Genomic DNA, 57,671 nt, shown 5'->3' with positions numbered 1-57,671 from the left:
CACACGTGAGAGTGGTTATAACCCGCATTAATTTCGGTGATAGGCGTCTCTGAGTGCAAACGAGCTTCAAACCCAATCGTTTTTACTTCACTTGGTTCAATATTGCCGATATCTTTAATGCGCCATTGTTCAATGACATGATTAGTAAAGTAGTCACTGTCTTCACCGGCTACTTTTACACGTGTGACTAGCATTAAATCTAAGCCCGAAATTTCTTGGCTAACATCACCTGCGGTAATTACAATTTGTGCATTGAACAGTTGCCCGGGTTGAAGATGTTCAGTTTCTAAAATGGTATCAACTTTGGCGGCACCTATACCTACTGATGCTAAAATCTTCTTAAACATATTTTCTCCTTAAGCTGAGCGAATATTATGTTTGCTAAGCTTAAACTTCTTCGTTATGGCATCTTAACCACATTTAAAAGCACTTGTCAGCGAAAAACTGCTATTTACATGCCATTTACGGAAAACTTTGTTATCTATGCACGTTTTTTATACTTTACCGTCATTTTCCCCTAGTTTAATCGTAATGTAATAAATACTCACTATCAATTAACTATCCGTGTTTAATAAGTAGATTAATTGTCAATAAGCATTGTTTTTCGCTACACTAGAATGCCAAATGAAGTGATACTAATGATTATGGAACTAATTTATTTTGCTACCGCCTTCGTCTGCGGTTTTAGTGTATACCAGTTAAAGTTACCGCCACTTATCGGTTTTCTTATGGCCGGTTTTATCCTTAATTTAGCTGGCTTTAAAACAACAGATCTACTCGATACGATAGCATCGTTAGGCGTTACACTGCTGCTTTTCAGTATTGGATTAAAGCTCAAAGTGGCAAACCTAATAAAACCCCAAGTGTGGGCTCCAGCCACCATACACATCGTTTTAAGTAGCGCATTATTTAGCGGTTTCATGTTATTGCTCGGTGTTTTTGCACTGCCTTTATTTATTGATTTGAGCTGGCAAAGTGCGCTGCTGGTTGGTTTTGCTCTGAGCTTTTCAAGTACTGTATTTGCAGTAAAAGTACTTGAAGAGCGCGGTGAAATGGCAAGTTTGCATGGTAAAATAGCCATTGGTATTTTAGTAATGCAAGATATATTCGCGGTCATTTTTTTAGCGGTAAGCACTGGAAAAGTACCTAACATTTGGGCTTTAGGGTTAATTATTGGATTACCCTTAGCCCGTCCAGTAATGTATTGGGTGTTAAACCGCTCTAAACACGGTGAGTTATTGCCTTTATTTGGCTTCTTTTTCGCTTTAGTGGCAGGCTACAATGCCTTTGAGTTTGCGGGATTAAAAGGCGATTTAGGGGCATTAATTATTGGTATGATGTTCGCATCCCATAAAAAAGCAGGCGAACTATCTAAGTCGCTACTTAGCCTAAAAGATATTTTACTGGTTGGTTTTTTCTTAAGTATAGGCTTAAGCGCAGAGCTTACTGCTCATTCATTAGTTGTTGCTTTAGTGCTGGTACTAATTATCCCTATTAAAACGCTGCTTTATTACGTATTAACCAACCTATTTAAACTTCGTGCTCGTACCTCTTTGTTAGCTGCATTTAGCTTAGCTAACTTCAGTGAATTTGGTTTAATTGTTTGTGCAGTTGCTGCATCAAACGGTTTAGTTACTTCCGAGTGGCTTGCAGTTATTGCTATTGCCGTGTCAATTACTTTTGTAATTGCCTCTCCTTTAAATAAACGTTCTAACGAACTGTACGTTAAAGCTGAGCGTTTTTTATTAAAGTTTGAAAGCAAAACCCGCCTAGCTGAAGAGCTTCCGGTAAACTTAAACGACACTAAAATAGTTATTTTTGGTATGGGCAGAATTGGTACAGGTGCTTATGAAACAATAAACGCCTCTCACCCAGGCCTAGTGGCGGGAGTCGATATAAAACCCGAAGTCGTGAGTAAACATATAAGTAGAGGGCGCAATGTGTTAACTTCAGATGCTACGGATCCTGATTTTTGGCAACGGGTTAATCATTCACAAGTTGAAATGGTTATGCTTACTATGCCTAAACATATGCAAAACATATATGCCTTAGAGCAATTACAGGCATCAGGTTATAAAGGGCAACTTACGGCTATTGCTAACTACCCCGATCAGCAAAAAGAACTAGAAGATATGGGGATTGATTCTACTTATAACTTTTATTTAGAGGCTGGTAGTGGCTTTGCGGAGCATGTAAAACAAAATTTATTTACCAATTAGATACAAATAAATTACATTTACATTCCTTTACATCTGAGTATTTTATTGATTTCAAAATAAGGTAAAATAACTGTGTTGGTTTGGTAAAGCTAATACATAAGTTTGTATTTATTATAATACAGACAGATTCCACCCCCTTGCTTTAAAGTAACCAATAAGATTCTCAAATTAGAGGGCCTACTCCCTCCATCAATAGGCTGTTACTTGCCCGTTACAGCCTATTTTATTTCTTTAAAATCCCTTAAAATTAACGGCCCTATTTTAAAAGGTGTCAATAATGGACCCTCAACAACTTAAAACTGCCATCAATACTATTATGCCGTTTGGTAAATATGCAGGACGCCCTCTACTTATGCTACCAGAGCCTTATTTAGTGTGGTTTAAGGGCCAAGGCTTTCCTGATAGCAAGCTTGGCGCTCAGCTTGCTATGATGTACGAAGTAAAGCTTAATGGCTTGGAGCAAATGTTGATGCCGCTATTAGAAAAAAATAGGAAATAAAAAATAGAACTTTTCTGTAAGTGGCCTGTCTATGTATTTGCTACTTGTTGATTTTTTGGTTTTAAACCGCAAAAAAGCGCCTTTATGGCGCTTTTTTATTGCGATTTTTTTAGGCTAATAATAAATTTAACCCCACCGAGTGTTGAGTCATCAATGGCACATTCACCTTTGTGCCATGATATTATTTTACTCACTATTGCTAGCCCCAATCCAAAACCACCGGTTTTTTTATCACGGCTTTTATCTAAGCGCGTAAACGGTTTAAATACTTTTTCGCGCTCAGAGTGGGCAATACCCGGGCCATCATCTTCAACCACTAACTGTAACTTTTCACCGGTGGTATTTAAACTAATATGTACATGCTGCGAGGCATGTTTAAGTGCATTACTAATTAGGTTTTGCAATACGCGCGACATAAAATGGCTATCACATGAGTAAATATATTTACTCGGTAGCGATGTTGTTAATTGAATTCGCGTATCAAAGTTTACTTTGTCAATATTGGCTTTAATTAATGCAATTAAATCACAAGATGCTAACTTTAAACTAGGTTGCTGCGAATCTAAACGAGCGTATTCCAACATTTCAGATACAAGTGACTCTAGCTCATGAATATCCAGTTGCATATTAGATAAATACTGCTGCGCTTTGGTGTCATGTGTTTTACCCTCTAGCATGGCAATAGCAAACTTCAACCGCGCTAATGGCGTTCTAAACTCATGAGATACAGACGACGTGAGCTCTTGCTGAGCGCTGAGTAAAAACTCAATACGTTGCTGCATCACCTCTAAAGTACCAGCTATAGGTAAAAAAAACGATTTAGAACTATTACTTAATTGAAAATCTTGCGCGCCACCTACGGCCTCACATGCATGACTGAGCTTGGCAAAATCTCGCCACAATAAAAAGCTCCACAAGCCAATGGGTAAACTAATAATAAACAGCACCAATAAATACGGTAACACAGTTCCTGAGTTACTCTGCTTAACACCTACAGGACCGACTTGTAGCAACTGAGAATCACTTAAGGTGACATACCACACTATACGTTGCTGTTTATCATATAAATAAAGATAATGTTTTTGCGACAGCTGTGCTTGCAGCTTAGGTGGGAGAGCTAAATCTTGCTGTTTGATAATTTGACTAGCGAAGTTATGTTTAAGCTGCTCAAGGCCATCAGGCGTTTTTGAAAGCAGCCATAAAGATTGCCCAAATTCATCATCTAACAGTAGCTGTTGCTCGGATTCATCATAAGGCCAAAACCGCTCTATAACGCCACTAACAATAAACAAAGAGGCGATAATATATACATAAAGGCTTATAAATAGCTTTCCCATTAAGTTAGCCTAATGCTTTGCAATTGTTACATGCCCCAAGCATCTGAAACAAACAAATACCCTTGGCCCCACACCGTTTTAATTCGATAAGGTTTGTCGCTGTTATCACCGAGCTTTTTACGAATACGCGATACACGTACATCTACTGTACGGTCTAATCCGTCGTACTCGCGTCCTATCATATGTTGATGTACATGCTCTCGACTGAGCACTTCACCTGCATTTGAGGCCAATAACCACAGCAATTCAAACTCATGAGAGGTGAGTACAATCTCAACACCGCTTAACTTTACTATTCGACTGGTTTTATCTATTGATAAATCACCAAATTGTAACTCTTCAATCGCTTTAGCGCTTGGCTGTGCACGGCGAAGCAATGCACTAATTCGAGCAAGTAGCACGCGTGGCTCTGCCGGTTTAATAACGTAGTCGTCAGCACCTAACTCTAAGCCTATTACTTGGTCAAAGTCTTCACCCTTTGCTGTGAGCATTAAAATAGGTAAAGTGTATTTATCACGAACTTGTCGACATACGCTAAAGCCATCTTTTCCCGGCAACATCACATCTAAAATAATTAAGTCGACGTGATTTTCACTAAGATAAGAAAACACTTCGTCACCGCGTTCTAGCACGTCAACGTCTAAGCCATTATGCTCAAGATAGTCTTTGGTTAATTGTTGTAACCCTAAATCATCTTCAACAAGTAATATCTTTGGCATTTATTGCTCCTAAATTAAAAAAAGCTCCAAGGTGAGCGTAGCCGATGTTTTTTCTTAGCGTATGCGGTTTGCACTTCTATTTGCACACTCGCTAACAATACACCTGTATGGGGATTAATCAGGGAGTATATGGTCTCCACCTGAACACGCGCTTTATAGCTAAAACGACCCTTTTTGGCGCCTTTCCAGCATTGTAATTGTGTATTTTGCTGATACAGACACACATCGGTAGCGGCTAACACCTGCCAATTAAACTTTAATTCAAGATCGCAAAAATCTTGTTGTTCGGAAACCACACAGACTTTAGGTGATACATTAAGTGAAGAGGCTTTTGCAACGCACGTGCTGCTAAAAAATGAAGCTGTAATCACAACCAACATAAAACACTTCATATTAAAAAGTATGTTCGAACCCTATAAAGGCAGTCATTGAATGGTCATTTTCAAACAGCGGACTGTTATCCATTGCTGAATAGTCATAATAGGCTAAATGAAAATGAAGCGCGTTGGCTTTATCTATTGGCCAACGGGCGTCAATTTTAGCATAAGGTTGCCAGCTACTACCAACCTCTATTTCACCATAAATAGATTCCGTACTATTTAAACCATAAAAGTAATTATTTAGTTGGGCTGATTTGTAATTAACGCCTAAAGTCGATTTAAGTGCCAATTGCTTTAACTGATAATGGTACTGCCATTGAACAGACCCTCGGTAACTATTATAAACACTGTTTACATCATGCAATAATTGCGCAGAAAACACCTGCTGGTGTTTTACAAAAAAATAGCTGATACCAACATCAAGTGCGACTCGTCTTTTTTGTATATTATTTATATTTACCTGATGAGGTGACTCATCGTGTTGCGATGCTAATATTTGGTTATCAGCGGTTGTTTTAAAGGGGAAAATATTTTGTGGATGCCAGTCAATAAAAAACCGTGATTCAGGGTTAATTTCTGACACAAAACTAACGTTATGCTCTTCACCTTGTAATAAAGAATAACCTAAGCGGCCGTTGTCAAAAAACCAATTTTGGCCGTAATAGGCTACTTGCGGAATAACCACTAATGGCATGTTATCTGCGCCATATAAAGGGTTTGTGATCATCCCAGCACCAAGACTCACACTAAGGTTAAGCTCATCTGTGGATATATGTTGCCTCTGAGCAATTGTATTGGCGCTAAACAGCACTAATAACAGGCATGTGTTTATTCTCAGATATAACCGCATGAAGTTAATCGCTAGTTTATAAAAGGGCTTTGAACCTATAGTAGCAAGTAGTATGAACACAAGCTCTAGAGGGTTACAATCATTAACAAATTTGATACAAACGAAACACGTTTACATATCAGCAGCTATCTCGACCCGGTTACGACCATGGGTTTTAGCTAAATAAAGTGCTTTATCCGCCTTTTCAACCAACAAAGTGCTTTTATTGAAAGGTTGCAGTAAAGCAATACCAAAACTTGCTGAAATATTTCGTTTGTTATTACTATCTTGTTTTTTACGAACCGTTAATTTGGCAATACTTAAACGCAACTGATCACAAAATGCCAACGCATCGTTAATGTTATTAAAGTAACCCGTGATACAAAACTCCTCACCGCCAAAACGATAAGCATTGTAGTTATTTTGCACACTATTTTGCACTTTTTCAGCAACCAACTTCAGCACTTCATCGCCTTTTTGGTGGCCAAAATCGTCATTAAAGCGTTTAAAATGGTCAATATCGAACATAATTAACGCAGCCAGCTTATCTTGCACTTGTTGTGAAGACGCATTCAGACAAAATTCAACGATATCCAAATCAAACTTACCGCGATTAAACAAGCCTGTCAGTGAGTCTTTATCAACAGCTTCTTGAGTCACGCTAAGTGCCTCTTTTAAGTCTTTAATCTCGCTGTAAGCCTGTGCTAATTTAGTCTGAAAGCCACGTGCGTAATCTTGCATCGCAATAGATTCGTCGGTTAAACGTTCAACACAAGCAAGAATTTCATTGAACGAATCAATACCAGTGAGTGTTTTCAACTCATTTTGTGAGTCAACTAATGAAGTGGTAAAACTTTTCGTATATTCAATAGAGTCACTTAAATCAAACTGCATTTGCTTTACTGTGCCGTGGAATTTTTCAGACATTTGTTGAAAAAATGCTAATTCTTCATCATTAATATACTTATCAAAAATTTGCTGGGCTGATTGTGCGCAACAGGTGTGATGTTCACCAATAACGTTATCAAGCTCTGCATTTAATTGCGGGTTGTTACCTTGCACATAGCAATACCAAATAGCATAGTTTATTGGGGTTACAGGCATTTTATACTTAACCATTAGCGGAATGGCTTTTTTTAAACACTCGGCAGAATGAGCAAGTGAGGCCGCATTATCCATAATTAAAACTCTCAGAGATCACAAAAGGATGTTAATAAAGGTATAGAGATTAGCGGTTTATATTAACATCTTTTTATCATCCAACAAGACTATATTGTTTTTTCTCCCATATTTTGTGCAATATTCCAAAGTGCACTAATGGCGGGATCATTCAACTCTTTATGCAATACAGTCAACCCAATTTTAAACCCTTGTGGTGGTTCATCTTTGTATTGCAAGGTCTGAACTTTATTTTTTAACGGGCTATTATCGAGTACAATTTTAGGGATCATAGCCACACCTAGCCCTAAACTCACCATAGATACCATGGCTTCATGTCCAGCAACTTGCGCGTAAATTTTGCCTTGAACATTATTTTTACGCCACCACTGCTCCAACCTTTGCCGAGAAAACCCTTGTTCTGGAACGATAAACTCAAGTTCAGACCAGTCAATAATATCTGTATTTTTCGCTAATTTATCGGTAATCGGACAGGCAATATTGGGCGCAATCAATACCAATGGCGAATAGCCAATATCCACAAACGCAATTTGTGCAGGTAACTTATTAGGCCTCGCTGCAATAGCCATAGATTCATGGCCATCTAATACTCGGTTAATTGCAAGCGCAGGATCGCCGGTGTTTAAGGTAATTTCAATATGCTGATGTTGAGCTCTCAGTTGCTCCAAAATATGATGCAAAAAACTGTATGAAGCAGTAACAGAACAGTAAAGGCTTACATTGCCATAAATATGTTGTTGCGGTTCGTTTAAGTTAGCTTTAAAGCGCTGCCAATTATTAAGTGTGGCACTGGCGTATTCTTTAAATGCAATTCCCTCGCGGGTAAGTTTTACACTGCGATTATCGCGCTGAAATAACATTACCCCTACTTCATCTTCTAACTGCTTAATATTGCGACTCAAAGTCGGCGCACTTATGTGGCATAACTCACTGGCACGAGAGAAATGCAGCGTTTTTGCCAGCGACAAAAAGTAATTTAAATGTTTATGATCCATAACATTACCTATATTTCATATTATGAAACACTTTAATTCAAATATATCATTTTACGCAAGAAAAGATTTTTCATATTGTTACTTCAAGCAAAGCAAACGCAATGCATCTAACAAACTGAATTAATGGGAAACTCATCATGGCAAATTATTTTAATAGCTTACCTTTACGCGAACAATTAGCGCAATTGGCGCAATGTGAATTTATGGACGCAGACGAATTTAACGACGGTGTTGCTGCACTTAAAGGTAAAAAATTAGTCATTGTCGGCTGTGGCGCACAAGGTTTAAATCAAGGCTTAAATTTACGTGATTCTGGTTTAGATGTGGCCTATACACTGCGTGAATCAGCCATTGCTGAACGTCGTCAGTCATTCTTAAACGCATCGAGTAATGGCTTTACGGTGGGTACATACGAAGAATTAATTCCAACAGCCGATGTCGTACTTAACTTAACACCTGATAAACAACACACTGCGGTGGTTAATGCCATCATGCCACTGATGAAACATGGCTCAACCCTTGCCTATTCACATGGCTTTAATATTGTAGAAGAAGGCATGCAAATCCGCAGTGACATTACCGTTATTATGGTTGCACCAAAATGTCCAGGGTCAGAAGTGCGTGAAGAGTATAAACGGGGCTTTGGTGTTCCAACACTCATTGCGGTTCACCCAGAAAACGATCCTCAAGGGCATGGCTTGGCACAAGCAAAAGCCTATGCAGCAGGTACAGGGGGTCATCGCGCGGGGGTACTTAAATCATCGTTTATCGCTGAAGTGAAATCTGACCTGATGGGTGAGCAAACCATTTTATGTGGCATGCTACAAACTGGCTCTATTTTATGTTTTGACAAAATGATTGAAAAAGGAATTGATGCCGGTTACGCCTCAAAACTTATTCAATATGGCTGGGAAGTGATCACCGAAGCACTTAAATATGGCGGCGTTACAAACATGCTTGACCGCCTATCAAACCCAGCGAAAGTAAAAGCGTTTGAGCTAAGTGAAGAGCTTAAAGTAATTATGCGCCCTCTTTACAACAAACACCAAGATGACATCATCGACGGTACATTTTCACGTGTAATGATGCAAGATTGGGCAAATGATGACGCTAACTTACTAAAATGGCGCGCTGAAACCGCAGACACTCATTTTGAAAAAACCCCTGCAGGTGATGTCGTAATTGCTGAGCAAGCGTTTTTTGATAACGGTATCCTAATGGTAGCTATGGTCAAAGCAGGCGTAGAACTGGCGTTTGAAACTATGACAGCCGCCGGTATTGTTGAAGAATCAGCCTATTATGAGTCACTGCATGAAACGCCACTAATTGCTAATACCATTGCACGCAAAAAGTTATTTGAAATGAACCGCACTATTTCAGATACCGCCGAATACGGTTGCTACTTATACAACCATGCATGTCTGCCGTTACTACGAGAATTTATGCAAGGTATTGATACTGATGTTATTGGCAAAGGCTTAAATGAGCAAAGTAATCAAGTAGATAACAAAACATTAATTCAAATAAATACGGCTCTACGTGAACACCCAGTTGAAAAAATAGGTGCTAAATTACGCGGCTACATGTCAGCTATGAAAAAAATAGTGTAACCCTAGAAATATGTTAGAAACCAAGCCCACGTGCATTTTGCTGTGGGCTTTTTTAATTTAAATGTCAATTAATCATCAATAGCCGAAAATAAATAATGTGCTAAAATGCTTCCCCTACTTGCCTCAGTTGTAAATATAAGCATTATTATGACGATACAAAATCTCTCTATTACTCAAAAAATAACAGCACTTGGAAGCATTATTGCTATTTGTGTTGCTGTATTAATTGGTTTGACGTCTTTGCATAACTCAAAGAATATTATTGAGCAACGCATGATCGAATCTGAACTGCCAAGTAAATTGCAATCAATAAGTAATCATATTGGTGGGGAAATCAATGAACTTCTTGGCGCAGCAAAGCAGCTTTCGGCAAATGCGTTTATTTTAGATTGGGCAAACGCTGGCAATAACAACGACACACTCTTACTTAAAGAACTCAATCGTTTGGTTGACCAATATGATCTTGCCACCGCCTCTTGGGCTAATAAAAACACCGCACAATATTGGAATCAGGATGGCTTCTTACGTGTTTTAAAAAATGATGCTGCAGATGGTTGGTTTTTTGCTTTTACCCAGTCAAAACAACCTTACTCAATTAGTATTTATCAAGAGTCTGAAAACGATGTAAAAATGTTTGTTAACCACCAACAACCTAATGGTTTAGGCTTGGCAGGTCTAGCAAAGAGCATCACAGACATGCAAAAACTGCTGCAACAATTTAAAATTGAACAATCAGGGTTTGTGTTTATTGCCGATAAAAATGGTTTAATTCAACTGCATAAAGACGCCGCTAAAGTCGCTAAGGTTAATATAGATAGCCTTTACAGCGCCAACATTCATAATAAATTACTTAATCAGAACGGCTTTACTTTAGAGGAAGTGAACATCAACGGGCAAGCCACCCTCATCGCTGCTACGCCAATTAAAAACACGGATTTATTTGTATTAGCTCAAGTACCAAAAAGCGAAGTATTTTCAAGTGTAAATACCTTAAAGTGGCAAATATTCACCTTTACCATCATTACAGCACTTATCGCGAGCGTGATCAGTTATTTATTAGCTCGCTCTTTAGCGTCACCATTATCAACAATGGCTGAGCTATTTTCTCGTTTAGGCCGAGGTGATGCAAACTTAGCTTATCGTCTACCAGCATCTACCCAACCTGAGCTTGATAATCTAACCACAGGTTTTAACCAATTTATTACAAAAATAGAAACCGCTATTGTGCAAGTGGCTAGTGAAAGTCATGGTATTCGCCAAAGTACTGATGATGTATTTGCGCAAGCAAAACAAAACTCGTTAGCGCTGGATAAACAAAAAGAACAAACTATCTCGGTAGCAGCAGCCATCAATCAAATGGGCGCGACTGTACAAGAAATAGCGCAAAGCGCCGCTAATGCGGCTAAGTTAACCAACCACAGTCGTGATAACACCAAGCAAAGCCATCAACAGGTACTACAAAGCCAAACCACAATCTCAGCCCTGGCCAACGACATTGACGGTATATCCGAACAAGTTGCTCTACTTTCTAAAAAGACCATTGATATTGCCAGTATTGTGGATTCAATTAGAGGCATTTCTGAACAAACCAACTTGCTAGCACTTAATGCTGCCATTGAGTCTGCCCGTGCAGGTGAGCATGGACGAGGCTTTGCAGTCGTTGCTGATGAAGTAAGAGCGCTGGCAAATCGTACCTCACAGTCAACCACTGAAATTCAATCAATGATTGAAGAGCTAACTCATATTTCGGATGACGTTGTCAGCGATATCAGTCAATCAAAAGATAAGGCACAACACAGCGTAAGCGCTATGCAAAACTCGGTTGAGTTACTTAATACTATTACGCAAACAGCCAATGAAATTAACGACATGGCGACCTTAATTGCCACCGCGACCGAACAGCAAAGTAGCGTAGTAAATGATGTAGGGCGTAGTATTGAACAAATTAGCGAGATCAGTGATAAATCAATGAGTGAGCAAATAAATACAGAGAAAGCCATTCGTGATTTAGCCACCAGCGCACAAACTCTTGATGCACTCGTTGCTACATTTAATCAACCACGTTAAAAAACCTCACCTTTGTACAACAATATTTTGTTGTGCAAAGGTGATCTGGGTTTGCAGTGCTGTGGTTACTTCGCCACATCAACAGTGTCATCCCCTTTTTTAATATTAACTCAAAGCCTATCGTCCTTTTAAAATTAGAACTACTCCCTCTTTTTAAAAGCAGCAACGTAGGCTTGTTTTTTTGCCCGTGAAAGTTTTTTAATCGCATATTCTAGTTTACTTGCTTCGCTTTTAGTCCCGACCTGCTGTTGATGAATTAGCACAAACGGGCCTTTCCCTTTGAGGTTTTTTGCTCCTTTACCTGCTTGGTGAGTGGCTAAACGCCGCGCTACATCAACAGTAATACCGGTATACCAATGACCAAACCGTGTTTGCACAATATACAGTGACCAAACGGCCGGTTTATTTTTACTATTGCACAACACATCGTTTAAACTTTTTTGATTATTAATGGTCAAAACCTCGCCTTAACGCGCTTTACAAAAACAATTACTCAAAAGGGTTTTACCTTGAGTGACTAATCGGTATCATGCAGATTATAAAAAATAAGGATCACAACTAACAATGCAGTCGCTAAAAACTTTTTCTCTTTGGCTTATCGTCGCTTTAACGCTAAGTTCAGCCGCCGGTTGTTCTAGCTGGGTATACAGAATCAACATCCCTCAGGGTAACTTTTTAGAACAATCAGACGTTGATAAGCTTCGCGTCAATATGACTCGCGAGCAAGTAATGTATGTACTGGGCAGACCGATTGCCGAAGACGCATTTGATAAAAATACTTGGCGTTACGTTTACAGCTTTAATAAAGGGCGTGCTAATGAACAGTTTAAATCATTAGTATTAAACTTTGAAAATGAAAAGCTTACTACAGTATCTGGCGATTATGAACAACCAGAAAACTTTACAACACCGTTAGAGCTATAAGCTGTTTTGGTCTTATAAAAAGGTGAGCTATGCTCACCTTTTTATTAACGTTCTAATACTCTACCACCCGTTACTTTATTAGCACGGCCTTCTTCTTTAGCTTTTTCAGCGCGTTTTCTGCGAACATCTTTAGGATCGGCAATCAAAGGGCGATAAATTTCAACCCTGTCTCCGTCTTTAAGCTCATGTTTGAGCTTTACCGTTCTGTTCCACACACCTAAAGTTAAGTCTGTTTCATCAATTTCAGGGCATTTTTTAATTATACCTGACTGGATCACAGCTTGCTCTGCTGTCGTTCCTGGTAACACTTCTATATTTAATGTGGTTGCGCTAGTTGGTAACGCAAACACAATTTCAATATTGATCATGCACGCTCTCCGTACACGGCTTTTGCGCGTTGAGTAAAGGCACTCACCATGTTTTTAGCCACATCATTAAAAATTTTACCAAACGCCAACTCTATTAATTTACTAGAGAACTCAAAATGTAATTGCAAGTTTACTTTACACGCTTGCGTATCTAATTGTTGAAAGTGCCAACGACCCTGCAAACTCTTAAAAGGACCATCAACTAAACGCAAGGTGACTGTTTGCTGATCAATGAGAGTATTTTCCGTAGTAAACCATTTTTTTATACCGGCTTTAGATATTTCTAAACTGGCAGTCATGGTATTATCATGTTGCTTAATAATTTTTGAGTTTGAACAATTAGGTAAAAACTGTGAATAGGCTTCTACATCATTGACTAGATCAAACATCTCTTTAGTGCTGTACATAACCAGCGCGCTTTTTTCTATTTGTGGCATACTCACTCCCAACTGTGTGCAGGAATTTTAGCAAGCTTTGTGCGTTTCCCCAAACTTTCATCGCGCTTAAATTAATCCTTCGCTTTTACATGTATAATTTAAAAAATCGATGTAAAACATCTTGTATAACGTATATTATAGGGCACTATGGCTAAGAATAAATCATCAAAATCGACAAGTAATACCATCGCGCTAAATAAAAAAGCGCGACACGAGTATTTTTTACACGATAAGTTTGAAGCAGGTGTTGAACTCCAAGGCTGGGAAGTTAAAAGTATCCGAGCCGGTAAAGTAAACATTTCTGAAACTTATATTCATCTTAAAAACGGTGAAGCATTTTTATTAGGCAGTACGATTCAGCCTTTAAATAGTGCATCAACTCATGTTATATGCGATCCGCTTCGTTATCGTAAATTACTGCTAAGCAGGCGTGAACTCGACCGTTTAGTTGGTGCAACTGAACGTGATGGTTATTCATTAATTGCCACTGCTATGTATTGGAAGAAATGCTGGGTAAAGCTTGAATTCCATTTAGCAAAAGGTAAGAAAATGCATGACAAACGTGAAGACGGTAAAAATAAAGATTGGTCCCGTGAAAAAGAACGCTTAATGAAACACAAAGTATAAAAAAAAGCCTAACATAATGTTAGGCTTTTTTTTGAGCTGAACTTTGAAGCAAAATACAAATTATTACAAAATCATCTTTGCGACCAATTGATAACACCTAAGTTACATAGTATTAATAATTGAACTTGAAAAATCAAGTAAATTACAATATATCAACAAGGGCTTAAGGATTCATACCAACCCTTTATAGAAAATGGCCGCTCAGCGAGAATTTAAAAGCGCTTAGGCAAGGCATTTTAATGAATTAAGAGTGGCTCTCTTTAGAATTCAAAAAACGCAGTTTAAGCACTTTTAAAACTCGCCCTCAGGGAGAGCATCTGCAGCATTTTCTCTGCGTTACCACTCTTCGTAATAGAACCCACTATTACATCATCATGTTGCCTTGATAAAAAGTCAGCAGAGCGCTCTCTGAGCAAACATTTTTTATGATGGGTTGGTATCGCTCAATTGCATTTACACCGAGCTTAATCATCGGTGCCACTATCGCATTGTCAGCAGGTTTTAGTACGACAACTTATGCAGCACAGCAAACTGCTGAAAAAGTAGAGCGTATTCAAGTAACAGGCTCTCGTATTAAACGTTCAGATATTGAAGGCCCGTCTCCAGTACAATCGATTAATAAAGAAGACATCGAAAACATGGGTTATGACAACCTCCAACAGCTTCTTGAAAGAATGCCTGTTGCGGGTAATGGGACCTTTTCAACCCGTGGTAATAATCAAGATTCAACCGCTAATGGCTCAGCCGCAGTTAGCCTACGCGGTTTGGGCGCTGATGCTACGTTGGTACTTATTAATGGCCGCCGTGTTGCTATTAGTGCGTTTGCTGAGGGGATCACCAACTCATTCGTTGATATCAACAGCATTCCTGTATCAGCAATTGAACGCATAGATATTTTAAAAGATGGCGCATCAGCTATCTACGGCTCTGATGCTGTTGCGGGTGTTGTAAACGTTATTTTGAAAAAAGACATTGACGGGATTGAAGTTAACTTAGGTTATGGCGGCACAGATGGCCCTAACTATGAAGAAACCACAGCCAGCGTTGTGTGGGGCACCACCAGTGCAAAAAGTAGTGCGTCGGTGATTATTGATTACTTTAAAAACACCTCTTTATCATCTAATGAAATGGGCAGTTTAGGTACAGCGAATCAAGCACCTTATGGCGGCATGGATTTTCGTTCATCACGAGGGTTTCCTGGTTATTTTTATGTAGATGGCGTTAAAACAATCGATCCAGCTTGCCCTGCAGATAGTGCTACTGCAGGAGGAAGTTGCTTATTTGATTATGGCCCATTTGGCTATATTGCTCCGGCATCAGAACGAGTAGGCGCTATTTCACAATTTGAATACCGCTTTGATAACGGCATAACGGGCTTTTTAGAAATGGCCGTACAACATAACAGCTCTGTGGCTGCGGGTGCACCAACGCCACTTGATGAAGACGCAGGCTTAACCGTACCAGGGAGCCATCCCAATAACCCATTCGGCCAAGATATTGAAATTGGTCGCTTTAGAACCGTTGATGCCGGTGCAAGGCAATGGGATATTGAATCAGATACACTACGCTTTGTAGCGGGTTTAAAAGGTGAAATTAACGACTGGAGCTGGGAAACAGCGGTACAAAAAGGCCGCAGTAAGTCATTACAAACAGGCAATCGCTCACAAGGTTGGGTGCGTACCGACTTTTTACAACAAGAAATTGATGCAGGTAACTATAACCCATTTGGCGGTACATATAACGACCCTGCGGTGATCGACAGAATCACAACCAGCCTTGTTCGCCAAGGTGAGTCTCATATGACCTCGTTCGATGCTAACATTTCAGGTGAAGCATTTAACTTTGGCGATGATGTGGTGATGATGGCAGCCGGTATTGAATACCGTGAAGAGGATGTAACTGATATTCCAGATGATCAATTTCAACGTGGTTTAATCTTTGGCACTGAATCGGTTTCAGCGGCGGCCGAGCGTGACCAATATGCAGCCTATGTAGAGTTTTCAATTCCACTGGCGGAAAACCTAGAATTACAACTTGCTGGTCGTTACGATGACTACAGTGATTTTGGCACAACAACTAATCCTAAGGTAGCGCTTCGTTGGGCACCGACTGACGAAATTACTTTACGTGGTTCATGGGCGCAAGGCTTTAGAGCCCCCTCACTTGCACAGATTGGTTTAGGCCCATCAGAAAAAAGTCAGTTTTTTATTGATAACTACCGTTGTGAAGCAACAGGTAAAGATTGTGACGCGCTTGATTACAATATTCAATTTGCCGGTAACCCTGATTTAGAAGCTGAAGAGTCTGAATCTTGGAATGTCGGCTTTATTTGGGCCCCTACCACTGATTTTGGTTTAAGCGTAGATATATGGAGCATCACTCAAGACAATAAAATTGATCAGCAAGAATTTGGTCCAATTTATAACTCAGAGTGTAATAACCAAAACAGTACTGTATGTGTTCGCCTCCCGCCATCAGGTACAGATAGCTTAGGGACGATTCAAAAGATTTTCAGTACCTTTGAAAACGTATCATCGCAAGAAGTTTCGGGCGTTGATATTTCAGCAAACTATAATCACTCATTGGCTGATTTAGGCTTACTAAAATTCAATTTAGAATGGGCTTACCAAGATAAATTTGAAAAAGACGGCCGCGATTACACCGGTGAATACGGTTACCCTGAGCATCGCTGGATTTTTTCAACGAATTGGGAAATTGGTCAATTTAATACCAATATGAACATTAGTTATGTGGGTGAGTTTGAAGATACCCCAGATATCAACTTTGATGGTAACTTAGATTTTGATAGCAACACGTCGCGTATGGTTGATTCACAAGTATTGGTAGATTTACAAACCTCATACCGCATTACTGAATCAGCAAAAGTATCGCTAGGGGTGAATAACTTATTTGATGAAGAGCCACCATTTGCAATTGGTGACGGTGATGCAGACCTTTATGGTTACGCAGCAGGTGTACACAACCCTCGTGGTCGTTACATTTACACTAAAGTCAGTTTTTCGTTTTAAATAATAACCATTAAAAAACCGCCAATATGGCGGTTTTTTATCTTAAACTAAGGAGCTAATTATAGCTCGCCTTCGTTTTCAGATAAGAATTTAGCTACACCTTCAGGGCTTGCGTCCATTCCTTTTTTACCTTCAGTCCAACCAGCAGGACATACTTCGCCGTTTTCGCTGTGGAATGCTAGTGCATCAACCATACGGATCATTTCATCGATGTTACGACCAAGTGGTAAATCGTTCACTACTTGGTGACGTACATTACCTTCTTCATCAATTAAGAAAGAACCACGAAATGCAACACCCGCTTCAGGGTGCTCAACGTCATATGCTTTACAGATTTCGTGTTTAACATCCGCAATTAGTGGGTATTGAACTTTACCAATACCACCATCAGCCACCGCAGTGTTACGCCATGCATTGTGTGAAAATTGTGAATCGATAGAAACACCAATCACTTCTACACCACGTTTTTGAAATTCTGCATAGCGCTTGTCAAAAGCAATAAGCTCAGAAGGACATACAAATGTGAAATCGAGTGGGTAGAAAAAGATGACTGCTTTTTTACCTTTGATTTTTTCGTGCAGGTTATAGCTATCTACAATCTCACCGTTACCTAGAACAGCTGCTGCGGTAAAGTCTGGTGCCTGGCGGCCTACTAATACACCCATTTTATTCTCCAAATATTTTGAGTTTACTTATCAATTGCTTGCGCAATACTTAGTTACAATATGGGTGCTAATATAAAAAATTCAAGAGCAACCATACTATTTCGTTATTTATACTATGGTTATCAAACATAAATTAACAATCGTATTTATAGATAGCACCATTCTAAAATAGCGATTAGCTTTAATCATAAAAAAACCCGCTTAAAGCAGGTTCCTTTTACTAATCCATAATATCGCTGGGCATATCGCCGCGAATATGTTGCCATATTTCGCCGGTTTGATGGCCATACTTACGCATCATAGAAATTGCGCCGTCATGCTCTTTATTTTGAGCCAGTAAGGTTAAGTCTTTATAGAACTGGCGTGCAAGCTCACGAGTGCGAGGATCTGAAAAGTAATGACAACCAATCTTAGAATAAAAACCTTTAAAACCATTAAGGATCAACACATAAATGCGATTATTGCCGGCAACAGCTAATTCATGATGCACTTTGTAGTCATAATCAGCAAACGCTTGAGCGCTGTCTTCAAGCTCATTACTTTGCGATAAAATTTCAATCACACGCTCTGGTGCAAGTTTTATTGCCGCACGAGTATAAATTGCACTGATATTAGTGCGCGCTGAAAGTAGCTGATCCGTTAACTCTGGCATTTTGTCTTCATCTAAACGCGCCAAAGTTTCGAGGATATTTAATCCTGAGGTTTCCCAAAAATTATTAACCCGAGTGGGTTTACCATGTTGTATTGTTAACCAACCATCTCTGGCTAATCGCTGTAATACTTCACGCAATGTGGTTCTAGTGACACCAATTAACTCTGAGAGTTCACGCTCAGCAGGCAGAATCGAACCTGGAGGAAAATCCCCATTCCAAATTGACTCTACTATATATTCCTCAGCAAATCCTGCTGGGCTTTTCGCTTTAAAAATTCTCATTCAATTCCTACTCGAATTAATTCACATTACACTGATACATACGATTAACTGACTGATTGTACCAGAGAAGACGCAACTAACAAGTAAAGCTTCCGTGCAACTTACTTAGGCTTGAATTATTTGACTGGCTGGCTTTCATTAGACAAGATTTATCTACTTGGATGAGCTACTCACTATTTGGCCACTGCACTTTTTTCCTTTTACTTGCCCCGTGGTTTATCCTACGTCATAATCTAAGTCCTTATTTAAATACGGATTTGTTATGAACTGGCTTGCACATCTTAGTACACAACGCACACCTTGGTTATTATTCAGTGGGATTGTTTTTCTACTTGAAGTTACCGCACTTTTTTTCCAATATAACATGGGGTTAGCACCGTGCATTATGTGCATTTATCAACGTACTGCGGTACTAGGCTTACTCTTTGCCGGTATTATTGGCGCCAGTAAACCAAACAACTTAATAGTACGTATTACTGCTTGTATTGTATGGGGGATTTCAAGTGTGTGGGGGCTACTAATAGCCCGTGAGCATATAGAAATGCAAACAACCACAGACCCATTTGCATTTAGCTGTGAATTTGAGCCGAACTTTCCAGAGTTTATGCCACTGCATCATTGGATACCGCAATTTTTTGAAGCAACAGGTGATTGTGGAAACATAGATTGGCAGTTCGCAGGCCTAAGTATGCCAGCATGGATGGAAATTATTTTTGTATTATTTAGCGCCACACTCTTTGTGCTAGTGGCCAGTCGTTTAATTTCTAAAAAGTCATTTTAATATGTTTACTTTTTTTTCAAGCCAAGTTGATGAGCTTAAACACTTAAAAGTTCGTCAACGACAAACTGTTATCGCTATTTCATTAAATATGCTATCACCTAGTGACAGGGTCTTAGTGCGGATTATAAAGTTGATGCTATTGAGTCCATTTTTTTTAATATTTACCCTATTCGAAGGATGGTTACTGGTGCCTTTTTTAATTGTGGCGGGATTAAGTTATCCGCTGCTAACAGCGCCGGTGGATGTAAACTTTGCAAAAAAACACCTCAGTGCAGCCCTAAACAAGTTTGATCAGGGCGCTTAACGCCCTGATTATTTAAAACATCACCTTACCGTCTAGCTTGGTTAACATCTTTTTACCGACCCCTTTTACCTTGGCAAGATCTTCAAGTGAGGTAAAATCACCATTGGCCTCTCTGTAGTCAATAATTGCCTGGGCTTTTTTCTTACCAACACCCGGCAGCTTGACTAATTGCTTCATATCAGCTTTGTTAATGTTCACCATGGCTGATTGCATCTGCTTTGATACCATATCGCTTTGCGCTAACGTTGTACCGATAGGCAGTAAACATAAAGCGGCGGCTAATGAGATTATTTTAAGTAGTTTCATATGATTTCCTTTTGTGTTCTTACATGAACACTGGTTGATTATTTACACTTAAGCACTTTTAATAACTTTGCGGTTATAAAGCACTAACGGTAACAATCACTCCCTGCGAACTCCTGTACTGCAACGCGTTATAAAGTGACTTAATAAATAAAGTAGAGTTGGCCTTTATTGTCAACTAAGCTGCAGATAAACTAAGGCTAAAGCTTGCAAAAAAATGTGCAAGCTTGTACTGTATATAAAGACAGTAAACTAATGATTTAAATTAATCATATTGCCACATAAGTAAGCAGGAGAAATCATGGCTGTTGTTGTTAAATATGTTGTAGAACGAAACGGAGTCGAGCGCATGACGTTTACTACTAAAAAAGAAGCCGATGCCTATGACAAAATGCTCGATATTGCCGAGTCACTTGAACTTATGCTTGAAAAAGTAGATGTGCCATTAAGCGAGCAGCAAGTTGAATCGCTTGCACTTGAAATTGCCAAAAGTAAAGATGAGTTTATGGCGATACTTAAAGGCGCTAAAGAAGTGCCCGCTAAAGCTAAAAAGGCAAAGTCGGATAAGGTTGCAGATATAAAAGACAAAGCAGCAAGCTAACACTTTTAAAAACGCAATAGTGATTATTATATAAAAACTGATTTCGGTTTTCGAACTCAGTTTTTTTATGCCTTTAAATATAATGGTCGCTAAAATCGCGTTAACTGAGATCAAGCCGCTACAATTTCAGCTGCTAATACTTTAAATAGTCTATGTTAAAAATCAGCCAATAAAAATGCCAACCGGTTAAACGATTGGCATTTTAAAAACTAACAATTTTATTTTAGCTAATTACTTATAATGACGCTTCAACTTCATCAAACAGATCAGTAATTTCTTTCTTCGGTTCAGCTGTCACAAGGCTTCCTACTACAATAGCAATACTTGCTAATATGAAACCGGGGATTATTTCATAAATCACACTGCTTAAGCTCTCACCATTAATGGTAATAGGCGCATAAATCCAAATAAGCACGGTAAGCGCACCGACAATCATACCGCTAATAGCACCTTTTAAGTTCATGCGTTTCCAATATAAGCTAAACAATACCAATGGACCAAATGCTGCACCAAACCCAGCCCATGCATTACTTACTAAATCTAATATTGAACTGTTACGATCATAGGCTAAGTAAATAGCAAGTAAAGCAACCAGCAATACGCTAATACGCCCTACGAGTACAAGCTCAGTTTGCGACGCATTACGGTTTAAGTAAATCTTATAAAAATCCTCAGTTAAAGAACTAGAACACACTAATAACTGCGATGAGATAGTACTCATAATCGCCGCTAAAATAGCAGCCAGTAAAAACCCTGCAATGAGAGGGTGAAAAACTAATTCCGAGAGTACTAAGAAAATTGTTTCTTTATCGGCAATTGGCATTTGATTTTCAATTATGTAGGCTGCACCAAATAAACCAGTAAACACTGCGCCAATGGCAGATAAGGTCATCCAAGACATACCAATACGACGCATAGTTGGCATTTCTTTAACTGAACGAAGAGACATAAAACGTACAATAATATGTGGCTGGCCAAAGTAACCTAACCCCCATGCCATAGCAGAAATAATGGCAATTGTTGAACCACCAGCAAACCAGTCAAGCATACTTAAAGAATGCATTTCGCTGGCTTTGGGTGAGCTTAATAACTGCTGATAGCTTGCGTTTGCTAAAGTATCCATAAATGGTTGATCTAGCATTGTATAAGTAACAATAGGCACAACTAATAGCGAGATAAACATAATACAGCCTTGCACAAAATCCGTAAGGCTTACGGCTAAAAAGCCACCAAACAAGGTATAAACCACCACGACACCAGTGGTCACATACAAACCTAGCTCATAACTCATTTCAAATGAACTTTCAAACAATTTACCGCCAGCAACAACGCCTGAGGAAGTATAAAGTGTAAAGAACAAAATAATAACGATCGCAGATATAACACGCAGGATGTTTTTGTTGTCATCAAAACGGTTAGCAAAAAAATCAGGAATTGTTATTGAGTCATTTGCTTTTTCAGTATAAACGCGTAGCCTTGGCGCAACTAAAAAGTAATTAGCCCAGGCACCTAATACCAAACCAATGGCTATCCATACCTTACTTAACCCAAATAAATACATCGCGCCTGGTAAGCCCATTAATAACCAACCACTCATATCTGATGCACCCGCTGATAAAGCGGCAACGCTGGGGGGTAAATTACGACCACCTAACATATAACCTGACATATCGCTGGTAGATTGCTTATATGCATATAGCCCTATTCCCAGCATTACAATAAAATATATTGCCAGTGAAATAATCATTCCTGTTTCCAAATTCGCCTCCACTTAAATAAGTAATAACAGGCTTTTAATCCAAATAATGACTCTTGAAATCTAGTAAATAAGACAGTATTGGAATAAAAACTTTTATCCAACTATAACACGGTAATTACTAATAACTCCAACCCCCTTATTCTAGTTGATAAAAAATCATTTATTCGCTCATTTTTACAACAAAAAAACCAACAAATACAACTTTAAGTTTAACTAAGCCGTAATATTTTATTAATATTATTCACTTTACCCATGCTATTTTGAGTGTTTTCCAATATATTGTATTCTTACAATGTTAACTGTTTTACCCTAACGGATCCGCCTATGTATTTTTATGCTGCTCGCCAACCTATTCTAGATCGCAATAAACAACTAATCGGTTACGAGCTTTTATTTCGTGATGGAGTAGATAACGTTTTTCCTGATGTTGATGGCGACGAGGCCACATCTCGGCTTATTGAAGGCAGTCAATTTAATTTTGGTCTTGAAGATTTAACAGATAATAAACCTGCTTTTATAAATTTCACCTTAGACACCTTGTTAAAAGGCTACCCTACACTATTAAACAAGGATGGGGTTGTTATTGAAATACTGGAAACTGTTCAACCGGGTAAACGCCTATTAGCAATTGTTAAAGACCTAAAGGAAAAAGGCTACACGCTTGCCTTGGACGACTATACTCATCAACCAGTATGGCATCACTTTTATCCATATATTGATATTATCAAGATAGACTTTTTAACCTGTGATATAGAAAATGTTAAAACCATCATTGAGGATTTAAAACCTTACCCGCACATAAAACTACTTGCTGAAAAGGTAGAAACCTATGCGCTTTATAACCAAGCTTTAGAGCTGGATTTTGCATACTTTCAAGGATTTTTCTTTTCAAAGCCTGAAATGGTACAAAGCAAAGCGCTACCGCCATCGGGTATGGCTCTGGCTGAATTACTTTATGAAACATCCAGTGTAGAAATGGATCTTAAAAAAATCACGGATGTGTTTGAGCGAGATGTCAACTTATCGTATAAATTACTACGCTACTCAAACTCAGCTGCGTTCACCCGCCGCTCTGAAATAAATACGATAAAACAAGCGCTTATTGTATTAGGTGCCCATGAGATTAAAAAATTACTGTCCTTATTGTTTGCAGCACAAGTATCAGCTGATAAACCACTAGAACTTATTCGTTTATCCCTTACTCGCGCGCGTTTTTGTGAATTGTTAGCGATTTCACATGGCAAACTTAAAGACACCGGCATGGCATTTTTAACAGGCATGATGTCGCTTATGGATGCAATATTAGATGAAGAAATGGACAGCGTCATGCTTAAACTACCACTGTCGAGTGAAATAAAAGCGGCGCTGTTAAATAATGAAGGTCTGCTTGCTGAGTATTTAAACTTGGTCACTCTGTATGAGCATGGTGATTGGCAAGCTGCCAACGAAAAAACCCAACAGCTTGGTTTAGGTAATGATGTACCCGACGCTTATCACGAAGCACTCAATTGGGTTAGCGAACAAATGCAAATAATGGTTGATAGCTAAAACAATTATCAATAAATAAAAACGCCAGCATTTTTGCTGGCGTTTTTTTAAAGACTTTCTAAAAAGTCTTCATCAAAATCTTCAGGCTCTTCTTTTATTGGTGGGTTACCATCAAAAAGCTCGTATAACTGACGCTGAAAGTAAATATCTTTAATAAATAAATAAGGGTCTAATGAATCATTCAACAATCCCTCTTGAGCCATTAAAGAGGCACGCGCCTCAACCGCTTTTAGTGCAAATACTAAAATAGTTTGTGGTGTGGTAAGCGCAATTTCAGGCAATACAACATTATCAACAACATCACCAGTTAAGTTACGCGCAGTAGAAGGCCCCATTGCTGGGATCATTAAATAAGCACCATCACCAACGCCCCACACCCCTAAGGTTTGGCCAAAGTCTTCATTGTTTACCTCAAGCCCTAACGAACTCGCAACATCAAATATACCAAACACCCCTACCGTAGAATTTACTAAAAAGCGCGCAAAATTGACCCCAGCACTGCTTGGTTTTCCTTGCAGGCCCGCGTTAATAATATCAACTGGTGCAGTAATATTGTCAGTAAAATGCACAATACCTCGACGAACAGGCTGCGGTGTAACGGTTATATAACCTACTGCCGCTGGCCTTAGAATATACGCATCGAGTACGTCCATATTAAAGTCATAAATAGGTCTATTCACCCTTTGTAAGGGATCGCGTTCATCATATTTACTCTCAGGCAATTGAGCACAGCCCGACAAAATAAGTGAACATAATAAAAGTAAGCGTGGTTTTAACATCTCAAATCCTTAAGGTATTAATGTATCAATGTTTAGTTGTACTTGGCGTATCTCTTTACGAGCAAGCACTTGAGAATGCCCTTCAAGCTCACCTGTACTTGGCATAACTGAGTCATCATTAGAGATGCGCGCAGAAATAATAACGTCACTGGCACTGGATAAATTGAGTCCTGCCATCATGGCATTTGCATCGCTCAGCTCAACCGTCATCGGAAAACTGTAATCTGTTAGTTTAACCACTGCTAAAGGCATTGATGAGCCTTCAGCCGCTTTAGCAAACACAAATAAAATACCATTATTCGGTTGTTTATCTGCAAGCGTTTCATCTATATCAACTGTAACCTGGATCCCTTGAGCAACGTGCTGCTCAGCGCTGTTTAGCGCACTTTGTTGAGCTATTTGTTGATCTATTTCGCTAATGCGCTGGTTTATCATAGCGTAACGAGAGTCAGACTCATCCATACTGGCTAGTAGCACTTCAAATGCCGCTTTTGCCTGCATCCAATCCTTTTTCTCATAGGCAATCAAAGCAAGTAGCGATATTGCATCTAAATTATTTGGCTCTGCCTGTAACACTTTAGAAAGCATGCCTGCTGCATGCGTCATACTCTGTTCGCTACCTTCAACTAATAATACCTGAGAATAACTTACCAGCGCTTGCCTATTATCAGGGTTCATTACTAATGTTTTATCAAATGACTGTTTTGCCATATCAAATTCATTAAGCATCATTGCTACACGCCCAAGTAACATCCATGCGACCTCATCATCACCGCTTTGGCTTAATTTAGTACGCAATGCAAGGGCAAATGCTTGCAACTCATTTTTAGTTAACGGCTCACCTTTTTGCATTAGAGCGCGCTGGCCATAATCAGCTAAGTTGTCCATTGCATCATACCAGGCTGCTATTTGTTGCTGACTGCCAGTCATAGTATAAAAAATGCCCGCCAGTGCAATTAAAAACGCGGCCCCCGTTAAAGCAAATATACGGTTATCACCGCGGCTATTTAGTGACTTTTCTGGGGATAATTCATTAAGCAAACGACGTTTTAACTCAATAATGGCTTCGCTATGATTTTGCGAGTCTATACGCTGATTGTCTAAATCAGTCTGTAATTCAATTAAACGCTGTTCATAAATACTAATAAGCTGTGCATTAGCATTATGTACAATGGTGACTACGCGTTCTTTTTTTAAAAAAGGCACAACAACAAACAGCAATGCAATGAGTGTGAGTAAAGCAAAAGACGCCCACATTAAAATCATTTAACTTTGCTCCTGATGTTTATTTTGTTTAATCAACTTATTGAGCATCGCTTCATCGGCGTCACTCCATGTTTGTTTTACCGATGCCTTACGTTGGCGAATAACAATAAAGCCAAACCCCATTATCACAATTAATACTGGTAACACCCACAATATTAAAGTAGCAGGCGTTACCGGTGGGTCGTAATGGACGAAATAGCCATAGCGGTCAATCATGTAATCAATGACTTCGTCTTTAGACTTACCTTCTTTAACTAAGGCAACAACTCGCTCGCGTAAATCTTTTGAAACCACAGCATCTGAGTCAGCAATATTTTGATTTTGACATTTAGGACAACGTAATTCTTTTGTTAGCTCTTCAAAGCGAACAGCTTGCTCGTTGCTATCAAACTGATAACGGTCTTGCTGAGCAAACGCAGCGACACTAATAAACAAGCTTAGGGTTAATAAAAACAATCTCATGGCTGCAACTCCTGCATAATAGGCGCAAACTTAGCGCGCCAAACTCGCGGGTTAATATCACCGGTGTGGTGTAACAAAATAGTGCCATTTTTATCCACTAAAAATGTTTCTGGTGCACCCGACACCCCCAAATCTAAAGACAACGAACGCGCCAAATCTAAAATATTAAATTGATAAGGGTCGCCTGCGCGGGTAAGCATATTAGTCACATCGTCGCGCAGTGCTTGCATATCAAATGGGCCATCAAAATCAGCATCGTAGCTTTGTACATAATACAAGCCAATAATCTTAACACCTTGCTCACGCAATTTGGTTAAGTAGTCAAGCTCGGCCAAACACGTTGGACACCAAGTGCCCCACACATTTAGCAGATAAACCTCACCTTTTAGCTGCTCGTCAGTCCAGCGTTTATCATCTTGCATTAAATCAGGCAGATTAAATGCAGGCATTGTTTGACCAATTCGGCCCGTTTGTATTTCACGCGGATTGGCAAACAAACCTTGGTACAAAAACACACAAATAAAGATAAAAATTAATAAAGGAACAATCGCTATTAATTTACGCTTCATACTGCCTCCTCGGCTTGTTCTTTACGATGTGATGCGCGATAACGCTTATCAAATAAAATCACAAACCCAGCCAGTGATATCAAAATGCCGCCAATCCACATCCAACGAACAAATGGCTTATGATAAATGCGTAATGACCATGCTCCTTCACTTAGTTGCTCACCAAGCGCTAAATATAAATCGCGAGTGAACCCTGCATCAATTGCTGCTTCAGTCATAAATTGCATACCCACATCGTAACGGCGTTTTTCTGCGTATAACCGCGCAATTGTAGTATCACCTTTTGACACAATAACTACCCCGGCATGGCCGCCGTAGTTTGCGCCGCGAATCTCTTTAACGCCTTCAAAGCGATATTGATATTGATTAAGCTGTACGGTATCACCGGGCTTCATCGACACATCACGCTCAACAGAATACGCCGAAGTAAGTGTTATACCCGCAATGACAAACGCTAAACCAACATGCCCAAGCACCATTGCCCAATAACTTAACCCTAAACGCTTAATACCCAGCTTAAACGAGCCATGCACTGCAGCTTTAGTGTATAAATCAATAAAGGTAGCAACAAATATCCATACACCTAATGTGGTAGCCAAAAGGGTCAGCGGAGCCACTACCTCATAGCTACTAAATAGCCACGCACAGGTAATAACAATACTGGCTAATGCGCCTACAAATATTTTATTTTGCAAAAAGGCCCATTTATTTTGCTTCCAACGAAGGAAAGGACCAATGCCCATTAAAATAGCAAATGGCACCAGCAAAATAGCAAACATTTTATTAAAGAAGGGTTCGCCAATTGAAATACTGCCTAAGCCCATTTCTTTATGCACCATAGGTAATAAAGTACCTAATAATACGATTAACGTAGCAACCACTAAGAAAATATTATTCAACCAAAGTGCCACTTCACGCGATACAAACTTATAACGCCCTTCACTTTTAACTTGAGAGACACGCAAGCCATATAACGCTAAGCCCCCGCCAACAACCACGGCCAAAAAGCCAAGAATAAACAAGCCACGGTTAGGATCGGTTGCAAATGCATGCACTGAAACAATAATCCCCGAGCGAACAATAAAGGTACCCAATAAGCTTAGTGAAAAAGCAGCAATAGCAAGTAGTACCGTCCATGATTTAAATACGCCACGCTTTTCAGTCACAGTAAGTGAGTGCAACAACGCAGTAGCGACTAGCCAAGGCATGAGTGATGCGTTTTCAACAGGATCCCAAAACCACCAGCCTCCCCAGCCAAGCTCTGAATACGCCCACCAGCTTCCGATAGTAATGCCTAAAGTTAAAAAGCCCCATGCTGTCATCGTCCATGGGCGTGACCATTTAGCCCAGGTATTATCAAGCTTTCCGGTTAATAACGCCGCTATAGCAAAGGCAAACGCAACCGAAAGCCCCACATACCCCATGTAAAGCAATGGCGGATGAATGATCATTCCTGGGTCTTGTAATAATGGATTTAAATCTCGTCCTTCGACGGGAAAGTAGGGTAATAAACGCTCAAATGGGCTTGAGAGCAGTAAGGTGTACATCATAAAACCAACACCTAAAAAGCCAAGTACACCAAGAACGCGCGCACGAAGCACCCAAGGCAGTGATTTAGAACGCGCAGCAACTAATGCGGTCCAACCTGCTTGCATCAATAACCATAATAATATGGCCCCTTCATGCCCTCCCCACGTTGAGGTGATCTTATAATACCAAGGCAAAGTACTGCTTGAGTGATAGGCAACGTAAGACACTGTAAAATCATCGGTTAAGCTAGCATAGATAAGCGCGGCGAATGCCAAAGCAACAAAAACAAACTGACCAATAGCAAGTGATGGCGCCGCGCGCATTAAACGTAAGTTATTCGTATATGCTCCCCATAGCGGAAAAATACATAACAGAATACTGAGCACCATGGCCAGTGTTAAAGAAAAATAACCTAGTTCTGGGATCATATTAACTCCCACCGTCTAGGGTGTATGTTGGCTTTTCGTGCTTAATTCCTTTTACTGCCTCAGCCACTTCAGCTGGCATATATTCTTCATCATGTTTTGCTAGTACTTCAAATGCGTCAATCACATTGGGTTCAACTAGCACACCTTGAGCGACAATACCTTGCCCTTCACGGAACAAGTCAGGCAAAATTCCTTGATAACGCACCGTGACCAATGGGCCTGTATCAATAAGCTTAAAACTCACCTGTAAGCTTTGCTCATTTCTTTGTACTGTACCCGGGACAACCATACCGCCAATTCGCAGCTTTTGTCCCACATGGGGCTTTTCTTTATTGGGGCCCTTACCATCAATTAATTCGCTGGGGGTGTAAAACAAATTAATATTTTCTTGTAAGGCGTACAACACTAAACCAATTGACCCACCAATACCGAAAAGAACGGCGATGATGACCAAAAGGCGTTTTTTGCGTCTAGGATTCACGAGGTTTGCTCCTGCTTAGAATTTTTAATTCGAGTTTCACGCGCAATTTGCTGCTCTACCGACGCTAAAATTTGTTTTTTGTCGCGTAACGAGCTGTACAAAATGCCTAATAAAATCAATGCGCATGTACCAAAAGAAAGCCATACATAAAAACCATAGCCTCCCATTGCCATAAAATCAGAAAATGAGTCAAACTGCATAATTACCCCTTAGTTAACAACTGTCGCACCCATGGGCGGTGCTTTTCACGGTGTAAAATTTCATTTTTAAGACGAATTAAAACCACAGTACCGACAAACGCGGCAAAGGCTAAAATATTAATCATTAACGGCCAAAACATACTAGGGTCAACCGCGTCGCGGTTAAACTTAGTGATGCTCGCCCCTTGATGCAAGGTATTCCACCATTCCACAGAAAAGTGAATAATAGGCAAATTAATAACACCCACAATAGCCAAAATAGAGGCTGCTCGACCTGCTGATTTTTTATCTTCAAAAGCATGGTATAAAGACAATACCCCTAAGTATAAAAATAATAGAATCAGTTCAGAGGTCAGTCGGGCATCCCATACCCACCAAGCACCCCACATAGGTTTTCCCCATGCAGCACCAGTAATTAAGGCAATGGCGGTCATGCAGGCACCTACGGGGGCAATTGCTATCACAGCAAGTTCTGCATTACGTAATTGCCATACAAGCGCGACAATGGCAGCAATGGCCATTGATGAATAAGCCCCCATAGATAAAATAGCGGAGGGCACGTGAATAAAAATAATACGGTAACTGTCTTTTTGTTGGTAATCGGCAGGGGCAAAACCTAGGCCCCACACCCAACCGACAACCATGCTGATAACCGTTACTACTGCAAAATATGGCAGTAAAGTATTGCATAACTGATATGCTCGCTCTGCTTTCGCATACGGATGTAACCACTTCCACATATTAACTTACACTCACTTTTAATGCTGATGATATGGCAATTGGCGCAGTTATAGTCGCAACAACTAACATAGCACCAAGGATAGCAAGCTGACCACTGTAATCCAGCGACATAGTGCTGGTATCAATAGCGGAGGTTGCAAAAATTAAAACCGGAATATACAAAGGTAAAACGAGCAGGCTCATTAAAATGCCCCCTTTTTGTAATCCTACAGTCAAACCCGCTCCTATAGCACCAATAAAGCTCAATAAAGGCGTGCCTAATAAGAGCGTTAATAACGTGGCCATTAAGGCAGATGTTTCTAAATTCAGTAGTAGTGCAAATAAGGGAGTCATAAGCACTAGCGGCAGACCAGTGATCACCCAATGTGCGGCTACTTTGCCGAGCACAGTCAATGATAAAGGAAATGACGAAGCAATTAACTGCTCCAAAGAACCATCGTGGTAATCATCTCTAAACAGTTTATCCAAGCCAAGCATGGTTGATAACAAAGCCGCAACCCAAATGATGCCCGGCGCCATTCTTGATAGTAATCCTGGCTCAGGCCCTATAGCCAGAGGAAACAACGAGATAACAATTAAAAAAAACAGGATTGGATTAACAATTTCAGCACGCTGGCGAAAAGCAAGCCTAACGTCTTTGCAAAATACTGCGACAAATAACTGCCAATATGAATGCTGCCGTGTCATTAGTGGCGATACTCCAACGTCAGCGTCTGTAAGTCACTAAAGTGGGTGGTCAAGTTTTGGTGTGTTGTTAACAAAATAGCGCCCCCTTTTGATAGGTGTTCAGTAAAACGTTGCTGTAAAAAAGCAACGCCACTTTTATCTAGCGCTGTGAAAGGTTCATCTAAAATCCACAGCTTAGCTTCAGATAACCATAAGCGAACTAAAGCAACCCGTCTTTGCTGACCCGCAGATAAGGTTCTTACGGGTACATCTTCAAGCCCTACCAAACCCAACTTGCTTAATAAAGGATATAAATTAGGGGTATCAACATAGCCATTAATAGCCAACCAATGTGCTACATTTTCAAGTGCACTAAGTTGTACGTTAACACCGGTTTTGTGGCCTATAAATAATAACTCTCTGGCATATTCGTCATAATATTTTTTTATTGACCGATTAAGGTATAAAATATCACCTTCATCCGGCAGCGAAAAACCAGCAATAATGCGCAATAATGATGTTTTACCAGCCCCGTTAGGACCAGCTAACTGCATGATTTGACCGCTTTTAAGGCTAAAATTAAGTTCATCAAACAAACAACGCTCTTGCTTGATACAAGTAACGGACTTAATGTGTAACAAGATGACGATTCTCTCTGCCAAAAATTAGCCGTAAGTCTACCATAATGATAGGGTAATACGAATATTGCTTTAGAATCGATTTACTTAAAATAAAGAAAACTTGATATAAAATAATGAATACACCAACGCACATCACATTATCTAACCCACTGGTTAGTAATCAAACAACCGATTCAGGTAAAACTGCGTTACCAACACTGCCGCCTGACGTGCTGGCGGCAAAAAATATTCAGTTTTCTAAAGACGCCGTAACACTTGATGTGTTTATTAATAAGCATTGGCAAACTATTCGACTCGGGACAAGTGAGATCCCAGTAAACACTGATAAAATAGTAAGCGCTAACATACAATTAAGTACCGATGGTAAAAGTCTAACTATCATCCCAAATAACACCACCTTAACAATTAAACAACCGGATCAGTTACAACGATTTTTGAATTTTATAAATACTCACAGCGATATTCAAAACAGCGCACTCTCGTTACACCTTGTATTACAACCAACGCCAAAGCTGGTGATTGAGAAATTTAATGCCAGTATTGCCATTAACAAACAGGTTGCGCAACTACTCGCTGATGAGCCCTTTTTAAAGGGGATGATTGAAACTGATAGCAAAGGTACTCGACTTACTATTATTAATCGGTTTGCTGACATTGTGCATTCACAGCCTATAAGCCAAGCAAAACTGATACAATTGCTTGCCAGTAATTTAAATCCTGCTCAGCTTCATGCTATGCCTAAATTTGCGATGTTAAACCCAAGTACAACAACGGGCTCGATAGCAATTAGCTTAAGTCATCAACAGTTAACTGAATTACCCACAACACCCACTAGAGTAAATATTATCGGCCAAGCAGATACATTAGTGATTAAAACCGCTTATCAAAATATATCCCTCAGCCTTAAAAACTCATTTAGTAAAGTGTTTAATGAAATGTTATTGCAGCAGCCGCAAGCATTAATCGATTCGCCAGCAAATAAGTCACACCCGCTAAGTAACGTAAATAGTCCAATACAGTCATGGCTAAAAAGTAGTTTTGCTGATTTTAAAACACGTATTTTAGATGCGGTCAGACACTTTGAAAATAAGCCATTTACTACGGTGCTAAATGCACATCAAAAGCAAAAAATTATTGGCAATGAACAACAAAAATGGCTTGCGCCAGTACAAAAAATAGACATAACACAATCAAAAACCCCCTTGAGCACTACGCCGCCGTTGCTACAATTTACTCAGCAGATAAAGGCTAATATCTCTTTATGGCAACAGCCGCCTTTGCTAATATCAACAGGCTTAAACCCTATTGTTACTCCATCAGCACAACCGCCTAATGGCACTTTAACAGCTATTCATCATTTACAGCCGCTAGAAAAACTATTACTGGCAACGGTTTTAAAACAAAGTGCAACCACGGCAATAGCGCAAAAAGACGCTAACAAACAAGTATTGAGTAGCCAACTCAACACCATCGTAACTAAAATGGCAGATCAGGGCACTGATTTAAACCGCTTGGTTAATCAAGCTTTTAATCGTATGTTGTCAGAAAGTAATTTGCATCCTACAACCATACAACGTGAAATACTCAGCACCTTTAGACCGACACAATTACCCAGCAACACCTTGCAAAGCTCGTTTAATAGAGGTGTGGAACAGCTTTCACTAAGTATTTTAGCAGCGCCTATTCTTAATCAAAACCCAAGCGCTGTTAGCATTAATAACCAAACTGGTTTAGAAGCTCTATTACAGGTTTTATTGCCAAATTTTAAGGTTGGAAATACAGCCAATAAGTTACTAGAGCAATTACAACAACCACAAGTACAAGCATTAGCAGGTGAATTAAGCCAAATTAAAAATGTAATAAGCCAAGTACAAACACCCGCAATTAATCAGCAACCCGAGACTAACTCCTTAGTGCAATTTTTATTACCCATGAAGCTACCACCCGAAGCGGCGCAAACAGAGATCTCTTTAGGGCAATATAAAAAGCCAAACAGCGGCAAATTAGCGGATAAAAATGTGTGGTTTGTAAGATTAAATTTTGATTATGCCGAACTAGGTAAGCTGCAAATAACCGCTGAGCTGATGGATAAAGCATTAGATTGTCAGTTATTAGCGTCTACACAAGCTCTAAGCGCGCTGGCTCATCCACACCTTGATAATTTACGTTCAAAATTGGCAAAGCAGGGCTTGCAAGTGGGCAATCTGGACTTAAAACGAGCAGATGACAGCCATCAAGCATTTTATCAATCCCATGCCATTATAAATATTAAGGTTTAGCTATGACGGAGTCATTTAAGAATAACTCAGCCATTGGACTACTGTATGAAGCGGGTAATTCGCCCACAGTCAGCGTTAAAGGGTTTGGAGAATTAGCGGATGAAATTATTGCCCAAGCCAAAGAAAAAGGAATTTTAATTCATCAAGATGAGGCGCTTGCAAATACGTTATCAAAATTAGAACTCGGAGAAGAAATCCCCAAAGAGCTGTATTTTGTTATTGCCGAGCTCATTGCGTTTTCATATGTGGTAAGAGGGAAATTTCCACCGGGATGGCAAGATTTTCAGGGAAAACTCAACATAAAAGCATAACGTGATGTTATAAAAGCAAAAAAGACGCTAAGCGCCTTTTTGTTTATGTAAAGAAAACAACAGTTCTGCTTCGGCGCGAGGTAATTCACATTCGCGAATAACTTCGTCTAAATCAGCGCCAAGTTCAACCATTTTTACCGCACGAGAGTATATTTTAGCATCAGGATCATCATATTTTTGAGCAGCTTGTTGCTGTATTAGTTCTTGGTTTTGTTGTTCTACCTCAAGCACTCGTTTACCAATACTCAATAACCCCGTTCTTAACTCAGAGACTTCGCTACGTAAAATAATAATCTGCTCTGATGAATCTTTAAATTGCTGTAATTGCGCGCTAAGCTCACTCGCGTAACGCTTTTTAAACATTACAATTAACAGCAGCGCGAATAGCCCAAAGACTAAACCCGCTATAGCAATACCAAGTAATAACATAGTTTTATATAGAGAAGCTTATATATCGCTTAACTCATCCCATTCGTCATCACTGAGTAGTTTATTTAAGTCAACCAGAATAAGTAGCTCGTTATCGCGGTTACAAACGCCTTGAATAAATTTAGCGCTTTCTTCTGTACCTACATTCGGCGCACTGTCAATTTCAGAGCTACGTAAGTACACAACCTCAGAAACACTGTCGGCTAAAATACCAATGACTTGCTCTTCCGCTTCAATGATCAAAATGCGTGAGTTGTCAGTCGCTTCAATATCGGGTAAACCAAAACGAGAGCGAGTATCAATAACAGTAACAACATTACCACGTAGGTTAATAATACCAATCACGTATGAAGGCGCACCTGGCACAGGCGCGATTTCAGTGTAACGCAATATTTCTTGCACTTGCATTACGTTTACACCATAAGTCTCATCTTCTAGTTTAAATGTCACCCACTGCAAAATTTCATCATTGACATCTGCATTTTTTTTAGCTGACAGTAATTTATCTTCACTCATGCTCTTACCTCGTAATGGTCATTACTTGTGACGGCTATCTAAGCCTTTCTCTAATAGTGCGTTTAAATTATTTACATCTATTAAAGCACACATTTTTTCTTTAATTACTCCAGCAAGCCATGGACGCTTACTGTTATTTGTACGCCATTTTACATCTTCTTTACTCAATGTAATGTTATTTATTAGTTTTTCTGCTAACAAACCCCATTGACTATCACCTAAAGTAATTAGATATTGGTAATTTAAAGATGCCTCTAGCTTCTCATCATACTTCTCAGGCATAACCCAGCGCGCGGTATCAACAACATTTAGCTTTTCTTCTCGGTTGATCATCACCCCTTTAAACCACTTAGGCTTACCAAATAAATGATTCACTTCTCCAAGCTCATAAATTCCACCTAACGCTTTTAGTGGTACTGCCAAAGTCAGCCCAGCCACTTCGAAAAACAATGCTTGGAATTCACCATCAAAATATTGTGCCTCACTAGCGGGTGCCACTTCGTGCCCAAGTGTAAACTGCTGCGTTTGATGGGACTCTAATTCTACATTTTTTTCTTGTTTATTTAATTTTTCAATTTCAATAACGGGCTTAACCACAGGTTCAACTCTAAGTTCAACCTGCAAAGGGTATTCTTTTTGCTCTTCGTACGTTACCCGCTCAAGCAATTTAGCAACAGGCGCAAGGTCTTTTACTGGTTCGTCATCAGATAATAACGCCCCTAAATACTGAGTGACTACTTTTTCATTAGCAAATAATTGCTTACTCATTTATTAACCTTGTTTTATCAAATATTCAAGTAATGCTTTATAAGCATAGACCCCACGCGCATTCGGACAAAATTCAACTGGCACTTTTTGCGCTAAACTTGCATCTCTAAATTTAGTATCGACCGGAATAACACCAGGCCATACTTTTTCTTTGTACGTATCTTGTAATGTTTTATAGGCTTCAAGTGATGCTTTGGTTCGCTTATCATACATAGTAGGAATTATAGTATATTCATAGCTTTTCGCTTGCGAGGTTTGCATTAACTCCATCGTACGCATCATTCTGTCGAGCCCTTTAAGCGCTAAAAACTCAGTTTGCACTGGCACCAGCACCCTTTCGCAGGCTGCAAGAGCATTTACCATAAGCACCCCTAAAACGGGGGGCAATCTAAAATTGCATAATCGTAATACTCGCTAATTTTAGCCAGTGTTTTTTTTAAAATCAGCCCCATCCCCGTTTTATTACCCATACTACGGTCAAGTGTTGCAATAGCCATAGTGGCAGGCAATATATCAAGGTTATCTATGGTTGAGGGGCACAGTGCTTGCAATATTTCTTCGCTTTTCATACTCGAACCGCGCGTGAAAATATCGTAAACACTGACCTCTAAATCTTCTGAATCAATACCAAAATAATAAGTTAATGACGCATGCGGATCAGTATCAATCAGTAACACTCGCTTACCTTGCAGTGCAAGGATCCCAGCAAGGCTAACCGCTGTGGTAGTTTTGCCGACTCCTCCTTTTTGATTAGCTACTGTCCAAACTTTCACATTACATCCTAATTACTGTTCGTTGCGTGTGGTAACACGAATGCCGCCATGCTCTAAGCGAATTATTTTTATTGTATCGTCTTGAGTTGGCAACTCAACCTCTACTGGCTGAGATGCTTGTGCAGAAACTTGCTGCTCAGTGTCTTTATCTGATGACTCTAAAGCCAAACCATATTTAGACAGCGCAATCACGACTTTGCGATTTTCAGCTCGTCCGGCTTCGGTATCATTATCGGCAAACGGAGAGTATTGGCCGTACCCTTCAATCGCCATACGTGATGATTTAATGCCTAAACGCTCTAACTCAACTAATACCGAGGTTGCACGCGCCACGGATAACTCCCAGTTAGAGCGAAATATTTCATTTCGTATGGTTTCGTTATCCGTATACCCGCGTACTCTTATATAGTTATCGACAGGCGCAATGATTGCTTCAACTTTTTTTACAATCTCTTTGGCTCTATTATGCGCAGTCGCACTGCCACTGGCAAACAACAACCCAGAGTTGAGTTCAATAACCAACCAGTCTTGACTAAGCTCTAAACTTGCTTCACCACTTCGTATCTCATCAATAAGTGATGATTGTAACTTAATTAATAAGCTGTCGAGCGGCTTTCCTAAATGACGTTGATTAATATTGCTATTATCGCTTTGACCATCGAGTAATATTGGCCCTTGCTCCTGATTTTGAATACTTTCACCATACAAGACTTCAGCCTCAGTGGTCACTCTTTCAAGCAATAAAGCATCGCCATTTACTCCTTTACCCTGCTCAGAAAATGGTTTCGCTGATTTATCAAAAACATGTTCAAGAGAATGAGATAAAACGCGAATGCTGTCTTCTTTGTTTATTGCAATGGCATACAATATGACAAAAAATGCAAACATAATGGTCATATAGTCTGCATAAGAAACTAGCCAACGCTCAGTATGATGGTTTTTGCTATCTTTATGACGTAAACGACGGCGCAACATAAGCCTTAATGTGCCTGTATAGTAGGGCGCTCAACGCGATAAGCTTCAAGCTTTAGCTCAATATTAATAGGGCTTTCACCTTGACTGATAGCAATTACCCCCTCCGCTAACATTTCGTGGTAAAGCATTTTTTGCTCAACCCGTTGCTTTAATTTATTGGCTATGGGCAAAAACAGTAAATTCGCCAAACCCACGCCATATATGGTGGCAATAAATGCGGTGGCAATACCCGTTCCTAATTGCTCAGGATCGTTAATAAACGACATAGCTTGGATGAGTCCAAGTACGGCACCTAAAATACCTATAGTTGGGCTGTAACCCCCCATCGCCTCATATACTCGACTGGCTTCGAGCAACCGTTCTCGTTCGAGTAATAAATCAATTTCAAGTGTGTCACGTAATTTTTGTTCTGCACAGCCATCAACTAATAAGCTCAAGCCTTTCGCGGCATAAGGATCTGAGTGAGTTAAGGCTTCTTGCTCTAACGCTAAATAACCTTCTTGGCGAGCCTTGTGCGACCAGCGTTTTACTTGCTCAATAGCGTCTTCAATATCTTGGTTATCAGTAATAAACACCCAATGGGTAATACTGATCATTTTTTTAAATGTATTGGCCGACGTTTGCAGCATTACAGCCCCCAACGTCCCCCCTAATACAATAATCAAAGCTGGCCCATTAAATAGCGAAGATAACACCCCCCCCTCTAAAGAATAGCCGATTGCAATAGCCCCTAATGCAACCAACAATCCTAAAACAGAAAGCTTATCCACAACCAACCTCTTTGTTTAGTCGCGCTGCCACATCGTCTAACGCTAATATTTCACTAACGATACCCGCATTAACCACCGCTTGTGGCATACCGTTCACAACACAGCTTTTTTCATCTTGCGCCCAAATTGTTCCACCTGTTTGTTGAAGCATACGCGCACCATCACGCCCATCAGCTCCCATGCCTGTCAAAATAATGGCAAGTACATCACCTTGATAAGCTTTTGTGACACTTGCAAGTGTCACATCAACACTTGGTTTATAGTTGATGCGCTCGCTGTGATCTTCAAATACGCGAAGAGTTCTATTTGAGCCTCGCCCTTCTACCAATAACTGCTGGCCACCAGGGGCTAAATAAGCACAACCAGGCTGTAATCTATCGCCCTGCTGCGCTTCTTTAACTTTAATTTTACATAAACCATCCAAACGAACAGCAAAAGCGGGCGTAAACGCCGCTGGCATGTGTTGAATTAACAAAATTGGATGAGGGAAATTAGCGGGTAATTGTGTTAAAACTTTTTGCAGTGCAACCGGCCCGCCCGTTGATGTACCAATCACAACGAGCTGATACTGTTTTCCACTAGCACGAGTTGATACATTGCTTCTAGCAGCTACATTATTACCATTAGAACTGCGGTAAGGTTGGGCTGTCGGTGTAGTTATTGGGTTAGAAAAACGCTCTGATGTATTAGATGGCGTTTTATTTACGCTTGGGCTAGTTGGTCTCAATGCCCTGCCAATACGTTGGCGACCAATATCTTTTACTTTGTTTTGTAATAATCTAATTGCATCTTCATTATTGCGGGCAATATCTTCAAACTTTTTAGGAAGAAAGTCCATTGCACCAGCATCAAGTGCATCTAAGGTAGCGGTTGCACCATCTCTTGTTAACGATGAAAACATTAAAATAGGCGTTGGATTACTGGCCATAATCTCTTTAACCGCACTAATACCGTCAAGCACGGGCATCTCAACATCCATGGTAATCACATCAGGACGTAACTGAGCTGTTTTATCAACAGCTTCTCGACCATTTACTGCAAAACCAATTACCTCAATGCCACTGTCTTGTTCAAGAATTTCACTCACTCTACGGCGAAAAAAGCTTGAATCATCAACTACTAAAACTTTTACAGCCATTTCGCTCTCTTATTCAATGAATGGATAGGCATATACTTTATGCCTACTTTTTATTATCTAGCGTAGTGCTTTAGCATACTCGGTACATCTAATATCAGTGCTATTCCACCGTCTGAGGTTATTGTTGCACCCGCCATACCCGGCGTACCTTGTAGCAATGCATCTAAAGGCTTGATAACCACTTCTTCTTGACCAATTAATGAGTCAACAACGAAACCCACTTTTTGAGTCCCTATTTGTACAATAACTACATGGCCTTGTGCTTTTCGTTGGCCTTGGTCAGCCCCTTTTATGAGCCAATGTTCAAGATAAAACAACGGAATCGATTTTTTACGCACAATAATAGTTAACTGACCATCAACCACATTCGTTTTTGTTAAATCTAAGTGGAAGATTTCACTCACTCCCGCCAGCGGCAGTGCAAACGTTTGTTCACCGACTATCACCATTAAAGTAGGTAAAATTGCAAGTGTAAGTGGTACTTTAATTTCTAATGTAGTACCTACTCCCAACTCTGATTTTATGTTTACTGAGCCATTTAATTGCGTAATTTTTGTTTTAACTACGTCCATGCCAACACCACGGCCAGAAATATCTGAGATCTCTTCTTTGGTAGAAAATCCGGGTGCAAAAATAAGATTATATGCTTCTGTATCAGATAAACGACTCGCTTGATCGTGATCAAGCACCCCTTTACTAATCGCAATTTTCTTAAGCTTTTCGGCATCCATACCTGCACCATCATCCTCGATAGTAAGTAAGATATGATCACCTTGTTGAGATGCTGATAACGTCACTGTACCTGTTCTTGGTTTACCTGACGCTTCACGAACGCTTGGCATTTCAATACCATGGTCAACTGAATTGCGAACCAAATGCACCAATGGATCAGCAAGTGCTTCAACTAAATTTTTATCTAAATCGGTGTCCTCACCAACCATTTCCAAGTTAATATCTTTTTGCAATGTTCGTGCTAAATCACGTACGACACGAGGAAATCGACCAAATACTTTTTTGATTGGCTGCATCCGTGTTTGCATCACTGCACCCTGAATATCAGCAGTGACTACATCTAAGTTAGAAATTGCTTTACCCATAGCCTCGCTGTCGGAGTTGGTCGCTAGGCTCACTAGACGATTTCGTACAAGTACCAGTTCGCCCACCATATTCATGATCTGATCTAAACGCTTAGTGTCAACACGAACCGTTGTTTCTGCCGGTGGTGGTGCCGCTTTTTTAACGGGTGCAGCTTTTGCTGGTTGCGCGGCAGCTACAGGTTTAGCTGGCTCTGGCTTTGGTGCAACAGGTGCAGCTGGTGTGGGTTTATTAACAGCTACTGGATCTGGCTTATTGTCAGGGCTTGATGTTTCTAACGATTTAGGCGCACTTTTGCCATGTAACTCATCAAGTAACGCTTCAAATTCGTCATCACTTATTTCATCTTCGTCCGAACTTTGCACATTACTTTGTGAAGCCGCAGGTGCTGTTGATGCCTCATCTGGTGTAGTTGCTGTGTTTTGAGTTACCTCACCAAAACTACCTACACCATGCAATTCATCTAATAGATTGTCAAACTCATCATCCGTAATGTCACCACTTGGGCTGCTCTGAGTTGATGATTGTTTTTCTTTAGGACTCTGACCTTGACCATGTAATTCATCAAGTAGACTTTCAAATTCATCTTCAGTGATTTCATCAATCTGGGAGTCTGCACTGCTAGTCTCAGAGCCGCTAAATAGCTCATCAAAAGCAAACTGATCTTCGTCATCTGAATTAGATTGAGAATCATTGCTTGGTTGTTCAGCAACAGCTTCTTCTGCAGGAGCGGCTTCAACTGATGTAACAGCTTCGACTACAGAATTGCCTGCAAGCTCTTCTGCTGTAGGTGGCTTGCCTAGTTTATGCATTATTGCGAGTAAATGAGGGTCAGCAGGCTCTGGTTCTTCTCGGTTTTTGATTGTTGTGAACATTTCATTGATAGTATCAAGTGCTTGTAATATCACATCCATCAATTCAGAGTTGACCGTTCTTACGCCTTGGCGTAATAAGTCGAACACGTTTTCAGCGCCATGACATGCATCAACAAGCTCATTCATAGCCAAAAATCCTGCGCCACCTTTTACAGTGTGAAAACCTCGAAAGATTGCGTTTAATAGCTCAGTATCATCTGGGTTATTTTCCAGTTCTACTAACTGTTCAGATAAAAGCTCAAGGATTTCTCCGGCCTCTACTAAAAAGTCTTGTAAAATATCTTCATCGACTTCAAAGCTCATGCAGTACTCTCCTATTAGAAGCCCAAACTTGATAATAGATCATCAACTTCGTCTTGATCAGATGCAACATCATCACGCGTTTCTTTATCAATAATAGGTCCTTCCGGGCCTGCTAGTGTTTGTGCAACAATGGAATCTTCAATTTCTTTTGGTTTTTCGGTTACTTCAATCTCACCTTGATCTGCAAAAGCAGTTAACAGATGGATTAAGCTTTCTTCAACTTCACGAACAAGTTCAATAACACGACGAATAACCTGACCAGTTAAATCCTGATAATCTTGAGCCATTAACACATTAGTCATCAATGTTTGTAGCTCATCTGTTTTGTGATGAGAACTATTCATGAACTTATCAATGCTATGGCAAAGTGATTTAAACTCACCAAGCTCAATCTCGCGATTCATCAACCGGTCCCAGGTAGGCTTAATACCCGCTATTTCATCCGCGATTTCTTGTGCTAATGGCAAACTTGCTTCAACTGCATCCATCGTTTTATTGGCCGCATTTTCTGTCATTTCCATAACATAATTAAGGCGCTTTTTAGCATCAGGGATGGCATCGGTAGTAATGTCTGCCAACCGAGTATCTAATTCGAAACTTTTTAAAGCTTCGTGTAACTGGCGCGTTAACTTACCTACCTCAGCAAATAACGCTGATTGCTCTAATGAAGCTGTTTCTAAAATCAACTCATCCGCTTTATCTTGCTCACCGTTTTCTAAAAAAACAACTAATTGGCGAGCTTGTTCTAAAGTAATCTGAGGCGCAGCGGGTGCTGGCATAAGCCTCTCCCTCTAATTAACCTAAGCGTTCAAACACTTTTTCTAATTTAGTTTTCAATGTGCCTGCTGTAAATGGTTTAACAATGTAACCATTTACGCCTGCTTGAGCTGCTGCAATTATTTGTTCTTTTTTAGCTTCAGCCGTTACCATTAAAACAGGGATATGTTTTAATTTTTCATCAGCTCGAATTGCCCTCAAAAGATCAATACCTTGCATGCCTGGCATATTCCAATCTGTTACTACAAAATCAAATACTTGATTTTGCAACATAGGCAAAGCAGTAGAACCATCATCTGCTTCTTGAACATTGGTAAAACCTAAATCACGCAACAGGTTTTTTATAATACGTCTCATCGTAGAAAAATCATCAACAACGAGAATTTTAATGTTTTTATCCAAAACATCCTCCAGTGAGGCCTGAACCTTTATTTACTTACTTCTAGTTTATCCAGTCATTGATTTTTGCTTTTAGCTTAATCATCGCCTGACCATGTATCTGACTTACACGCGATTCGCTTACATCGAGTATATGCCCTATTTCTTTTAAATTCATTTCATCGTTATAGTACAAAGAAAGCACCATTGCCTCTTTTTCTGGCAACGATTTTATCGCACTAAGTAAAGATTCATTAAACAAATCATTCTTAACATTATTGAATGGTTTGTCTAGTGCTAAATCTTGGCCATAGGGTGTAATAACATCATCATCAATACCAAGATCTTCAATACCTAAAACTTTGCTTACATTCACATCGTTTAAAATATGATGGTACTCATTTAACGAAATTTCAAGTTTTTCAGCAACTTCACTATCTTTAGGCTCACGGTTTAAGCTACCTTCAAGCGCGACGATAGTTTCTGCAACTAAACGACTTTTTCTATGAACTGACCGTGGAACCCAATCACCACGGCGCATTTCATCAATCATAGCACCGCGAATTCGAATACCTGCAAAGGTTTCAAAACTGGCACCTTTACTTGCATCAAAGTTTTTAGACGCTTCTATCAAACCAATCATACCCGATTGAATTAAATCATCTAACTGCACACTGGCCGGTAAACGAGCAATTAAATGACATGCCACCTTTTTGACTAATGAGGCATGCTTTTCAACAATCATATTTAAATTCTGTGTTGATTGATATCCCATAGCTCTATTCACCGGTGTTGTCATCGTTAATTACTAACAAGCTTCTCAATAAAAAACTCTAAATGTCCTGAAGCTTGACTAGGTGTTGGCCACTTAGTTATTTTTGTTGCTAATGTCTTAAAAGCAATCGCCGCAGGCGACCCTGGAAAGACTTCAACAATCACTTTTTGGCGTCGTGTTGCTTTACGCATATTTTCATCATAAGGAACCGTTGCCACTAACTCCATTGAAATATCTAAAAACCGGTCGGTCACTTTTGAAAGCTTAGCAAATAACTCCTGCCCTTCTCGTAAACTACGCACCATGTTAGCAACAATTTTAAATTTATATACGCCATGCTCACGGCTAAGTACTTTAATAAGCGCATAAGCATCAGTGATTGAAGTCGGCTCATCACAAACCACCACCATCACATCTTGTGCAGCACGGGAAAAGCTCAGCACCATATCAGAAATACCGGCCGCGGTATCAACAACTAAAATATCAAACTCAGTATTTAGCTCACTAAATGCACGAATAAGACCGGCATGCTCTGACGGTGATAATTCAACCATACTTTGCGAACCTGACGTTGCAGGCACTATTTTTATCCCTGCAGGACCTTCTACTAATATATCATCAAGTTCACATTCACCTGATAAAACATGAGATAAATTGCGCTCTACTCGTAATCCGAGCATAACATCACAATTAGCAAGACCTAAATCAGCATCTAATACAAGTACACGTTTGCCTTGTTGGCCTAACGCGATTGCAGTGTTTAGAGATACATTTGTTTTGCCTACTCCACCTTTGCCGCCGGTGACAGCGATAACTTTTACGCCGTTATTATTATTGTTACTCATTTTGCGAAGGCCGCTTGCTTGATCTAAAACTGTGTTAATCATACATCTCTACTGTGCTCGACGCCACTGCTTGGTGTCGTGATTGTTGTGCTTTTATTCTCTTTAAATACAATTGCTCAGCTTTTTTTACTAGTTTTTCAGCGTTTGCCACTCTAATATCTTCTGGTACTCGCTGACCGTTAGTAAGATACCCTATCGGGAGGCGATTTTGAATCGCAATACTAATAATCTCACCTAAACTCAATGACTCATCTAATTTAGTAAAAATACATCCACTCAACTGCACTTTTTTGAAATGCTTTACTGTTTCTTGTAATACATTTATTTGTGCCGTAGCACTTAATACTAAATAACTACGTATATCAACACGCTGATTACGCATCAAGGTGTTTAACTGCGCAGTCAAACGCAAATCACGTTGACTCATTCCGGCAGTATCAATTAATACTAGACGTTTATTTCGTAAATGGTATAAAACCTCAGCTAATTCATTGGCATTTTTTACTTGTTTTACACCACAGCCAATAATACGGCCATAAGTCGCTAACTGCTCATAAGCACCAATACGGTAAGTATCAGTGGTAATAAGGGCCACTTTATCAGCCCCATATTTTTGGGCACCTAATGCTGCTAGTTTTGCAACTGTGGTCGTTTTACCCACGCCCGTTGGGCCGACTAGTGCATATACACCACCTTGACGAAGTATTTCATTGTTAGTGGTTTGCATTTGATCTTCGACCATGCTCAACAACGCCTTCCAACCTTGCTGGCGAGACACATCGTCTGGTACAAAACATGCCATTTGCTCAGCAACGTCTTTTTCAATACCCATTCCTACTAAGCGGTCAATCATACAAGCACGTGTAGGATCGCGACGTGCCATATCTTGCTGCATTAAACCCGACACTTGGTGCTCTAATAATTGACGAATTGCGTTCATTTCTTCACGCATTGTACTCATTTCATTCGTTTCATTTTGGATACTTTGTTGACGAGGAGCAGCGGGTGAGTCTAAATCATCAAAGTCGCTGTCTAAGTCATCAAAGCCTAAGCTATCGGCCTGTGTACGAGGACGCACTGGTGCAGTTTGTTCAGGCTCAAACATACTTTTTGAGCGCGGTTGTACTGGCTCACGTGTTTGGTAATACTCAGGGGTATTTTGAGCGCTAGGCTGCCCACTGTGACGTTCTTGATAATCTGCTGACGTGTCGATACCTGAGTGAGAAAACATTGAAGCAAGCTCAGCTGAACGAGGACGCGGAGACTGACGCTCTAATAAAGCTTGTAAACTATCGGCAACCTTTGCTTGTGGCTTAGGCTGAGCACGCTGTGGCTCAGGTTTAACAAAATTATGCGGGCTTTGCTCAGTAGTATGCGTATAAGATGCACTTGTTGAAGGCTGGCCTTGAGGTTGCACAGGCGCTTTTGTTGCGGCTTTGTCGTAATCAACTGCAGCTACAATTTCAACGCCATTGGCTAGTTTTTTATTCGACATAATAACCGCATCAATACCAAGCTCTTCTTTTACTTCTTTTAGTGCGGTGCGCATGTCTTTAGCAAAAAAACGTTTAATTTTCATAATTCAAACCTCTTTAAAATCTTATTGTTGGCCTACAGAGCTGACAATCTTGATCTGTCTTTCATCGGGTATCTCTTGATAAGACATCACTCTCAATCCTGGAATGGTGTATTTAACAAATCGAGATAACACAGTGCGTAACATTCCTGATGTAAGCAATATTGAGGGTTCACCGGCCATTTCTTGGTTTTGATGGGCTTCATTGAGTGATGTTTGAAGTCTATCAGCAAGTCCTGGTTCTATTCCGGCCCCTTCGTCACCTGCATTTTGAAGTGACTGATGCAACATCTGTTCCAACTCAGGTGCCAAGGTTATGACAGGGATTTCAGAAGACATACCCACAGCGTCTTGAACAATTAATCTACGTAGCGATATTCTTACCGCAGCCGTTAACACATCTGGGTCTTGGCTACGAGGGCCATACTCAACGAGGGTCTGAACAATTGAGCGCATATCACGAATTGCCACACCTTCATTTAATAAGTTTTGTAATACTTTGACTATCGTGGTGAGAGGTAAAACATCAGGCACTAACCCTTCAACTAAGCGAGGGTGACTTTTACCTAACATATCTAATAAGTTTTGAACTTCTTCATGGCCTAACAATAATGCGGCGCTATTGGTCAGAAGTTGACTAATATGAGTTGCAACAACCGTCGCTGCATCAACGACTGTGTAACCTAGAGATTGTGCCTCATCTTTTTGATCCGGTTTTATCCAAACCGCATCTAAACCAAAAGCAGGATCTTTGGTTTCAATGCCTTTTAATGGTCCAAACACTTGGCCTGGGTTAATCGCTAATTCATCACCGTGTTTGAGCTCTCCTTCGCCACTTGATACACCCATCATTGTTATACGATAAGCATTAGGGTCAAGCTCAAGGTTGTCGCGTATGTGCACAGGCGGCACTAAGAAGCCAAGCTCTTGAGAGAGTTTTTTACGCACACCTTTAATACGATTTAATAATTCACCACCTTGTGATTGATCAACCAGTGGAATTAACCGATAACCTACTTCTAAACCAATAACATCAACTTGCTGTACATCATCCCAGCCAAGCTCTTTTTGCTCTTGTTTAGCTGCAATCCCCTTACCTGATGCCGCATTTTCAGCCTCTTCGGCTTCAGCGGCTGCTAATTTGAGTTTATTTTGTTGTGTGTAGTATGCAAGGTAGCCTAAAAGTGCCCCTAAACTTAAAAATGCAAGGTGCGGCATACCTGGAATTAAGCCCATAGTAATAAGAATACCGGCAGCAATAAATAGCGACTTTTCATTCCCTAGTTGCTGCTTAAATTGATCGCCCATATTATGTGATTCGTTTTGGCGAGTCACAACAATAGCGGTACCTACAGATAGTAATAAAGAAGGAATTTGAGCAACTAAACCATCGCCAATAGTCAGTAAAGTATATACCTCCATTGCACGACTAAAACTTAAGTCATGCTGGATCATGCCAATAAACAGGCCGCCTACAATATTAATCACTAGGATAACAATACCGGCTATGGCATCGCCTTTAACAAATTTACTCGCACCATCCATCGAGCCATAAAAATCAGCTTCACGGGTCACTTCTTCACGACGATCTCTGGCTTGCTCTGCACTAATGAAACCGGCATTCATATCCGCATCAATCGCCATTTGTTTACCCGGCATTGCATCAAGGGTAAAGCGTGCTGATACTTCTGAAATACGCCCAGCACCTTTGGTGATTACAACAAAGTTAATGATGATCAAAATTAAAAACACCACTAAGCCAACAGCATAATTACCACCAATAACCACCGAGCCAAAGGCCTCAATGACTTTACCCGCGGCGTCAGCACCATTATGGCCCTCAAGAAGTACCACCCGGGTACTTGCCACATTAAGTGCTAAACGCATGATAGTTGCGATTAATAAAATGGCTGGGAACATACTAAATTCCAGTGGCTTCATGGTGTATACGGTAACGAGTAATACCACTAAAGCGAGCGCGATGTTAAACGAAAATAATATATCAAGCAGAAATGGAGGCAGTGGCAAAATAACCATGCCAAGCGCAGCTACCACTAAAAGCGGGGTACCAACGCCCTTTGCATATTCTTTTTTATCTTTATTAAGTTGTTGTAATACCGCTTTAAATTCCATAACTCTACAATTTCAAAAAATTGACACTACGCTGAAATTGCAATAACTATTCCAAGTTATAAGGTTAGTGATTAATACTTAAATTCATCAGGGATGGGGAGTTTTTTATTTAGCGCAACAGGACGTTTGCCACGCCCTTTTTTAAATCGCTTAAGCTGAAAAACATAAGCAAGCACTTGAGCAACCGCAGTAAATAATTGATCTGGTATTTGCTCCCCCACCTCAGCGGTATGATAAAGCGCTCGAGTTAGCGTGGGAGATTCAACAATAGGAACTTCGTTACCTATTGCAATTTTTCGAATTTGCATCGCAAGCTCATCCACCCCTTTAGCAAGCACTATTGGTGCGCCCGCACGCTCGGTATCATACTTTAACGCCACAGAGTAATGAGTAGGGTTGGTAACAATAACGTCAGCATCAGGTACGTCCTGCATCATTCGCTTTTGCGACATTTGTCGTTGCGTTTGCCTAATGCGCGCTTTTATTTGCGGATCACCTTCAGAGTTTTTATATTCATCTTTCACTTCTTGCATCGTCATTTTAAGCTCTTCATGGTGCTTATGACTTTGAAAGGGGGCATCAATAGCGGCAATAACAATCAAGGTGCAAGATAACCCCAAAAACATCCATGCTAAAATCTCAAGGGCATGAATTATGTTCCCAGGCGCACTTTCTATGCTCAAATGAAGAATTTCATCAAAAAAGGTGTTAATTAAAAATATTGCAAAACTCGCCACTAAAAAAAACTTTAATAATGACTTAAGTAACTCAACGGCAGCTTGAGGGCCGAACATCCGCACAAAGCCTTTCATTGGCGACATTTTACTGGCCTTGGGCGCCGCAGCTTGCCAGCTAAAATTAAAACCACCCAATAAAGTATTACCAATAAAAGCAGCCAATACAATAATTAATACAAACATAGACATAGGAAATAAAAGTACATCGGCTACTTCACTCCATACTGCAAACATTTTAGTGGTGTCGTAAGTTTCATTGCGATTAAGGCTCAGCATTCGGCCCATAATTCGATACAAACCTTTACCAATTTCAGGCCCATACATTAACAGAGAAATTGCAGAAAAAATAAGTACAAACATAGTACCGAGCTCTTTTGAACGAGCAATTTGGCCTTTCTTTTTTGCATCGTCAATTTTTTTCGGTGTAGGTTCTTCGGTTTTTTCTTGACCGGAATCTTCAGCCATGACGCTCTCCTAAGGTGAACAACCAACGAGAGTACACATTAGCTCAACCATTTTTAGCCATTGAAACTCAAATTGAGTAATAAAATTACCGAGCGTTGCCCAAATAATAACCAAGCCAGCAACTAAGGTAAACGGGAAGCCGATAGAGAAAATATTTAATTGTGGCGCAGCACGGGTCATAATACCAAAAGCCATATTAATAACCAGCATAGCCGTCAGTGGCGCTAACGATAACACAAGAGCTGTGGTAAACATCCACCCCCCCAAGTAACTATGTCCCAATAATGATCGACCGCCCACCAACTCCCATCAATAGGTAATACCTCAAAACTATGAACTACCATTTGAATCATCATTAAGTGGCCATTAAACACAAAAAACAGCAAAGTGGCTAAAATAAGATAAAACTGCCCTACGGCGGGAACACTCATGCCATTTGAAGGGTCAACAACGGACGCAAAACCTAAACCAGTTTGCATAGCAAGTATTTGACCTGCCAGTACAAATGTATTGAGCAATAAGGTGGATGCAAAGCCAATGGCGATACCAATTAACATTTGTTGTAATACCACTAATATCATTTCAAATGAGAATAAATTAGTAAATGTGGCCGGAGGCAGTACGGGCACCACTAAAAATGTCACCACCACAGCTAAGCCCATTTTGATTCGAGTCGGTACATTTTTTGCGCCAATACCGGCCATAACCATGATCATCGAGCTAATGCGCACCAAAGGCAATAAAAAATCACTTAACCATTGAATAACAACGGAAAATGGGAACTCCATTGTTAACCTGCAATTTCGGGAATAATGAGCACTAGGCGATTAAAAAAATCCATTAGTTCTTGGGTAAACCAATGACCACCGACTATAAGCGCACCTATTGTGATTAATAAACGCGGTAAAAAACTCAGTGTTTGTTCATTAATTGATGTTGCAGCCTGAAATACCGCCACTATTAAACCTATTATTAACCCAGGCACTACCATTGCAGACACCAGTTTAATTACTAAAAACAAGGCTCCACTTAAAATATCAACAAAGACTTCGGGTTCCATGAGCGACTCCTAGCGTGACTGGTTCAATGTAAGGAGCACAACTAAGTGCCCAAACCAAAACTTTTAGCGAGCGTACCCATCACTAAACTCCAACCATCAACTAATACAAACAACATAATCTTAAACGGCAGCGATACAATCATAGGAGATAACATCATCATACCCATGGCCATCAATACCGATGCAACTACCAAATCAACAATCAAGAAAGGAATAAAAAACATAAAACCAATAATAAAGGCGGTTTGTAATTCACTGGTGACAAACGCAGGAATAAGCACAATCAGGGGGGTCGCTTGTGGTGAATCAAGCTGATCGTAACCGGCTATTTTAGCAAAGGTTTCTAAATCTTTAATACGTACCTGAGAAAGCATAAAGGCTTTCATTGGCTCTTTGGCTAAATCGAGTGCTTCAAGCGAGGTGACTTGCTCACTTAGATAAGGCTCGATTGCACGCTCGTTTATTTGCTCATAAATAGGCGCCATAATAAAAATACTTAAAAATAGCGACATCCCTAATAACACTTGGTTTGATGGTGTTTGCTGTAAACCTATCGCTTGGCGCAAAATGGCCAGTACTACAATAATTCGTGTAAAAGAGGTCATCATAATAATGGCTGCAGGGATGAAGCTCATTGCAGTCATTATCGCAAGCACTTGTAGCGTCACTGAATAGTCTTGCGTGCCATCGGCGTTGGTGGTTATGGTTAGGGCATCAATCCCCTCTGCATTAACTTCAGGAATAAACACCATGGCGAAAATGAAAAGCAGCCATTTAGTCATAATATTAATTCTTTTTATTTTGATTAAGTTGCGGGTTCAACATTTTGCCAAAACGTTTAGCCAATTCTGGTAACTCTTTTTCTTTTAGTGGTGTTTCTAGCTTATGTAAATAATTAATACTGTGTGGGGTCACCCCTAATAAATGTTGAGCATTATCTATTTCAACCACCATTAGGCGCTCTCGCGACCCTAAAGGGAGACTGCGTATCACTTTAAATTCATCGTTATTGGTTAAATTTGGATTAAGCTTTTTAACAAAAAAAGCCAATACTAAAATTAACACAACCACAACACCTAAAGACATCACCATAGAGATAATATCTGTGGTGGGTGTTGCAGCATCAGTAGCTGCAAACACAGAGTTGCTTAGGGCCAGTAGTGCTATCATCGTAATTTTTTGATCCGTTCAACCTGACTCACTACATCCGTTAGGCGAATACCAAACTTATCATTCACCACCACCACTTCCCCATGAGCAATTAATGTACCATTAACCAATACATCTAGCGGCTCACCGGCAACCCTGTCAAGCTCAACCACTGAGCCTTGGTTAAGTTGTAGTAAGTTACGAATGTTAATTTTAGAACGCCCTACTTCCATCGATATAGTGACAGGGATATCTAAAATAGTATCGAGTTTACGTTTTTCTTCACCTGTGATTTCATGCTTTGAATCATCAAGTTCATCAAGCTCGGTTACTTTAACATCGTCACTGTCGTCATTTCCCTCAGCCTCAGCAAGTGCCGCCGCCCATTCGTCCATTGTATCTTGATCATCGCTCATATTTTTAACCTTTTAATCAATTACCAGTCTAAATCAACACCGCTTGAAAGGTGCAAATCATCCTCTAGTTCTGCTAATTCTGCATCTGAATCAATTTTTTTACCGCCTTTGGTAAAAACATGCAGCTCAGATTTAACTGAATCAGGGCGTTTAATTTTTTCACTAATTTGCAGTGCAACATAATCGCGTGAACGACCCATTTTTGCTCTAAATGTAGGAAGGTCCTCTATAAACACCGTAATATGCTCTGGCATTTCAACCGGTATAATATCGCCCGTTTTAAGTTCCATAATTTGTCTTAAACTTAAATCAACCTCAAGTAACTGGGTCGATAAACCCACTTCCACATCCAGTATTTCGTCACGCAGCGCCTTACTCCAACGTAAATCAGTATCTTCAGTATCTGACTGAACACCCGCATCCAATAACTCTCTAATTGGCTCGAGCATTGAATAGGGAAGCGCAATATGAAAATCCCCTCCGCCACCGTCCAGTTCAATATGAAAAGAGCTGATCACCACCACTTCAGTTGGGCTAACAATATTAGCCATTGCAGGGTTAACCTCAGAGTCGAGGTACTCAAAAGACACGTCCATAACCGGTGCCCATGCTTCTTTATAATCTTCAAAAATTATTTTTAATAGCATTTGCACGATTCGCCGCTCAGTAGGTGTAAACTCTCGACCTTCAATTTTGGCATGATAACGTCCGTCGCCACCAAAAAAGTTATCAACCAGTATAAATACCAAGCGTGCTTCCATGGTAATAAGGCCAGTGCCTTTTAATGGACGAAAACGCACCATGTTCAAACTAGTAGGTACAAACAGGGTATGTATGTACTCACCAAACTTAATCATTTGCACACCGTTAATTGATACCTCAGCGGTGTGGCGCATCATGTTGAATAAGCTAATTCGCATATGGCGCGCAAATCGCTCGTTAACAATTTCAAGTGTCGGCATGCGACCACGTACAATACGATCCTGCGAAGAAAAGTCATACTGTAACGTACTTCCCTCACCGTTTTCGCCGTCGTGTGCATCTTCCTCATCGACTTCATCAACACCATGTAATAGCGCATCAATTTCGTCTTGGGATAATAAATCGCTCACACTGACCCCTTATTGCATCACAAAGCCGGTAAATAACACCCGCTCAATTACTTTGTTCCCTTCAACATCCATCAAAGCCGCTTGTACTTTATCAAGTGCAGTAAAGCGTAATGTTTCTTTACCCACACTGGTGCTTAATTCATCGGCTGTAGTCATAGAAAATACACTTAATAGTGTGCCTTCAATTAGTGGAATATGTTTTTTTGCTACTTCTTCATTGCCATCGCCACGCACTAATAATTGCACCTTAATTTGAACTATTCTGTCGCGACTCGCGCCAGGTACATTAAAAATAAAGGGTCTAGGCATAGCAACATATAGTGCAGTCCCTACTGATGCCGAAGAACTCTTAGGTGCGCTAGCAACTTCACTGCTCGCTGCATCCTCTGTCAAAGGTTCAGCTGATTCATCAGAGCCTGATAATAAAAAATAAGCCACCACACCAACCACAATAAGTAATACAGCAGCAATAATTATAATCAGTTTACTCTTATTTTTACCTACTTCTTCTATTTCTAAATTAGTGTCTTCAGCCATTGTATTTCCTTTATTCGCAAAGGTATTTGCTTGTTTTAGCTATTATAATAGCAGGACTTAGGCATAGTAATCTATTGATGATGACGATTGTTGTCCAGAACTACCTTTTTGCTGTTCTGGTTGCTCATTATTTACCTCATCTGCAGCGCGATTATTAGCCATTTGTCCTTGGGCATTATCCTCTTGTTGACTCGTTTGATCCTCTGCTGAGCCACCATAGGAGATACTGCTTTCACCTAACTCTAAACCTTGCTGCATCAGCAATTCACGCAATCTTGGTAGGGACTGTTCAAGCGCCTCTTTAGCTTGCTGGTTTTGCACCACAAAGTTTATTTGTGCTTGCTCTGCATCGCTTCGAATACGAATTTGCATACTGCCCATTTCTGGTGGATCTAAACGTATTTCAGCTTCTTTATTATTAATACTCAGCATGGAGCTAACACGCTGTTGGAGCATTTTGGCCGCATCACTTTTAATAATATTTAATGCTTGTAGCATAGCAGGATCAAGGCTTACTTGTTTAGCTTGGGCAGTGTTTTGTAACTGGCCTGCTTGTAAGCTCTGCGCTTCCATAATAGCTTGTTCATATTCTAATGTATCGTATTTGGCAAGCGTATTAAGCGGCTGTTTATCAAATATATTAATGATCTGAGAAAAAATTTGTGCCGCACGCGGTGGCATTTGTTCAGCATTAGTGGCGCGCATGCTCTCTTTTTGTAATGCATCAAGCTGTTTAGCAAGCTCTTTTGGGCTATCGGCCTCCATCTTTGAACCAGCTAATTTCAACTCAGGCTTAACATCAGATGAGTCCGTACTTTGCTGTGTTTTTAGAGTGGCTCCCGCTGTAATAGCAGTATTTGTAGCATTTGCAGTATTTGCAAATAACGGCCTATCTTTGGCGTTAAGCAAAGTCTCTGCGTTTAAGGCGGTCTCTAGGTCACTCACTACACGTTTTAGCGAGGTGAGTTCTTTGCTGGGTAAAGACTCATTTTTGATATACTCTTGCAATTGATTAAGAAGCGCTTTTTTCTCTGAAGTGGTTAAGGTCTTTATTTGTGTATTTATGATCTGCTCTGGCGTTTGCGGCTTTTCATTTTGAGTTACATACTTACTAAGTAACTGCTTTAAATCAGCGACATTGTCTTTGTTTATTGGCTTGCTCATCGCATCAAGCTCTGTGGTTAATTCACTTTGCTGGGCAGGGGTTAAATTTGCCAGTAATTTATCTGCTTTAACTGCATTTTCATCTTTTGACAACAGCGCCAAAACAGACGCATCTAACGATGCCTTAGTGCCTGTCGTTTCGGTCGGCTTATCTGATGGTTTAGCAGCCGCGAGTTCATTTGTAATAGTCTCATATTGTCCGGTTGTGGCAGCTGTAGCTAAAGATTTTGCGCCAAGCTGTGAAGATTCAGCTGCAGTTTTGCTTGCTGATTCAGCACCCACAGTATTTTGTGGCTGCAAAATGGCTGCATCATCAACAATTTCATCACTTGGCAAATTAATAACAATCGGTGCCAGCTTATCCTCAGGCTTAACCTTTATTTTTACACCGTCTTTGTCTATTAACTGTGCATCGCCATGAAGATTACTTTTCACTGAGGTATCAATTACCTGCGCCGCATTAATTTGTGCCAGCATAGCTTCACCACTTAGGGGTGGCTGTTCGTTACTTGGCTCTTTTAAGTCAGCTTGCTGTTCAGATTGTTGCTTTTGTGGCGTTTTGATTGGTGCATCTTGTTTTTCAGATACCTGATTTGCGAGTGCTAATTGATCAAAAAAGCCAGCATCGTTACTACTATCTAGTTTTGCTTTATCACTGCCTTTTTTAGCTAAGTATGAGTCTTGCTCAGATACTGCTAACATTGAAATATCATTCATCGCCATAAATCACCTAATAAAAGCGGCAACAGTGCACCGCACAATCATAAAAATCATTGCTTATAGAGAACTTAAGCAATTAGCATGCCTAGCCTACAGCGCTTTGTTTCTTTGATAGAACTGATTAGAAGAAAACTCATCCAGCATTTTTTGCTCATTTTTAGCCACCAGTATATCTGCTTTTAATTGTTGCTTTTCAATTAACTTAGCAACGGCTTTGGCTTTAACTTGTTGTTTTAACCATAAAGTTTTACGTTGGCTCACTACTTGTTTTGCAGTATTAACGGTACTTGCTTGTTGGCGAATAGCCTCTTCGATCTTAGCTATAAATGCATGGAAATGACTAAACCCAGCGCTCGATAAACCCGATTGCCCTTTCACATGAAGCTGTTGTGTATATTCCATTCGAAAGTCATTTAAGCCTTGCAACTTTTGTTGATTTAATTGCAAATTTTGATTGGCTTGTAAATAGCTCATACGTAACGTTTCTTCTTTGTCATTTTCAAGCTTAAGCAACAAATGCAGTTTATTTTTTGCCATTATGCTTGTCCTAATAATTGCGCGAGCCCTTGAAGACCATCATCATAACTAATTACATCTCGCATGCCTTGTTGTAAAAATGCATTCACGCTTGGCATCATGTTTATCGCTTGGTCGAGCATTTGATCACTGCCCTTTTGATAAGCCCCTAAGGTGATCATATCTTTGTTCTGTTGATACATAGAATACACTTGTTTAAGTACGCGGGCTTGTTGCATATGTGACTCAGACACCACTTGTGGCATTACTCGCGAAATCGATTTTTCGATGTCAATGGCAGGGTAATGACCACTGTCGGCTAAATCACGTGATAGTACGATATGACCATCCAAAATAGCACGGGCTGCATCCGCAATTGGATCTTGCATATCATCGCCTTCACTCAGCACAGTAAAAAAAGCCGTAATGGAGCCTTGCCCTTCCCCGCCGTTACCGGCACGTTCCACCAACGCAGGTAATTTAGCAAATACAGAAGGCGGGTAGCCTTTTGTTGCAGGAGGTTCACCAACCGCCAGTGCTATTTCACGCTGTGCCATGGCATAACGCGTTACCGAATCGAGTAATAACAATACATTTAAGCCTTGATCTCGAAAATACTCTGCAATGGTCACCGCACTCTCACAGCCTTTTAAGCGCATTAAGGGTGAGGCATCAGCGGGAGCTGCAACCACAACTGAACGTTTACGCCCTTCAACACCCAGTATTTCTTCAATAAATTCTTTTACTTCTCGACCACGCTCCCCCACTAAGCCAACCACAATTACATCGGCTTCACTGCCTCGCGTCATCATGCCTAATAATACTGATTTACCCACACCTGAGCCTGCAAATAAGCCCATACGCTGACCTTGACCTACGGTAATTACCGAATTAATAGCGCGTACCCCAACATCCATTGGTTTGCTAATAGGACGCCTAGCCAATGGATTAATCGCGTTTTGCGCAAATTTGAGAGTATGTTCTGCTTTTATTTTTCCAAGCCCGTCTAAAGGTCGGCCCAAACCATCGACAACTCGGCCAAGCAAGCTCATACCAACAGGTAAACCGGTATCGTTAACTTGGGGAATGACTCGCGCACCGGGCAACACGCCTGAAATGTGATCATTAGGCATTAAATATAAGGTTTGATCGTTAAAACCAACTATTTCAGCGTCAACAAAGCCGTTCATGGTTTCAATTTT

General features: G+C 40.2%; 60 protein-coding genes and 2 pseudogenes (2 of these 62 cut by a window edge). 13 read left to right on the top strand and 49 right to left on the bottom strand.

All coding sequences use genetic code 11. The features are described from left to right. Positions 1-347 carry the beginning of a sporulation protein gene (locus tag AC6H44_RS04045; protein WP_500737661.1) on the bottom strand. 397 nt of this gene lie to the left of the window's left edge, so only the first 347 of its 744 coding nucleotides appear in the window; its start codon is at positions 345-347; the stop codon falls past the left edge of the window. A 297-nt stretch (positions 348-644) separates the two neighbouring features. Here AC6H44_RS04045 and AC6H44_RS04040 point away from each other — a divergent pair, with 297 nt between their 5' ends. Together AC6H44_RS04040 and AC6H44_RS04035 are read left to right on the top strand one after the other, a co-directional pair. Further along, on the top strand, positions 645-2,219 hold the full coding sequence (locus AC6H44_RS04040; RefSeq protein WP_500738374.1) for a cation:proton antiporter domain-containing protein: 1,575 nt from the start codon (positions 645-647) through the stop codon (positions 2,217-2,219). A gap of 277 nt (positions 2,220-2,496) precedes the next feature. Continuing rightward, the gene (locus tag AC6H44_RS04035; RefSeq protein ID WP_500737659.1) at positions 2,497-2,718 is read left to right on the top strand and encodes a DUF3820 family protein; all 222 of its coding nucleotides are present in this window, start codon (positions 2,497-2,499) and stop codon (positions 2,716-2,718) included. Positions 2,719-2,813: 95 nt separating this feature from the next. On the opposite strand, the gene AC6H44_RS04030 is transcribed toward AC6H44_RS04035, so the two are convergent. The 6 genes from AC6H44_RS04030 to ilvY form a co-directional block, all read right to left on the bottom strand. Further along, on the bottom strand, positions 2,814-4,055 hold the full coding sequence (locus AC6H44_RS04030; RefSeq protein ID WP_500737658.1) for an ATP-binding protein: 1,242 nt from the start codon (positions 4,053-4,055) through the stop codon (positions 2,814-2,816). Positions 4,056-4,081: 26 nt separating this feature from the next. Next, positions 4,082-4,774: a response regulator gene (locus AC6H44_RS04025; protein ID WP_500737656.1), complete on the bottom strand. Its 693-nt coding sequence runs from the start codon at positions 4,772-4,774 to the stop codon at positions 4,082-4,084. A gap of 14 nt (positions 4,775-4,788) precedes the next feature. Beyond that, entirely contained in the window at positions 4,789-5,154 is a 366-nt protein-coding gene (locus tag AC6H44_RS04020; RefSeq protein WP_500737654.1) for a DUF3019 domain-containing protein, read from the bottom strand. 13 nt (positions 5,155-5,167) lie between these two features. Then, positions 5,168-5,881 (bottom strand): MipA/OmpV family protein, encoded by a 714-nt coding sequence (locus AC6H44_RS04015; RefSeq protein WP_500737653.1) that lies wholly within the window; start codon positions 5,879-5,881, stop codon positions 5,168-5,170. Positions 5,882-6,115: 234 nt separating this feature from the next. After that, complete coding sequence (locus AC6H44_RS04010) at positions 6,116-7,162, bottom strand: GGDEF domain-containing protein (RefSeq protein ID WP_500737652.1); 1,047 nt, start codon at positions 7,160-7,162, stop codon at positions 6,116-6,118. An 89-nt stretch (positions 7,163-7,251) separates the two neighbouring features. Beyond that, entirely contained in the window at positions 7,252-8,157 is a 906-nt protein-coding gene (gene ilvY, locus AC6H44_RS04005) for an HTH-type transcriptional activator IlvY (RefSeq protein ID WP_500737651.1), read from the bottom strand. Positions 8,158-8,294: 137 nt separating this feature from the next. Here ilvY and ilvC point away from each other — a divergent pair, with 137 nt between their 5' ends. Both ilvC and AC6H44_RS03995 read left to right on the top strand, forming a co-directional pair. Next, positions 8,295-9,767 (top strand): ketol-acid reductoisomerase, encoded by a 1,473-nt coding sequence (gene ilvC, locus AC6H44_RS04000; protein ID WP_500737650.1) that lies wholly within the window; start codon positions 8,295-8,297, stop codon positions 9,765-9,767. Between the two features lie 147 nt (positions 9,768-9,914). Beyond that, positions 9,915-11,834 (top strand): methyl-accepting chemotaxis protein, encoded by a 1,920-nt coding sequence (locus AC6H44_RS03995; RefSeq protein WP_500737649.1) that lies wholly within the window; start codon positions 9,915-9,917, stop codon positions 11,832-11,834. Positions 11,835-11,974: 140 nt separating this feature from the next. Here the strand turns inward: AC6H44_RS03995 and AC6H44_RS03990 are convergent, their stop codons facing one another. Then, positions 11,975-12,292, bottom strand: coding sequence for a GIY-YIG nuclease family protein (locus AC6H44_RS03990; RefSeq protein WP_500737647.1), 318 nt, complete (start codon positions 12,290-12,292; stop codon positions 11,975-11,977). Between the two features lie 106 nt (positions 12,293-12,398). Here AC6H44_RS03990 and AC6H44_RS03985 point away from each other — a divergent pair, with 106 nt between their 5' ends. Continuing rightward, positions 12,399-12,758: an outer membrane protein assembly factor BamE gene (locus AC6H44_RS03985; RefSeq protein WP_500737646.1), complete on the top strand. Its 360-nt coding sequence runs from the start codon at positions 12,399-12,401 to the stop codon at positions 12,756-12,758. A gap of 44 nt (positions 12,759-12,802) precedes the next feature. Here AC6H44_RS03985 and AC6H44_RS03980 read toward each other — a convergent pair whose 3' ends face one another. Both AC6H44_RS03980 and AC6H44_RS03975 read right to left on the bottom strand, forming a co-directional pair. Then, on the bottom strand, positions 12,803-13,126 hold the full coding sequence (locus AC6H44_RS03980; protein ID WP_500737645.1) for an RnfH family protein: 324 nt from the start codon (positions 13,124-13,126) through the stop codon (positions 12,803-12,805). After that, positions 13,123-13,563, bottom strand: a complete 441-nt coding sequence (locus AC6H44_RS03975) for a type II toxin-antitoxin system RatA family toxin (protein ID WP_500737643.1) — start codon at positions 13,561-13,563, stop codon at positions 13,123-13,125. Before AC6H44_RS03975 ends, AC6H44_RS03980 begins: the two co-directional genes overlap by 4 nt. 147 nt (positions 13,564-13,710) lie before the next feature. On the opposite strand from AC6H44_RS03975, the gene smpB reads away from it, so the two are divergent. Both smpB and AC6H44_RS03965 read left to right on the top strand, forming a co-directional pair. Further along, positions 13,711-14,190, top strand: a complete 480-nt coding sequence (gene smpB / locus AC6H44_RS03970; RefSeq protein ID WP_500737642.1) for an SsrA-binding protein SmpB — start codon at positions 13,711-13,713, stop codon at positions 14,188-14,190. Between the two features lie 425 nt (positions 14,191-14,615). Beyond that, complete coding sequence (locus tag AC6H44_RS03965) at positions 14,616-17,219, top strand: TonB-dependent receptor (protein ID WP_500737641.1); 2,604 nt, start codon at positions 14,616-14,618, stop codon at positions 17,217-17,219. Between the two features lie 59 nt (positions 17,220-17,278). Here AC6H44_RS03965 and AC6H44_RS03960 read toward each other — a convergent pair whose 3' ends face one another. Together AC6H44_RS03960 and fadR are read right to left on the bottom strand one after the other, a co-directional pair. Further along, positions 17,279-17,884, bottom strand: a complete 606-nt coding sequence (locus tag AC6H44_RS03960; protein ID WP_500737640.1) for a peroxiredoxin — start codon at positions 17,882-17,884, stop codon at positions 17,279-17,281. 220 nt (positions 17,885-18,104) lie between these two features. Then, positions 18,105-18,818: a fatty acid metabolism transcriptional regulator FadR gene (gene fadR / locus AC6H44_RS03955; protein ID WP_500737639.1), complete on the bottom strand. Its 714-nt coding sequence runs from the start codon at positions 18,816-18,818 to the stop codon at positions 18,105-18,107. 262 nt (positions 18,819-19,080) lie between these two features. On the opposite strand from fadR, the gene dsbB reads away from it, so the two are divergent. Continuing rightward, on the top strand, positions 19,081-19,599 hold the full coding sequence (gene dsbB, locus AC6H44_RS03950) for a disulfide bond formation protein DsbB (RefSeq protein WP_500737637.1): 519 nt from the start codon (positions 19,081-19,083) through the stop codon (positions 19,597-19,599). Position 19,600: 1 nt separating this feature from the next. Continuing rightward, on the top strand, positions 19,601-19,903 hold the full coding sequence (locus AC6H44_RS03945) for a DUF6170 family protein (RefSeq protein WP_500737635.1): 303 nt from the start codon (positions 19,601-19,603) through the stop codon (positions 19,901-19,903). A gap of 12 nt (positions 19,904-19,915) precedes the next feature. On the opposite strand, the gene AC6H44_RS03940 is transcribed toward AC6H44_RS03945, so the two are convergent. Next, the gene (locus AC6H44_RS03940; protein ID WP_500737633.1) at positions 19,916-20,209 is read right to left on the bottom strand and encodes a ComEA family DNA-binding protein; all 294 of its coding nucleotides are present in this window, start codon (positions 20,207-20,209) and stop codon (positions 19,916-19,918) included. A gap of 298 nt (positions 20,210-20,507) precedes the next feature. Between AC6H44_RS03940 and AC6H44_RS03935 the strand changes: the two genes are divergently transcribed. Continuing rightward, on the top strand, positions 20,508-20,807 hold the full coding sequence (locus AC6H44_RS03935) for a YebG family protein (protein ID WP_500737631.1): 300 nt from the start codon (positions 20,508-20,510) through the stop codon (positions 20,805-20,807). 235 nt (positions 20,808-21,042) lie between these two features. Here the strand turns inward: AC6H44_RS03935 and putP are convergent, their stop codons facing one another. Then, positions 21,043-22,554 carry a sodium/proline symporter PutP gene (gene putP / locus AC6H44_RS03930; RefSeq protein WP_500737629.1) on the bottom strand — a complete coding sequence of 504 codons (1,512 nt, stop codon included), beginning with the start codon at positions 22,552-22,554 and terminating at the stop codon, positions 21,043-21,045. A gap of 336 nt (positions 22,555-22,890) precedes the next feature. Between putP and AC6H44_RS03925 the strand changes: the two genes are divergently transcribed. Then, a complete protein-coding gene (locus AC6H44_RS03925; RefSeq protein ID WP_500737628.1) occupies positions 22,891-24,114 on the top strand; it encodes an EAL and HDOD domain-containing protein in 1,224 nt (407 codons plus the stop codon). 47 nt (positions 24,115-24,161) lie between these two features. On the opposite strand, the gene AC6H44_RS03920 is transcribed toward AC6H44_RS03925, so the two are convergent. From AC6H44_RS03920 to ccmA, 10 genes are read right to left on the bottom strand one after another with little or no spacing between them, the layout of a single operon-like run. Then, positions 24,162-24,893, bottom strand: a complete 732-nt coding sequence (locus AC6H44_RS03920) for an MlaA family lipoprotein (protein WP_500737627.1) — start codon at positions 24,891-24,893, stop codon at positions 24,162-24,164. Between the two features lie 9 nt (positions 24,894-24,902). Next, complete coding sequence (gene ccmI, locus AC6H44_RS03915; RefSeq protein ID WP_500737626.1) at positions 24,903-26,159, bottom strand: c-type cytochrome biogenesis protein CcmI; 1,257 nt, start codon at positions 26,157-26,159, stop codon at positions 24,903-24,905. Next, entirely contained in the window at positions 26,160-26,621 is a 462-nt protein-coding gene (locus tag AC6H44_RS03910) for a cytochrome c-type biogenesis protein (RefSeq protein ID WP_500737625.1), read from the bottom strand. Further along, positions 26,618-27,190, bottom strand: coding sequence for a DsbE family thiol:disulfide interchange protein (locus AC6H44_RS03905; protein ID WP_500737624.1), 573 nt, complete (start codon positions 27,188-27,190; stop codon positions 26,618-26,620). Before AC6H44_RS03905 ends, AC6H44_RS03910 begins: the two co-directional genes overlap by 4 nt. Next, positions 27,187-29,148, bottom strand: a complete 1,962-nt coding sequence (locus tag AC6H44_RS03900) for a heme lyase CcmF/NrfE family subunit (protein WP_500737623.1) — start codon at positions 29,146-29,148, stop codon at positions 27,187-27,189. The genes AC6H44_RS03905 and AC6H44_RS03900 overlap by 4 nt, the downstream gene beginning before the upstream one ends. A gap of 1 nt (position 29,149) precedes the next feature. After that, on the bottom strand, positions 29,150-29,629 hold the full coding sequence (ccmE, locus tag AC6H44_RS03895) for a cytochrome c maturation protein CcmE (RefSeq protein WP_500737622.1): 480 nt from the start codon (positions 29,627-29,629) through the stop codon (positions 29,150-29,152). Next, positions 29,626-29,829, bottom strand: a complete 204-nt coding sequence (gene ccmD, locus AC6H44_RS03890; RefSeq protein ID WP_500737621.1) for a heme exporter protein CcmD — start codon at positions 29,827-29,829, stop codon at positions 29,626-29,628. Before ccmD ends, ccmE begins: the two co-directional genes overlap by 4 nt. A gap of 2 nt (positions 29,830-29,831) precedes the next feature. Then, on the bottom strand, positions 29,832-30,569 hold the full coding sequence (locus AC6H44_RS03885; RefSeq protein WP_500737619.1) for a heme ABC transporter permease: 738 nt from the start codon (positions 30,567-30,569) through the stop codon (positions 29,832-29,834). A gap of 1 nt (position 30,570) precedes the next feature. Next, positions 30,571-31,257 carry a heme exporter protein CcmB gene (ccmB, locus tag AC6H44_RS03880; RefSeq protein WP_500737618.1) on the bottom strand — a complete coding sequence of 229 codons (687 nt, stop codon included), beginning with the start codon at positions 31,255-31,257 and terminating at the stop codon, positions 30,571-30,573. Then, entirely contained in the window at positions 31,257-31,877 is a 621-nt protein-coding gene (ccmA, locus tag AC6H44_RS03875; RefSeq protein WP_500738373.1) for a cytochrome c biogenesis heme-transporting ATPase CcmA, read from the bottom strand. The genes ccmB and ccmA overlap by 1 nt, the downstream gene beginning before the upstream one ends. A 113-nt stretch (positions 31,878-31,990) precedes the next feature. Between ccmA and fliK the strand changes: the two genes are divergently transcribed. Both fliK and AC6H44_RS03865 read left to right on the top strand, forming a co-directional pair. Next, positions 31,991-34,156, top strand: a complete 2,166-nt coding sequence (gene fliK / locus AC6H44_RS03870) for a flagellar hook-length control protein FliK (RefSeq protein ID WP_500737616.1) — start codon at positions 31,991-31,993, stop codon at positions 34,154-34,156. Between the two features lie 2 nt (positions 34,157-34,158). After that, positions 34,159-34,467 carry an EscU/YscU/HrcU family type III secretion system export apparatus switch protein gene (locus AC6H44_RS03865; RefSeq protein WP_500737614.1) on the top strand — a complete coding sequence of 103 codons (309 nt, stop codon included), beginning with the start codon at positions 34,159-34,161 and terminating at the stop codon, positions 34,465-34,467. A 27-nt stretch (positions 34,468-34,494) separates the two neighbouring features. Here the strand turns inward: AC6H44_RS03865 and AC6H44_RS03860 are convergent, their stop codons facing one another. The 25 genes and pseudogenes from AC6H44_RS03860 to fliI form a co-directional block, all read right to left on the bottom strand. Next, entirely contained in the window at positions 34,495-34,896 is a 402-nt protein-coding gene (locus AC6H44_RS03860; RefSeq protein WP_500737613.1) for a DUF2802 domain-containing protein, read from the bottom strand. 18 nt (positions 34,897-34,914) lie between these two features. Next, on the bottom strand, positions 34,915-35,412 hold the full coding sequence (locus AC6H44_RS03855; protein ID WP_500737611.1) for a chemotaxis protein CheW: 498 nt from the start codon (positions 35,410-35,412) through the stop codon (positions 34,915-34,917). A 21-nt stretch (positions 35,413-35,433) separates the two neighbouring features. Next, on the bottom strand, positions 35,434-36,180 hold the full coding sequence (locus tag AC6H44_RS03850) for a chemotaxis protein CheW (RefSeq protein WP_500737610.1): 747 nt from the start codon (positions 36,178-36,180) through the stop codon (positions 35,434-35,436). Between the two features lie 3 nt (positions 36,181-36,183). Beyond that, positions 36,184-36,953 (bottom strand): annotated as a pseudogene (locus AC6H44_RS03845) (ParA family protein). A 12-nt stretch (positions 36,954-36,965) separates the two neighbouring features. Continuing rightward, the gene (locus AC6H44_RS03840; RefSeq protein WP_500737609.1) at positions 36,966-37,928 is read right to left on the bottom strand and encodes a flagellar motor protein MotB; all 963 of its coding nucleotides are present in this window, start codon (positions 37,926-37,928) and stop codon (positions 36,966-36,968) included. Positions 37,929-37,933: 5 nt separating this feature from the next. Continuing rightward, positions 37,934-38,698: a flagellar motor protein gene (locus AC6H44_RS03835; RefSeq protein WP_500737608.1), complete on the bottom strand. Its 765-nt coding sequence runs from the start codon at positions 38,696-38,698 to the stop codon at positions 37,934-37,936. Further along, positions 38,691-39,836 (bottom strand): protein-glutamate methylesterase/protein-glutamine glutaminase, encoded by a 1,146-nt coding sequence (locus AC6H44_RS03830; RefSeq protein ID WP_500737607.1) that lies wholly within the window; start codon positions 39,834-39,836, stop codon positions 38,691-38,693. Before AC6H44_RS03830 ends, AC6H44_RS03835 begins: the two co-directional genes overlap by 8 nt. 53 nt (positions 39,837-39,889) lie before the next feature. Then, the gene (locus tag AC6H44_RS03825; RefSeq protein WP_500737606.1) at positions 39,890-42,109 is read right to left on the bottom strand and encodes a chemotaxis protein CheA; all 2,220 of its coding nucleotides are present in this window, start codon (positions 42,107-42,109) and stop codon (positions 39,890-39,892) included. Between the two features lie 14 nt (positions 42,110-42,123). Beyond that, complete coding sequence (locus AC6H44_RS03820; protein ID WP_500737605.1) at positions 42,124-42,888, bottom strand: protein phosphatase CheZ; 765 nt, start codon at positions 42,886-42,888, stop codon at positions 42,124-42,126. A 16-nt stretch (positions 42,889-42,904) separates the two neighbouring features. Then, a complete protein-coding gene (gene cheY, locus AC6H44_RS03815; RefSeq protein ID WP_008465395.1) occupies positions 42,905-43,288 on the bottom strand; it encodes a chemotaxis response regulator CheY in 384 nt (127 codons plus the stop codon). A 40-nt stretch (positions 43,289-43,328) separates the two neighbouring features. Beyond that, positions 43,329-44,039, bottom strand: a complete 711-nt coding sequence (locus tag AC6H44_RS03810; RefSeq protein ID WP_500738372.1) for an RNA polymerase sigma factor FliA — start codon at positions 44,037-44,039, stop codon at positions 43,329-43,331. 26 nt (positions 44,040-44,065) lie between these two features. After that, positions 44,066-44,926: a MinD/ParA family ATP-binding protein gene (locus AC6H44_RS03805; RefSeq protein WP_500737604.1), complete on the bottom strand. Its 861-nt coding sequence runs from the start codon at positions 44,924-44,926 to the stop codon at positions 44,066-44,068. Beyond that, entirely contained in the window at positions 44,919-46,463 is a 1,545-nt protein-coding gene (gene flhF / locus AC6H44_RS03800; RefSeq protein WP_500737603.1) for a flagellar biosynthesis GTPase FlhF, read from the bottom strand. The genes AC6H44_RS03805 and flhF overlap by 8 nt, the downstream gene beginning before the upstream one ends. A 21-nt stretch (positions 46,464-46,484) precedes the next feature. Further along, a complete protein-coding gene (gene flhA, locus AC6H44_RS03795) occupies positions 46,485-48,593 on the bottom strand; it encodes a flagellar biosynthesis protein FlhA (protein ID WP_500737601.1) in 2,109 nt (702 codons plus the stop codon). A gap of 71 nt (positions 48,594-48,664) precedes the next feature. Next, entirely contained in the window at positions 48,665-49,795 is a 1,131-nt protein-coding gene (gene flhB, locus AC6H44_RS03790) for a flagellar biosynthesis protein FlhB (protein WP_500737600.1), read from the bottom strand. A 9-nt stretch (positions 49,796-49,804) separates the two neighbouring features. Then, positions 49,805-50,583 (bottom strand): annotated as a pseudogene (gene fliR / locus AC6H44_RS03785) (flagellar biosynthetic protein FliR). 2 nt (positions 50,584-50,585) lie between these two features. Then, complete coding sequence (gene fliQ, locus AC6H44_RS03780) at positions 50,586-50,855, bottom strand: flagellar biosynthesis protein FliQ (RefSeq protein ID WP_500737599.1); 270 nt, start codon at positions 50,853-50,855, stop codon at positions 50,586-50,588. Positions 50,856-50,896: 41 nt separating this feature from the next. Next, a complete protein-coding gene (gene fliP, locus AC6H44_RS03775; protein WP_500737597.1) occupies positions 50,897-51,637 on the bottom strand; it encodes a flagellar type III secretion system pore protein FliP in 741 nt (246 codons plus the stop codon). A 4-nt stretch (positions 51,638-51,641) separates the two neighbouring features. Further along, entirely contained in the window at positions 51,642-52,025 is a 384-nt protein-coding gene (gene fliO / locus AC6H44_RS03770) for a flagellar biosynthetic protein FliO (RefSeq protein ID WP_500737596.1), read from the bottom strand. Then, positions 52,022-52,420, bottom strand: a complete 399-nt coding sequence (fliN, locus tag AC6H44_RS03765) for a flagellar motor switch protein FliN (RefSeq protein WP_500737595.1) — start codon at positions 52,418-52,420, stop codon at positions 52,022-52,024. Before fliN ends, fliO begins: the two co-directional genes overlap by 4 nt. Positions 52,421-52,440: 20 nt before the next feature. Then, entirely contained in the window at positions 52,441-53,532 is a 1,092-nt protein-coding gene (gene fliM / locus AC6H44_RS03760; protein ID WP_500737593.1) for a flagellar motor switch protein FliM, read from the bottom strand. Positions 53,533-53,541: 9 nt separating this feature from the next. Then, entirely contained in the window at positions 53,542-54,069 is a 528-nt protein-coding gene (gene fliL / locus AC6H44_RS03755) for a flagellar basal body-associated protein FliL (RefSeq protein ID WP_500737591.1), read from the bottom strand. A 57-nt stretch (positions 54,070-54,126) separates the two neighbouring features. Further along, complete coding sequence (locus tag AC6H44_RS03750; protein ID WP_500737589.1) at positions 54,127-55,956, bottom strand: flagellar hook-length control protein FliK; 1,830 nt, start codon at positions 55,954-55,956, stop codon at positions 54,127-54,129. An 87-nt stretch (positions 55,957-56,043) separates the two neighbouring features. Further along, a complete protein-coding gene (gene fliJ / locus AC6H44_RS03745) occupies positions 56,044-56,490 on the bottom strand; it encodes a flagellar export protein FliJ (protein WP_500737588.1) in 447 nt (148 codons plus the stop codon). Beyond that, a protein-coding gene (gene fliI, locus AC6H44_RS03740; RefSeq protein ID WP_500737586.1) for a flagellar protein export ATPase FliI crosses the window boundary here: on the bottom strand, positions 56,490-57,671 show its 3' portion. It continues 153 nt past the right edge of the window; only the last 1,182 of its 1,335 coding nucleotides appear in the window; its start codon lies off the right edge, out of view; its stop codon occupies positions 56,490-56,492. Before fliI ends, fliJ begins: the two co-directional genes overlap by 1 nt.

The organism is Pseudoalteromonas sp. TAP-3C (genome assembly GCF_059888565.1).
This window is presented reverse-complemented; position numbering and strand designations above follow the sequence as displayed.

What these genes read in the sequence shown, in the direction of transcription:
- AC6H44_RS04040 (WP_500738374.1), top strand. Translation starts at nt 645, where the DNA reads ATGGAACTAATTTATTTTGCTACCGCCTTCGTCTGCGGTTTTAGTGTA.
- AC6H44_RS04035 (WP_500737659.1), top strand. Translation starts at nt 2,497, where the DNA reads ATGGACCCTCAACAACTTAAAACTGCCATCAATACTATTATGCCGTTT.
- AC6H44_RS04030 (WP_500737658.1), bottom strand. Translation starts at nt 4,055, where the DNA reads ATGGGAAAGCTATTTATAAGCCTTTATGTATATATTATCGCCTCTTTG.
- AC6H44_RS04025 (WP_500737656.1), bottom strand. Translation starts at nt 4,774, where the DNA reads ATGCCAAAGATATTACTTGTTGAAGATGATTTAGGGTTACAACAATTA.
- AC6H44_RS04020 (WP_500737654.1), bottom strand. Translation starts at nt 5,154, where the DNA reads ATGTTGGTTGTGATTACAGCTTCATTTTTTAGCAGCACGTGCGTTGCA.
- AC6H44_RS04015 (WP_500737653.1), bottom strand. Translation starts at nt 5,881, where the DNA reads ATGATCACAAACCCTTTATATGGCGCAGATAACATGCCATTAGTGGTT.
- AC6H44_RS04010 (WP_500737652.1), bottom strand. Translation starts at nt 7,162, where the DNA reads ATGGATAATGCGGCCTCACTTGCTCATTCTGCCGAGTGTTTAAAAAAA.
- ilvY (WP_500737651.1), bottom strand. Translation starts at nt 8,157, where the DNA reads ATGGATCATAAACATTTAAATTACTTTTTGTCGCTGGCAAAAACGCTG.
- ilvC (WP_500737650.1), top strand. Translation starts at nt 8,295, where the DNA reads ATGGCAAATTATTTTAATAGCTTACCTTTACGCGAACAATTAGCGCAA.
- AC6H44_RS03995 (WP_500737649.1), top strand. Translation starts at nt 9,915, where the DNA reads ATGACGATACAAAATCTCTCTATTACTCAAAAAATAACAGCACTTGGA.
- AC6H44_RS03985 (WP_500737646.1), top strand. Translation starts at nt 12,399, where the DNA reads ATGCAGTCGCTAAAAACTTTTTCTCTTTGGCTTATCGTCGCTTTAACG.
- AC6H44_RS03980 (WP_500737645.1), bottom strand. Translation starts at nt 13,126, where the DNA reads ATGATCAATATTGAAATTGTGTTTGCGTTACCAACTAGCGCAACCACA.
- AC6H44_RS03975 (WP_500737643.1), bottom strand. Translation starts at nt 13,563, where the DNA reads ATGCCACAAATAGAAAAAAGCGCGCTGGTTATGTACAGCACTAAAGAG.
- smpB (WP_500737642.1), top strand. Translation starts at nt 13,711, where the DNA reads ATGGCTAAGAATAAATCATCAAAATCGACAAGTAATACCATCGCGCTA.
- AC6H44_RS03965 (WP_500737641.1), top strand. Translation starts at nt 14,616, where the DNA reads ATGATGGGTTGGTATCGCTCAATTGCATTTACACCGAGCTTAATCATC.
- AC6H44_RS03960 (WP_500737640.1), bottom strand. Translation starts at nt 17,884, where the DNA reads ATGGGTGTATTAGTAGGCCGCCAGGCACCAGACTTTACCGCAGCAGCT.
- fadR (WP_500737639.1), bottom strand. Translation starts at nt 18,818, where the DNA reads ATGAGAATTTTTAAAGCGAAAAGCCCAGCAGGATTTGCTGAGGAATAT.
- dsbB (WP_500737637.1), top strand. Translation starts at nt 19,081, where the DNA reads ATGAACTGGCTTGCACATCTTAGTACACAACGCACACCTTGGTTATTA.
- AC6H44_RS03945 (WP_500737635.1), top strand. Translation starts at nt 19,601, where the DNA reads ATGTTTACTTTTTTTTCAAGCCAAGTTGATGAGCTTAAACACTTAAAA.
- AC6H44_RS03940 (WP_500737633.1), bottom strand. Translation starts at nt 20,209, where the DNA reads ATGAAACTACTTAAAATAATCTCATTAGCCGCCGCTTTATGTTTACTG.
- AC6H44_RS03935 (WP_500737631.1), top strand. Translation starts at nt 20,508, where the DNA reads ATGGCTGTTGTTGTTAAATATGTTGTAGAACGAAACGGAGTCGAGCGC.
- putP (WP_500737629.1), bottom strand. Translation starts at nt 22,554, where the DNA reads ATGATTATTTCACTGGCAATATATTTTATTGTAATGCTGGGAATAGGG.
- AC6H44_RS03925 (WP_500737628.1), top strand. Translation starts at nt 22,891, where the DNA reads ATGTATTTTTATGCTGCTCGCCAACCTATTCTAGATCGCAATAAACAA.
- AC6H44_RS03920 (WP_500737627.1), bottom strand. Translation starts at nt 24,893, where the DNA reads ATGTTAAAACCACGCTTACTTTTATTATGTTCACTTATTTTGTCGGGC.
- ccmI (WP_500737626.1), bottom strand. Translation starts at nt 26,159, where the DNA reads ATGATTTTAATGTGGGCGTCTTTTGCTTTACTCACACTCATTGCATTG.
- AC6H44_RS03910 (WP_500737625.1), bottom strand. Translation starts at nt 26,621, where the DNA reads ATGAGATTGTTTTTATTAACCCTAAGCTTGTTTATTAGTGTCGCTGCG.
- AC6H44_RS03905 (WP_500737624.1), bottom strand. Translation starts at nt 27,190, where the DNA reads ATGAAGCGTAAATTAATAGCGATTGTTCCTTTATTAATTTTTATCTTT.
- AC6H44_RS03900 (WP_500737623.1), bottom strand. Translation starts at nt 29,148, where the DNA reads ATGATCCCAGAACTAGGTTATTTTTCTTTAACACTGGCCATGGTGCTC.
- ccmD (WP_500737621.1), bottom strand. Translation starts at nt 29,829, where the DNA reads ATGCAGTTTGACTCATTTTCTGATTTTATGGCAATGGGAGGCTATGGT.
- AC6H44_RS03885 (WP_500737619.1), bottom strand. Translation starts at nt 30,569, where the DNA reads ATGTGGAAGTGGTTACATCCGTATGCGAAAGCAGAGCGAGCATATCAG.
- ccmB (WP_500737618.1), bottom strand. Translation starts at nt 31,257, where the DNA reads ATGACACGGCAGCATTCATATTGGCAGTTATTTGTCGCAGTATTTTGC.
- fliK (WP_500737616.1), top strand. Translation starts at nt 31,991, where the DNA reads ATGAATACACCAACGCACATCACATTATCTAACCCACTGGTTAGTAAT.
- AC6H44_RS03865 (WP_500737614.1), top strand. Translation starts at nt 34,159, where the DNA reads ATGACGGAGTCATTTAAGAATAACTCAGCCATTGGACTACTGTATGAA.
- AC6H44_RS03860 (WP_500737613.1), bottom strand. Translation starts at nt 34,896, where the DNA reads ATGTTATTACTTGGTATTGCTATAGCGGGTTTAGTCTTTGGGCTATTC.
- AC6H44_RS03855 (WP_500737611.1), bottom strand. Translation starts at nt 35,412, where the DNA reads ATGAGTGAAGATAAATTACTGTCAGCTAAAAAAAATGCAGATGTCAAT.
- AC6H44_RS03850 (WP_500737610.1), bottom strand. Translation starts at nt 36,180, where the DNA reads ATGAGTAAGCAATTATTTGCTAATGAAAAAGTAGTCACTCAGTATTTA.
- AC6H44_RS03840 (WP_500737609.1), bottom strand. Translation starts at nt 37,928, where the DNA reads ATGTTGCGCCGTCGTTTACGTCATAAAGATAGCAAAAACCATCATACT.
- AC6H44_RS03830 (WP_500737607.1), bottom strand. Translation starts at nt 39,836, where the DNA reads ATGGCTGTAAAAGTTTTAGTAGTTGATGATTCAAGCTTTTTTCGCCGT.
- AC6H44_RS03825 (WP_500737606.1), bottom strand. Translation starts at nt 42,109, where the DNA reads ATGAGCTTTGAAGTCGATGAAGATATTTTACAAGACTTTTTAGTAGAG.
- AC6H44_RS03820 (WP_500737605.1), bottom strand. Translation starts at nt 42,888, where the DNA reads ATGCCAGCACCCGCTGCGCCTCAGATTACTTTAGAACAAGCTCGCCAA.
- AC6H44_RS03810 (WP_500738372.1), bottom strand. Translation starts at nt 44,039, where the DNA reads ATGGGATATCAATCAACACAGAATTTAAATATGATTGTTGAAAAGCAT.
- AC6H44_RS03805 (WP_500737604.1), bottom strand. Translation starts at nt 44,926, where the DNA reads ATGATTAACACAGTTTTAGATCAAGCAAGCGGCCTTCGCAAAATGAGT.
- flhF (WP_500737603.1), bottom strand. Translation starts at nt 46,463, where the DNA reads ATGAAAATTAAACGTTTTTTTGCTAAAGACATGCGCACCGCACTAAAA.
- flhA (WP_500737601.1), bottom strand. Translation starts at nt 48,593, where the DNA reads ATGGAATTTAAAGCGGTATTACAACAACTTAATAAAGATAAAAAAGAA.
- flhB (WP_500737600.1), bottom strand. Translation starts at nt 49,795, where the DNA reads ATGGCTGAAGATTCCGGTCAAGAAAAAACCGAAGAACCTACACCGAAA.
- fliQ (WP_500737599.1), bottom strand. Translation starts at nt 50,855, where the DNA reads ATGGAACCCGAAGTCTTTGTTGATATTTTAAGTGGAGCCTTGTTTTTA.
- fliP (WP_500737597.1), bottom strand. Translation starts at nt 51,637, where the DNA reads ATGACTAAATGGCTGCTTTTCATTTTCGCCATGGTGTTTATTCCTGAA.
- fliO (WP_500737596.1), bottom strand. Translation starts at nt 52,025, where the DNA reads ATGATAGCACTACTGGCCCTAAGCAACTCTGTGTTTGCAGCTACTGAT.
- fliN (WP_500737595.1), bottom strand. Translation starts at nt 52,420, where the DNA reads ATGAGCGATGATCAAGATACAATGGACGAATGGGCGGCGGCACTTGCT.
- fliL (WP_500737591.1), bottom strand. Translation starts at nt 54,069, where the DNA reads ATGGCTGAAGACACTAATTTAGAAATAGAAGAAGTAGGTAAAAATAAG.
- AC6H44_RS03750 (WP_500737589.1), bottom strand. Translation starts at nt 55,956, where the DNA reads ATGGCGATGAATGATATTTCAATGTTAGCAGTATCTGAGCAAGACTCA.
- fliJ (WP_500737588.1), bottom strand. Translation starts at nt 56,490, where the DNA reads ATGGCAAAAAATAAACTGCATTTGTTGCTTAAGCTTGAAAATGACAAA.